We start from the raw sequence: 57,671 nt of genomic DNA, 5'->3' as shown, positions 1-57,671 counted from the left end.
ATTTTCGTTTACCAGCAAAGTCGCAGTGTTACATGGCGTTGGTGTTGGCGGTGGCTCACAAATTTATGCCAATGTGCACCTTATTCCTGATGATGAAGTCTTTCAATCTCCTGCTTGGACACGGATAAAATCAGACTGGAAAGACAGCCTCATGCCCTACTATGGCCTTGCACAGCGCATGTTAGGTAGCGCCAAAAATACCTATACCAATGTTGCCGATCACACACTAAAAGACATTGCTGATCAGATGGGGCAAGGCGACTCATTCAAAACCGTGAACACCGGGGTGCTTTTTGCAAAACCCGGCGAAGCCTATAAAAAAGAGCTACCCGACCCATACTTTAATGGCGATGGTCCGAGGCGAAATACCTGCCATTACTGTGGTAGCTGCATGATTGGTTGTCGCCATAATGCCAAAAATACTTTAATGAAAAATTACCTGTACTTTGCCGAACGCAACGGTGTAGAAATAAGACCTAGCTCTGAAGTAATCAAAATCATCCCGCTTAATGCAGATGGCAGCGCCGGATACAAAATTAAAATTAAAGATACCAGCCATCGCAATAGCCATATTTATACGCTGACAACACGGGGCGTCGTGCTAAGCGCAGGGGTCATGGGCACCGTGCCTTTGCTTTTAAAAATGCGCGATAAAGACAAAACACTGCCCAATATTTCAGCTTGGCTAGGCCAGCAAATTCGCACTAACTCAGAAACCCTCACCACCGCGAACAATACCACTAAAAAAGTTGATGATGGCGTTGCGATCAGCTCATTTATTTCGGTCGACAAAGACACCAACATTGAAATTTGCCGGTTTAGAGAAGGCGCTGATGGCACATGGCTATATTTACCTTACGTTCCTATGGTGACAGGCAAAGGCCTCAAGCGTATTGCTAAGTTTTTAGTGAATACACTGCGCCATCCAATAAAAACAGCTAAAGTATTGCGGCCAAAAGGCAAAGCCCGCAGCTCAATTGTATTTTTGGTGATGCAAAAATCCGAGGCGTTTATTCACCTTGAATGGCGACGCAAGTGGTATCGGTTATTTAAAAACAGCATTACTGCGGTGCAAAAAGACAATGACACGCCGCTTAGCGTTAGTTTTCCAAAAGCAGAAGAAGCAACCAAACTCTACGCCGAAAAACTCGGTGGCGTGCCCGGTTCAGCCTTAACTGAAGTGCTCTTTGGTGCCCCAATGACGGCGCATATAATGAGTGGAGTCGCCATGGGCACTGATGCCTCTAACGGCGTTGTTGATAGCTCAGGTGAAGTGTTCGGCTATCAAAACCTACGTGTTATTGACGGCTCAATCATACCCGGAAATTTAGGGGTAAACCCATCATTAACCATTACCGCATTGTCGGAATACGCAATGAGCCAAATACCGGTATTCGATGCAGCCCGAGCAAGCAAGATAAAGCCAATACAATTTAGTGAACCACGCGAAGGTCTAGTATCAGCACTTACTGGTTCAGGCGATTTAGCAAAGTCGATTGCTGAAAAACAAAAAAGCCGTGCATAAAGCACGGCCTATTTTGGTAAATAGCGATTAGATCACTGATAACTCTACAGCAATGTTACCGCGTGTTGCGTTTGAGTATGGGCATACTTCGTGCGCTTTATTAACCAATGCAAGAGCGGTCTCTTTATCAAGATCACCTACCGATACCGCAAGCTTAACTGCAATACCAAAACCTCCTTCTATAGGACCAATTGATACTTCAGAGTTAATGTGGGTATCTGCTGGTAATTTAATTTTTGCTTGGCCTGCCACTAACTTTAATGCGCCGATAAAACAAGCCGCGTAACCAGCTGCAAATAACTGCTCAGGGTTTGTACCTTGACCATCATCACCACCTAACCCTTTAGGAGTTGATAGTGCCACATCTAAACGACCATCGTCTGATTTTGCTGTGCCTTCACGGCCACCTGTTGCTGTTGCTTTTGCTGTGTATGCGACGCTTTGTAGTTCTTTCATGATTACTCTCCTAATTGAGTGAAAATATATTTTGCATGCAAAGTATATTAGATCAGCTTTTTCGGGATTGCAAATACTTTGCATGCAAATTAAAATACTCGTATTGAATTTTGAGGATCGTGCATGAAATACCCACAACTAAAATTAGATAACCAGCTATGCCACCACTTGTATATGGCATCGAATGGGATTGCCCGTGCGTATCGAGATTCTCTCAATCAATTAGATTTAACCTACCCGCAGTACGTAGTTATGATGGCGCTGTGGGAAAAAGATCAGATCAGTATTGCTGAATTACTTGAAAAAACCGCCATTGATGGCGGTGCGATGACGCAAATTTTGAAAAAAATGAGCGATAAAGCATTGTTGTCGATCACTAAGGATAGCCATGATAAACGCAAACGACTCGTGCAGCTCGAAGCCAAAGGCAAGGCGATGCAAGATCAAGCCGCTGAGATACCGTCGCAAATTCGTTGTCGCTTCCCGAGCATTAACGAACAACAAGCACTGCAACTAATTGAATTACTCGATTTAGTAAATAGTGACCTTAATTAACAAAAATTATTTGAAAGTGAATTTGGATTACACCTCTTTTTAATATAATTCTATACGCTATAGTGTTTAAAACTCATCAATACGGACACCATTATGAAAGCATTTGGATACACTACAGCAACCCCAACGTTATCTGACTCATCATTACAAGCGATTGAATTAGCTGATCCCGTTGCGACAGGTCACGACATTCTTGTAGCGGTAGAAGCAATCTCAGTAAACCCTGTAGATACTAAAATTCGCGCTAACGTTTCACCAGACAATGGCTACAAAGTTATTGGCTGGGACGCCGTGGGGACGGTTAAAGCTGTTGGCGACAAAGTATCGTTATTTAATGTCGGTGACCGTGTGTTTTATGCTGGCGACTTAACGCGCCAAGGCAGTAATGCTGAGCTGCAACTTGTTGATGAACGCATTGTCGGTCTTGCACCAACAAGCCTGAGTAATAGTGAAGCAGCCGCCCTGCCCTTAACAAGTATTACGGCATGGGAGCTATTGTTTGACCGCTTACAGATTGAAAAATCTCAAAACAATAAGCCAGCCTCTGTATTAGTAATAGGTGCCGCAGGTGGTGTAGGCTCAATTTTAGTGCAGCTTGCCAAACAGCTTACCAATTTAACCGTTGTTGGTACCGCCGCACGAGAAGAAAGCGCCAACTGGCTTAAAGGTTTAGGTGTTGATCATGTACTTGATCATAGCAAAAACCTTAACGAGCAACGTCTTGCGGCCGACCTGAATGAATTTGATTACGTAGTGAGCTTAACGCACACCGACCAACACCTTGATAGCATTATGGAAGTGATCAAGCCACAAGGTAAATTGGCACTGATCGACGACCCTGCAAGCTTTGATATTTTGAAGTTAAAGCGTAAAAGTATTTCGTTGCATTGGGAGTTTATGTATACCCGCTCAATGTTCCAAACCGATGATATGATTGCCCAGCATCAGCTTCTATCAGAGCTTGCCACCTTGGTTGATAACGGCACAATTAAAACAACATTGGGTGAGCATTTAGGTAAGATAAACGTAGCAAACCTTATTAAAGCCCATGGGATTTTAGAATCTCACAAAGCTCGCGGAAAGCTTGTGTTGGAGGGGTTTGAGTAACGAGGTACGAGTTGCAAGGTGCGAGCTGCAAGGTGCGAGTTGCGAGTTGCGAAGGGAAAGTTAGCGAGAGTAACGTTGCTAGTTGCTAGTTGCTAGTTGCTAGTTGCTAGTTGCTAGTTGCTAGTTGCTAGTTGCTAGTTGCTAGTTGCTAGTCAATATTAGTCTAAAATCAAATTAGCGCTGAGAGTTTAGCGCTAATTTGCTAATTATTTTTCAGGTATATTCTCGAGGAGTTCTTTAATTGATAGCTCACCTACAGTTTGATTTGTGTCAAGTTGAAACGATAGTGCTGATTGGAAAAAAATGTTAATCCCTAAAATGAAAAACAAAGCTGGAATTACCATGTATAAAAGTCCACTAACTTTCCCGCCATCAAACTCTTCTTTTATAATTTTATTGAACAACCGAGTATTAATATAAAAAAGATATAGCGAAAGACCATACAAGCACGCTGAAGTAGCTCTATGAATTACATTAAAATATTCGACAGAGCTAACATAGAAAAAACTTTTGGTAGCTAAGAAAAAGACTAATCCACAGAGACCAAAATTCCTGATAGTATCAAAAATATCTTTAACTTTTACCTTATCATCATCCCATCTACTCATACCAATTCCTTGTCCATACTTTAAATATAGGAGTAAAACTTCAATTACGATTATCAGTAACAAACATCATATAGTTAACATCACAAATCAACAACAACAGTTTCATAGGCAATGCAAACACGCATCATTAAAGTGCATTACTGCATTTGCCTTTCACTATTTTAGTGCCTGATTTTAGGGACACCCAAACCACCACAAATTAACCTATTGATTTTTAATGAATTTGAATTTAATAAAGGGTTGGCACAGATCTTCCAATAGTGAGTATGAACTGGCACTAACAAGGAGACTAACGTGACTAACTTCTTTCACACTCTTTATCTACTTTGGCGATTAGACATCAGCACATGGCATATACATGAAGCAAACGATCCGCATAATGTTGCTGATTTGGAGCGTCGCTATGTTAAATAATGACCCTGCATTTGTTGAAGCGCTAAAAAAAATTTCGGTGCACCAACTGACAATCACCGAAGCGTCTGAGCAGTACCACATTCCTAAGCGTGTGTTGTATAAAGCCGCACGACAGCAACAAGTTAAACAGAACAAACAAAAAGCGTATTTAATTGCCACTCAGAAACGCCTTCAACAAAGTTTGCGTCATGTCGAATTAGAGTTAGCTGGCTTCAGCTAAATAACTTCTGTATGGTTAAAATACATGCACAAAAATGATGGACAAAGTATGCACGCAGTAGAAGTTAATTTTGATGGCTTAGTGGGGCCTACTCACAATTACGCGGGATTATCGTATGGCAATGTCGCTTCACTAAGTCATGCCTCTTCACATTCAAACCCTAAAGAGGCTGTACTTCAAGGCCTTGAAAAAATGAAGGCGATGCACGAGTTAGGACTAGAGCAAGGTATCTTTGCACCTCATGCTCGCCCCGACATTAATGTGCTAAAACGACTGGGCTTTACAGGCACCGATAGCCAGATTATTGAAAAAGCATTTAAAGCCGACCCAGTTTTACTGCGAGCTTGTTACAGTGCATCGGCCATGTGGACAGCCAATGCTGGCACTATCTCGCCTTCAGCCGATACTCTTGATGGCAAAGTACACTTTACGGCTGCTAACTTAAATAATAAGTTTCACCGCTCGCTAGAACCCGTTACAACTACAGCATTATTAAAAGCCATGTTTAACGATGAGCGTTACTTTAGCCATCATACGCATTTACCTGAACAAGGCTTTTTTGGTGATGAAGGCGCCGCAAATCATAATCGATTATGCGACAGCCATGCAGATACAGGGCTTGAGATCTTTGTTTATGGGGCAAGTAGTTTTAATAGCGCCTTACCAAAACCTGTTAAATTTCCTGCAAGACAATCTCTTGAGGCTTCGCAAGCAGTTGCCCGTTTGCATCAGCTAAAGCCAGAAAATCAGTTATTTATTCAACAAAATCCAGATGTGATAGATCAAGGTGTCTTTCATAACGATGTGATCGCTGTGGCCAATGGCAATGTACTTTTATGCCACGAACAAGCCTTTTTGCACCAAGCAGATACGCTAAAACAGATTAAACAAGCCTACCTTGGCAACAAGCCGCTACATATTATTGAAGTGCCAACCAATAAAGTGAGCATTACAGATGCTGTAAGCAGCTATTTATTTAATAGCCAATTAATTACCTTAAGTGATGACAGCATGATGCTGGTTGCACCTAAAGAGTGTCAGCGCAATCAAGCTGTTCACGATTACATTCAAGAAATGATTTTGGCTGATAACCCTGTTCAGCAAGTGCGCTTTTTTGACTTGCGCCAAAGCATGCAAAATGGCGGTGGCCCTGCTTGTTTACGCTTGCGTGTTGCACTCAATTCGGACGAACTAGCCGCGGTCAATCCGGGTGTACGATTCAGCGAAGAAAAATATACTCAATTAGTAAGTTGGGCGAATAAGCATTATCGTGACTCGTTAAGTAGTGACGACTTTGCCGACCCGATGCTTTTAACCGAAAGCTATCAGGCACTTGATGAGCTAACCAGCTTACTTAACTTAGGTTCTGTGTATCCATTTCAACAAGAATAAATAATGAAAATTAAAGCTGTGCATTCTATAAAAGGGGTGTCGAAATCCCTTAATAATTTGCTGATTGATAGCGTGGCCAGTGGCGCATCAATTGGCTTTATTGCTCCTTTATCATTACAGTCAGCACACGACTACTGGCAAGGGGTTGATAAAGATTTAGCAACGCCTTACCGTAGGCTTTACCTTGCCCTAGATGGTGATACGGTGATTGGCTCAGTGCAGCTTTCTTTATGCGCCAAAGCTAATGGCGCTCACCGCGGTGAAGTAGAAAAGCTCATGGTGCACAGCGAATATCAAGGCCAAGGAATTGCAAAACAATTGATGAATAGCCTAGAGACCGACGCGCGTATTTTAGGTATTCAATTACTATTACTTGATACCCGCCAAGGTGACACTGCCTCATATTTGTATCGTAAACTCGATTATATTGAAGCTGGCACTATTCCTGGATTTGCGAAAAGTTCCTCTGGTGAATTTGATGCAACAGTGTATTTTTATAAGCAGGTCGCATAAACCAGCTTCAATAGCCTATCGATCTAACCATAAAGTCGACTAATAAAACTTTTGAAAAGTACTAAACTAGTACTGCGGATTTTTATTAGGAGCGATAAATGGCGCTATCAATACAGCAACGGGTACTCTTTCTAGCCCTACTTCCCCCTCTACTCATTGCAATTATGCTGACACTCTACAACTATGTGCAATCAAAACACAGTGGTGCACAAACCGTTGAAAGTTTTGCAACACAAATGGAAAATGACCGTAAGTCTGAAGTTAGCAATTACCAAAAAATTGCCATGAGCTCGATTGCTAACCTCATCGCACAAGATGATGGCTCTAATACTGAGCAACTACAAAACCAAGCAAAAAGCATTTTACGTAATTTGCGTTTTGATGATGCTGGCGATACTGGCTATGTGTTTGTTTATGATGTAAAAGGTGTCAATATTGCCCATGGCGTTAACACCTCTCTTGAGGGTAAAAACCTTTATGATTTCAAAGATCCTAATGGGGTTTATCTGATACGAGAGCTGATTGATGCTGCAAAGAACGGCGGTGGTTATGTGCAGTATTCTTGGAAAAATACCAATGGCAGTGTGAATCCTAAGCTCGGCTATGCCGCTTTAGTAGCAAAATGGAATTGGGTGCTAGGAACAGGTTTTTGGATCAGTGGTCTTGAGCAACAAGTCGCAGCGACAGAACAACGCGTTAATGAAGGTATCGATAATGCCTTTATAAACACCATCATCGCTTCTGTATTTGCTGTCGCAATTACCGCAGCGATTGCAGTGGTGGTATCGCGCAGTATTACTAGCCCTTTGCACACAACCGTACTAGCAATGAACGATATATCACAAGGTGATGGCGATTTAACCCAACGTTTAATGGTGAAACGAGACGATGAACTCGGCAAACTTGGCAGTTCGTTTAACCGCTTTGCCGATGACGTTGGTAAAATGGTTATTGATATTCGCCAATCATCGCAATCGATGAATCAAGCGTCACATAAGCTCAACGAGCTACTTGCCAATATGCATGCAGGTATTAATCGCCAACATGAAGAAAGTGAACAAGTTGCAACCGCAATAAACGAAATGTCGGCGGCGTCAATGGAAGTTGCACGCAGTGCGCAAGAGGCCTCAACTGCTGCTGAGCATGCCGATCATTTAGTCAAACAGGCTAACAACCAGTTGCTCATTGCCATAAAGGTGATTAACGGCCTTGCTAGACAAGTTGATGAAGGGGCGAATGCGGTCGATCAGCTTAATCAACAATCGAGTCAAATTGGTAGTGTGCTTGATGTGATCAGAAACATTGCCGAGCAAACAAACCTACTAGCACTAAATGCGGCAATTGAATCAGCCCGAGCTGGTGAAGCGGGTCGTGGCTTTGCGGTGGTGGCTGATGAAGTGCGAACGCTTGCAAAACGCACGCAAGATAGCACTCATGAAATAGAGGCGATGATTGAGCAAGTACAACAAGGAACAACAACTGTAAATAACATTATGCAGTCAATCAAATCAGGCAGTGCAACCAGTGTTAATGAAGCGGGCGAAGTCGAAAAAGCACTCAATGAAGTATTGCTTTCGGTTAACACTATCACGTCACAAAATGCACAAATAGCCACAGCTGCTGAAGAGCAAACATCAGTGTCTGAAGCGATTAACCAAAACATGACGACCATTGTCGATATTGCGAATAAAACCGCCAATGATACCGATGTAGCCACATCGTACATGCACGAGCTGATAAACACAGCAACTCAGTTAGAACAAAATGTAAGTCGTTATAAAACCTAATATCTAGCGCCATAGTTAAGCAGGTAAATGTGCCTGCTTAACAAAAGTCATTGGTCTTTTGTAAGTTCTTTAACCAATCAAACAAATCGTTATCGTAGCGCTTTAAGCGTTGTTGGTGTTTGTCATTAAGGCTATAAAAAGGCGCAAAGCAAATATATTTTTCACCCATAACAAGCACTAATCGCAAACCAAAAAACGAGTAATGGTGAATAAATTGCACTTGTCTTGCATGCATATGGCGACATTGCCCGAATAAGTTGCGGTAATGCACACCGTGGCGGCATACCGTTAAATTGCGTTTTGAATTGAATACAAGTACCGCTAATAGTAATGAAACAGAGCACAACAAAAAACTAAAAAGTAAATTACTTACCTCTGATTTACTATTCATAAACCCCACTAGTAAAAGCATATTAACTGCACTTAATAATGCCCAGCTCATAAGCTCAAAGCGCTTTTCCAAGTCAATGACCTTCATTTTTGTTCCTCGAATTTATTTTTTGCGATGGTGTCAGCAAAATGTGGAAGGAAAATGGATTTACCTAAAAAGCATTCTAAATTTGCAGTTATTTTTTATTCTGACTTTCAGCTTGTTACATAAAAGGTACAAAGGTGTTAATCGAAACTTACTATTAGCAATTCAAGTTACATTAAGTTTTAGTTATTACACTGCTAATAAATTTTTAGAACACAAAGGGAAGAAATGATGAACTTTAAAACTACATTACTTAGCAGCGCCGTTTTATTTGCACTTGTTGGTTGTGGCTCAGATAACGACAAGAACGACTCGGTTGATCCTCAGCCGCAAACTGCACAGTTCACATTAGGTGTGTCTGATGCACCAGTGACAGGTTTAAAAGCTGTAAATGTTGTGTTTGATTCAATCACATTGAAAACCCAAGGTGGTGAAGAATTCACGTTTGAGACCCGTGAAGATGATGATGAAACCATGCCTGAAATGGTTAACTTATTAGACTACACAGGTGATGATGTATTTTCTTTATTAGAAGATGAAGAAGTGCCTGCTGGCGAATATCAATGGATCCGTGCAGATGTGATCAATGGTGACACAAACGATTTAACCATGACTTCGCATGTTGTTTACGAAGATGACAGCATTGCACCACTGGTTGTTAAACGTAAAGGCAACGATGGTGTCGGTGAAATCCAACTGGATGGCTTTACCCTTAACCAAGCTGGTAACGACTTTGTTATTGAATTTGACCTTAAAAAGTCATTAGTTGATCCACAAAATAATGATGAGATCTTCTTAAAACCACGCGGTGTTCGCTTAGAAAACCTTGCTGAATCTGAAGATATCGAAGGCACTGTAAGCGACGTACTTATCGCTAACTGTGAAACAGATAATATCGATATAGCACTAGAAGATGGCTCATTCGGTCATGCTGTTTACCTATATAGCAGCGATGTTGAAATGCCAATGGACAACTATGAAGTTAACGAAGATGAAACACCATTAGATGCACCTCTTGCAACGGCGGATGTTGTGTTCGATAGCGAAGATAACCAATACGAATTTGAACTTGCGTTCATTCAACCAGGTGACTATCAACTTGCTTATACCTGCGCAGCGCACATCGATGACGTAGAAACGCAAGACGAAGCATTTACGCTTTATCAAGTAAAACCTATTACAGTAACACCGGGTGAAGACTTAGACGTGTCTTTCACTGTTTCTGAATAATATTGGCATACCCCATTAAAAAGCCCGCACTGCGGGCTTTTTAATTATTGGCCACCCATTTAGCGACTCCTAGTGCTTCCATCACAAACTCAACAGATAATGCAGCTAAAATTAACCCCATAATTCGCGTTAGTATCGATGCACCGCCAACCCCAATAACTTTCAAAATTCGCTCACTTAATAACAGCAATAATAAAGTGATCAATAACACTACCAGCATTGTTATTGCCGAAATTACTTGTTCCTGAACGCTATAAATATGGTTATCGGTAATTAGAATAACCGCTAAAATTGCACCCGGCGATGCTGTTGCGGGAATTGCTAAAGGGAATACAGAAATATCGTGCTGTGACTCAACATCACCTTGCTGGGCCTCCTCAGCAAAAATCATTTGTAGACCGAACAGAAATAAAATAATGCCACCAGCAACTTGGAACGACAACAAACTAATACCCATTGCAGTTAACAGCAACTGCCCTATGACAATCGCTCCAATTAATACAATGGCAGCATAACCCACCGTTTTAAAAGCAGTCTTTCGCCTCCTATCGGCAGGCAATTTAGCTGTTAAAGCAGCAAACAACGCCATTGTGCCGATAGGGTCTATTGTTGCCCAAATGACTAAAAAATCATGCAAAACTTTATCTAACATATGTACCTTAAAATGAGAATACACTCCTTTTACATTAGCAATTTTTTGCACTAATAAGTATTACACAGATCCTTGAGTTATTGAGCTGCAGATTTTTAGAGCCTTTTTGTAACGATTTAATGACAGGAAAACTCTTTATTAGCCAAATACTAAAACCAGCATAGCCTCCCCTTGTAGCTATGCTGGTTTTCTCGTTGTTACTATCTGAATATGTTAATATTATAAGCCTTACCCAAACAGCCTAGGCTTTGTTATGACATCGCGTATTCTCAAATCGATTTTTTACTCATCTTTTCTATTAGGCTCTGCTGTATTTTTGCAAGGTTGCCAAGAACAACCTCAATCAGATCAAATTGCCGTCACTGGCGGGCTTATACAAGGGCAAAAAGAAGGACGTTTTATTGCCTATAAAGGCATTCCGTATGCTGCAGCTCCGGTGGGAGAGTTACGCTGGCGAGCACCGCAACCTGTGTCCAAGTGGCAAGGTGTAAAAGCACTTAACGATTACGCGCCTGACTGTATGCAAAAGCCGTTTGTAACCGATGCAGCACCGCTGACAACAACCCCTTCGGAAGATTGCCTTTATTTAAATGTGTTTAAACCCACTAAACCCAGCGATGCTCCTTATCCCGTTGTTGTATGGATACACGGTGGTGGCTTTGTAAATGGTGGCGCATCACCCGCTGTTTACTCGGGTGAAAGCTTTGCTAAACAAGGGGTTATTTTTGTTAGCTTTAATTATCGCCTAGGCCGATTTGGCTTTTTTGCGCACCCTGCCCTTAGTCGTTTTGAGAACGATGCACTGGGCAATTACGCTTTGATGGATCAAATTGCAGCCCTTGAATGGGTGAAACAAAATATAGCTCAATTTGGTGGTGATGCTGAAAAAGTGACACTCATGGGTGAATCTGCAGGAGGCGCATCGGTACATGCGATGATGCAAACCCCTGCAGCTAATGGCTTATTCCAGCAAGCGATTATTATGTCAGCGGGAGGACGAGAGCTATTTAAGCAGTTGCCACTTAATAGTGATGATGAAACCGTGTTAAGCGCCGAAAAAATTGGCGAAAACTTTGCCAAACAACACACCATTTTAGGCAGTGATGAAAATGCCCTTGCTGCACTACGTGAGTTATCGGCACAAGACGTGGTTGATAACCTAAATTTGAGCACATTAAACCGACAAAATGATGATGAACCTACGTACGTTGGCGGGCCAATTATTGATGGCACTATCATCAATTCTGCGACAGAAGCGCGCTTGAGTAAAGGTACATTTAGCCATGTCGCGACTATGGTTGGCACAACAGATATGGATTTAGGCTTTGCTAATTTTGCTTCTAAAGATGCGCTATTCGCGAGTTTTGCTCCGTACAGTACACAAGCAAAAATGACTTACGATGCAAGCGGCGAAACGCCATTGCCTTTACTCAATTACCAAGTTGGGCAAGATGCTTTGATGCAAGAGCCTGCAAGGTTCGTTGCAAAACGTGTGACAGATATGGGGAAAGATGCCTTTTTATATCGTTTTGGTTATGTGGCGCAAACTTTAGATAAACCCGGTGCAGAGCACGCCAGCGAAATCCCATACTTTTTCAATACTGTGGCTGCTAAATATGGGCACGTTACCACTGAGCAAGATAAGCAAGCTGCTAAAATAATGCACCGTTATGTGACGAACTTTATTAAATTAGGCACACCAAATGGCCCAGGTTTACCGACTTGGCAAGCATATCAAAATGATGAATCTTTTATACTGCAAATGAGTAAGTCAGGGACTGCAGAGTTTTTACCGGACCCCTTACAAGCGCGGTTAAACATCACAGCAACAAAAGCTGAAAAGTAATAATTAAATAAGGCGCTTAATAAGCGCCTTATTTTTATCCTTGCTGCTGAACATACTCAAGCGCTGTCATCTTGTGGTATGTCACATTAGGATGAAATACATGAGTAGGATCTGGGTCTACTACTTCAATTGGCGTGCCTTGACTGCGTGCAATATCGAGTGCCATTTGCGTAATATTGACGCTAAACGAGGTGCCGATAAAGACGATTTTATCGGCATCGAGCATGCGCTGTTGCGCCTCAGAAATTCGATAAAGTTCAGTGTAGTATTCGTCAAATAACAACACGTAAGGCTTAAACGATTCGTTGAGCTTAGGGCTTTCATTATTAATATTGAACACCTCAAGCAAGGAGTGGTGGAGGTTATCTTCGTTGACTTTATCCCACGGTGCGTTAAAAGCCATCACATCGTCACCTTGATGGTGAAACAGTGTCATTTGATCTAAGCGACCATGAATAGCAATAAAATCAGTGTTTCCCGCTTTACCATCAAGGCCATCGATATTTTGCGTAATGAGATTTTTATCACTCAACCAATGATGAACCTCATTAGGGCCGTGATGGCGATAGGTTGCAAAACGATGATAATACCAAGCTAAAAATTCGCGAGGGTTGTTTTCGTACATAGCACGGGTTGCCATTTCCATCGGCGTATAATTTTTGCTACCAATGGTCCAATAACCATCTTCACCACGAAAGGTTGGTATACCGCTAGCGGCACTCACTCCCGCTCCAGTAATATAGAGTGTATTCATAGAGATAACTTTACCTTGTAACCAAGCGCATCGGCTGTCACTTGTTGATTATTGTCCATACCACCCAGACGATACAAACTTCCTTGGTGCTCTAATAAACCTCGATGATCCATACTCGCGGTATCGGCTTTTGGCATCACCTGCCAGGTGTTTTTGTCAACATCAAAGCGCCAAACATGATCACTCGCTGGTGCAGGTTTGCCATCGTATCCCATGCCATTGTAGTTATATGGGTTATCAGAGCCTCCCATCATATAAATATCGCCATTAAAACTGGTTGCTGCCATACGGTAATGGGCAACACCTGTAGGGTGCGGCACGGTACGCCAATCTATTTTTAATGGGTTATCAGCATCAATCGTGCCTTTTAAACACTGTGCAACAGCAGCAAAAGAGCGGCGCTTATCAGCATTCGCCTGTGTTTTAACGCCATCACACACCAATAGAGTGTTTCCACTAATTGCCGCTGCTTGGCCAAACACCGGTTGACCTAAAAACGGCGAAGCCTGTTGCCAAGTATCTGTTTGCGTATCATACACTTGTACTAAGTTAACATTACCATCGTTATGCCAACCACTGACCAAATAGATATAACGCTGCTGGTACTTAAGTGCCACACTGTCATCCACCGGAACAGGCATACTGGCAAGTTGCGTATATGAATTAGAGAGCACATCATAGCGATATACATCGGGTGTAGAGATTTCTTGATGATCGGCGCTAACGGTATATCCACCAAATACATAGGCATGCTTACCCACACCTACTGCGGTACTCGCCAAACGGCCAGTAAGGGGCAATGTACTTGGTACGGCTTTAGCTGCTTGCCACGCGTTATCGCCCACTTTAAGGACCCACACTTTATTGTGAACATCGGTATGTGCTTTGCCTGAACTCAAGCCCATAAAGCTTAGGAAGTAAGCTTGTTCATCAATAACAACTTTGGCGACAGCATTGTTTGCGACGGGTTCAGGTAAAGCAGGAATGGTTGCAAGTGCAATAGAAAATAACAGACTCATAAATTAAACAGGTAACTTAACACGTCGCTTAAGAATACCATTTTATGAGCCTGAATAAAGGCTCGCTATTAGTAAGCAATACTAATACGTTGATTTAAATGCGCTGCCGACTGTGCTTCATCAAGCATCGCTTTAGCATAATCAGTAACTGATATTTTGCTTTCGCCATTTGCATCAGTAAAGAAGCTGTCGCCACCAACACGGTACGGGCCTTCTGACTCCCCAGGGTAAATGACCGCTGCCGGTGATACAAAAGTCCAAGCTGTATCTGCTGCTGATGCTCTAAATACATCAAGTGCCTCACCTTGAGCAATGGCTTCTGCTTTGTATTCAGCAGGAAAATCTGGGCTTGATACCAGAGTTACACCGGGTGCCACTTCTAAGCTACCTGCACCGCCCACCCATAAAATGCGTGTACCAGTACCTGCAAGCGAGTTTAGTAATTGCTTTGCCGTGTTTGCAACAATTTCATGATTCCCTAAAGCACGACCACCAATTGCCGCAATAACAACATCACTACCTGCAGCTGCAGTTGCGATATCGTCTTTAGTTAAATCAAATTCAGTCACAGTGACGTTATCTTGGGTTACTTTACTTGCGTCTCTAACTAATACATTAACTTGATGACCACGTGCGATTGCTTCTGAAGTAATGTGGCTGCCAATCCAACCTGTTGCGCCAATAACTGCTAATTTCATGAGGAATTCTCCGTTGTTTGTTTCAATGATTGCAGTTTACTTGTTCACCAATTACTGATAAATACACTATATAGATACATATTGTTTCATTTTAAGATACCAATGGATAAACTCACTTCAATTACTAGCTTTGTCGAAGTTGCCCGTACAGGCAGTTTTACTCAGGCTGCAGAGCATTTAGGTTTAAGCCGATTACAAGTTTCTAGGCATATTCAAGATATTGAAAAGTGGCTAAATTTAAGATTGTTTCATCGCACAACACGCAAAGTGAGTTTAACAATTCAAGGCGAAGAAGCCCTTAGCTATTGCCAGCAAATATTAAATCAAGTGTCTGATTTACAAAGCCGAGCACACAGTCATAACAACGAATTGGTAGGTACCATTCGCGTTGCCTCCCCGATTGGGCTTGGCCAACATAAGCTATTTGATGCCATTGAAGAGTTTACCAAACGCCACCCGCAGACGCGCTTTGAACTGTTACTTTCAGATAGTTTATCGCAGCTGGTTGATGACCGCGTTGATATCGCTTTGCGTTACATCCACCAGCCCGATGAAGGTCTTATTGCCCGTAAGCTAATGTATATCGCAACCGCCGTATGTGCCTCTAACGATTATTTAGCTGTGCACCCACAGATTTTTGAGCCGAGTGACTTAACCGCACACAATTGCCTTGTTCATAACAAACACACTATTTGGCAATTTCAACACGGCGACAACACACAAAAAGTGACCGTGAAGGGCAACATTGTTGCCAACGATATGGGGGTGCTTCTAAAAGCAGCAAAACAAGGAATCGGGGTGGCTCACCTACCATGCGATCTCGCCAATGACTATTTGGCATCGGGTGAGCTTGTAAAAGTACTGCCAGAGCATACTACTATGGGCTCTCACTTATGGGCGGTGTATTTATCGCGTAACTTCCAACAAAATGTGGTGAGAGCGTTCATCGACTTTTTAGCAGAGCACTGGCAACACGATATTTTATAATCTAAACCTGCTGCAAATACGTATAAGCTACAAAAAGGAGCCGTAATGCAGCACTTAGATCATGAAGTATCACGCATCATAGAGATGGCGTGGGAAGACAGAACCCCGTTTGAAGCAATAAACCAACAGTTTGGTTTAAATGAAAAAAACGTTATTGCACTGATGCGTGAGCAATTAACGAGCTCAAGTTTTAAACTCTGGCGAAAGCGCGTATCAGGGAGACAAAGTAAACATATTAAACTTCGCCATCCCGATATTTTAAGAGGTTATTGTAAAACTCAATATAAGCACAGGTAACACTATTTAAGTTGGTCAGCGAACTGACCAACCGCATCGACCACTTTTTGTGCGCCATTTTGAATATCTGACATAACTTTGCCAGATTCAGTTGCTAGGCTGTAGCCTTGTTCAGCTTTGCTCTTACCTTGTTCTATAACTTCAACTGTGTTTTGAGTCAGTGCCCTGTTTTGCTGTACAACATCAACAATTTCAACAGTCGCTTTTGAAGTACGTGAAGCGAGTTGTCTTACCTCATCAGCAACAACAGCAAAGCCCCTTCCTTGTTCGCCAGCACGGGCGGCTTCAATCGCTGCATTAAGCGCTAATAGGTTTGTCTGATCAGCAATACTACTGATACTTTGAACTATATTTGCGATTTGCTGAGACTGTTTATCAAGTGCTGTGATCTCATTTGCTGCTTGTTCCATTTTATTTGCAAGTTCATCCATAACACTAACCATATTACTGAGTACTTCAGCCCCTTGATGAGCGATTTGATCAGTTTCAGTCGAGGTACTATAAGCAATGTCAGCTGCTTGAGACACAGCTATTTCACGATTTACTTGATCAGTAATCACCGTTGCAAACTTAACAACCTTATAAAGCTCCCCTTGTTCACTAAACACAGGATTATATGTGGCTTCTAACCACACGGGATCACCATACTTATTAACACGTTTGAATCGAGAGGAAACAAACTCACCTTTTTGTAGTTTCTGCCAAAATGCCGCGTACTCTGATGAGCTTGCTTCTTCAGGTGAACAAAACATACTATGGTGCTTACCAATAATTTCGTGTTCTTTATAGCCGACACCCAGTAAAAATTGCTGATTTGCTTTTAATACATGACCCGTTAAATCAAACTCGATTACGGCCATAGAGCGATGAATTGCTTTTACTAAATCCTGGTTTTCGCGTGACGATTCAATCGTGCGTGTTAATGCATTTGCATGCAATGTAAAATGAAGAAATTGGTTTTGCTTATTTACCACAGGATGAACGAACACTCTTAGCCAAGCCTCTTCACCTTTAGCATTGACCAACTGAACGGCTCCTGCCCATGGCTTTTTGTTTTGTAGTGCGTGTTTAAAGTTCAGATAGTGTTCTGTTTTTCGCGCCAATTGCGGCACTAAATCAAGTAATGCAATCCCATCAAGTTGATTTGCGCTAAAACCCAGTTCAATTTGAACTTGGGGATTAGTATCAATAACACAGCCTTTGCCATCAAGCGTTAATGTAAGCATTAGCTCATCAAGATTTTGCTTTATTTGAGAAACCCTAAATAATTCGTCTTCAAGATTGGTTATTTTATTTTTTAGTGGCTTGGTAGAAAACATGGGGTACATCACTTCATTGCTAAATTAAAATTCAAACAGTGAACTCATTTACTTAAAAAGTTACTGAATATTAAACTATTACAATATATCCCTATATTTCTATGATATGGAGTTTCAAGAAGTGAGACAAGGTATTCCTTCCAATTCGCAAAAAATAGGAGAAGCTTTAAGGAAATTGAACCGCATTGATAACACAGCAAAATTTCGTTATTAGGTTGCTTATAATACTCTACAGCTGCATCAATGCAGATGCCTAAGGCTTATTGCAAATTAAAATCACTTATTTAACTGGTTAGCAAACTGGCCAACTGCATCAACAACTTGCTGTGCTCCATGCTGAATATCTGCCATTACTTGTCCTGATTCATTCGACAAAGCAAGACCTTGCTCTGCTTTGACTTTCCCTTGTTCTATAACCTTTACTGTATTTTGAGTTAATGATTGATTTCGCTGAACAACTTCCACAATCTCTTCAGTTGCTTTAGATGTCCGAGATGCTAATTGCCTAACCTCATCTGCAACCACCGCAAAACCACGGCCTTGCTCACCTGCACGAGCAGCTTCAATTGCAGCGTTAAGCGCTAATAAATTAGTTTGATCAGCAATACTACTAATGCTTTGTACAATACTTGCTATATGTTGCGACTGCTTATCTAAGGCTGCGATTTCTTGCGCCGCTTGCTCCATCTGTAAAGCAAGTTCATCCATAACAGCCACTGTGTTTTTAAGTACTTCAGCTCCTTTTACAGCGAGTTTGTCGGTTCCTGTTGAGGTACCGTAAGCAATCTCTGCCGCTTGAGAAATTGCATGCTCACGATTCACTTGTTCAGTGATCACAGTTGCAAATTTCATTACTTTATAGAGATCCCCAAAATCATTAAAAATCGGATTGTAAGAGGCCTCAAGCCAAACGGTATTACCAAACTTATCAACACGTTTAAAGCGAGACGCTATGTACTCACCATTTTTTAAACGCTGCCAAAATTGCTCATACTCAGTAGAGTTTGCTTCTTCTGGTTCGCAAAACATTCTGTGATGTTTACCTTTTATCTCTTTTTCGGAGTAACCCATCGCATTATAAAAATGACTATTTGCACTTAAAACATGACCCTCTAAATCAAATTCAATAACCGCCATAGCACGGTGTAACGCTTTAATAATGTCTTTATGTTCTCTTGCGGTAGCAATTGTATCGGTTAGTAAAGTGGCATAAATTGCGAAAAATAGAATTTGATCTTGAGGGCCTTTTACTGGGTGCGAAATAATTCTAAGCCACTCTGTTTTACCACTTTTGTGATAAAACTGCAGCGCCCCAACCCAGTGCTTACAATGCTCTAAAGCAGAAGAGAATTGGCTAAATTGTTCAGTAGATTTGGACTCATTTGTAATGATGTCAAATAGGTGCGTGCCAGGGAACGCATCTTTATCGTAGCCAAGTGCTTTGATAAAGTTCTGATTTATATAGGATACCTCGCCGCTTTCAAGTACATTAAGCGAAATCATTTCTTCATTCAAGCCATCACGCACCTGCTGTAGATGAAATAACTCTGTCTTTAACGACACAAGCTCAGAGTTTACTGACTTACTGAAAAACATAGGATCCTCAAGAGATTAACGTACATTAAAGTAAGTGTAGAACATTTGAATCAAGGTGTACTAATAAGCTGTAAATTTTATTATTAATTCACTCAGTCAGCTTAATATATTTTTCAGCAAGCTCATCTAACGTTTCACGATGATTAGGATCGGGCTTAATACAGTCGATAGGACATACACTAACGCAGGTAGGATTATCATAATGCCCAACACACTCAGTGCATTTATTAGGATCGATTTGATAGATTTTTGCACCCATATAAATAGCTTCATTCGGGCACTCAGGATCACACATATCACAGTTAATACATTTGTTATTGATGAGTAATGCCATTTAATGACCTCGAACATAAATTACTATAAAACAAATAGTTACATGCGTCGATATGTGACACGTATATTTTTCAAACAAGCTTAGTTTAAAAAATATTCGATAAATAATAACACAATTCGTAGCACACTCTATTTATGAGCAGCTGTTACAAAAGCGGTCGCGCATTCTACTTTACCCCACTCTAAATTTTGTTGATCTAGATCAAACGACAGGCCTGCAGGGCTTAATAAACCTGAGTTTTAGATAAATGAAAAAGTACTCTTGATGTCTTGCATGAAATTTAGAAAACATAAACTAATTTTCTTCTAACCATTGAGTGATATCAGTAATAAGCTGGGTAAGTATTTGCTCTATTTCTATAATAGTTTTCTCAAGGTTTAAATTGCCTTCGCTCGCTTTTTTTTCAACGTCAGCGAATAAACTTCTCAAGTGACTGGCACTTATTTCTCCGCACATCCCCTTTAAGGCATGTGCAACCTGACGAACTTGCTCACTATCTTTAGCATTAATTTGGCTTTGTAATTCTTTAACCCTTAGCGGCGCTTTAGTAATGAACATCTCGCATATTTTGATTAATAAGGCTTCTTTATTTAAAAGCCTAACCAATGCTTGCTCACGATCCCAAAGAGGCTCTAAATTACTTTGCTCAGTACTAAGCGAATCTCCCTCGTAATTCGATAAAGACCACTTAACAACTTTTGACTGAACTTCGTGAGCTTGGATAGGTTTACTAACATAATCACTCATTCCAACTGCAATACACTTTTCCTTCTCACCAGCCATAGCACTTGCCGTCATTGCTATGATGGGAATTTGTGCATAGTACTGACCAGCCTCTGCGGCTCGGATTTTTTCACACACTTCATAACCATTGAGAACCGGCATTTGGCAGTCCATTAAAATACAATGAATAACTTCGTTACTCGCTTTAGAATTTAATAAAATTTCCAGCGCTTCTTGACCATTTTGAGCAGTAATAACCTCTATAGGCAATCCATCTAAGGCGCCAAGTGCAACTTCAATATTTATATCATTGTCATCCACAATTAATATTCGGCAGCCTTTAAGTTGGGTTAAAACATCTGCTGTTATGTCATTTTCTGTCGTTCTGTTTTCACTCAGCAAATAAAGTGGCTCATTTTCTGATACTTCAAAACCTGCAACTCTCAATAAATTAGTTTGTGTAATTGGTTTATTAAGGGATGTAACTTTTGTAACGAGCGCCTTTGGAAGGGGGTTAGTTGGTAGATGCAGTAAAATTATACGGCCTTGTTCTAATGTATTCGCGAGGCTATTTACCAGTGATTGAGGGTTTATCGCTTGAATACTTTCATAATCAATAAAAACATAATCAACATTGCTTGTATGTTCATCAGCAAGTGTGTTTATGTCGCTAACTTTAACATCAGCCCCATATACTTTTAGTAACTTTTGCATCACATCATGGCATTGCGAGTTGTTACTAATCAATAAAATACGTTTATTATTATAATAGTCTGAAACATCTGGTTTAGGGGCTTGGCTACTCCCAACTTTAATGTAAAAGCTAAATGCGCTCCCTTCATTAATTGCAGAATTAACTGCAATATCACCATTCATTATATTACACAGCTGTTTGCATATTGATAAACCAAGCCCTGTTCCGCCATAGTTGTCGGCTATAGAACTATTAGCTTGTTGAAATGCATCAAATAAATGACGTTGAGTATTTAACTCTATTCCTATCCCCGTATCTTGAACGGTAATTTTTAAGGTATGCTCTGTATTAGAAACCTGCTCAGATGATGCCGTTACTTTGATAAAGCCTTGCTCTGTAAACTTAATCGCATTACTAATCAAATTATTAATGATCTGAGTAAGCCTAAGTGGATCAGTCTTAACTTCGTAACAAGCCAGCCCGCTCGTATCTAAATAAACATCAAGACCTTTATCAAAAGCCCTCACAGAGCATGACTCGACTAAACTTTCGATCAGTAATTGAGGTTTGATTTTTTGAATGTTTAAATCGAGTTTACCCGACTCAATTTTAGATAAATCTAAAATATCATTTATTAATAGCCTTAAATTTGAAGCACTTAACTCCATCATATCTACAAGCTTACGGGCATTATCGGGCAATGTTTGACGTTTTAAAATATTCAACGTGCCAATCACTCCATTTAATGGCGTGCGTAGTTCATGACTGATATTAGATATAAATGCGCTTTTGATATCGCTGTGCTTTATTGCTTCATCTTTAGCTTCAGCAAGTGCTTGAGTTCTGTGCCTTACTTTTGCCTCAAGCTCCGAATTTAAACGTTTAACTTTATTCGCAGCTTCTTGTTCTTTGCTAATATCTCTAATAATCAATGCAACCCCGATTAAAACGCGCTGATCCGAAAAAACAGGGCTGACCGAAATGGCGAAATAATTCACCACACCGTTTTCAGAAATACTGCATTCATCTTTGATTTGTGTTTTTGAGTTTTGAATATCCGCAATGTAATCAGGAATAGGTAATCGGGCCAAAAAATCAATATCTTTACTCGCTTTTCCTATCGACATCGAACTTGCCAACATTAATAGGTTTTCAGCAGTTTTATTTAAACTTGTCAATTTACCTTCTAGATTTAAACCAACAATGGCATCTATCGACCCTTCAACGATAGCAGACGCTTCTCTTCTAGCCTCTGCTAGTAACTGGCTCCGGTTTGCGTTTCGGTAAAACGTTAACAGTAATACCCCCGTAAAAAGAATTATCAAAATTAATAAGCTATAGGTCATGACCCGCTTTTCATTTATTACTTTATCAACGTATTGCTTAGCCACTAAAAGATTAAAATTGATAAAGCCATAGCTTTTACCTGGTCTTGTTTGTACTTTTTCTGAATGAACATAAAACTGCTGAGTTGTTGGTGAAGTTGCAGTGACTAAATATAGCCCTTGGTGCTGAACAGGCTGATCGTACACTGACTGCCATGTAATAGACGGATCTAAGTCTCTCGTGAATTGATACCCTTCATAAGGGTGATAAATAAAATCTCCCTCTGAACTGCTGATCACTAACTGAGAATAATCAAAAATAGTTTCTTTTAGCTTCTGTATTAATGGGGTGGCATTTACATTCATGATTAAAAAAGCAAATCGCTTTCCTTTATCACTGTATATGGGTATAGAAAAACGCAACATGGGTTTGTAAGGAAACACTACCTCGCCAAACTCTTTGTTTAGCGACATAGGCGACATGTATATTTGGTTCACTTCTAATAATGAACTTGGCAAAAAATAAGGTTCTGCGCTTTTCGCTTGTAAAGAATAGTCAGGTACAGCTTCTACTGAAGCGCCAACACGTTGCACACGAATTAACTCTTTTCCTTCTGCGCTCACAGCTATTATGCGCAGCTGTTCAACCGCAAGGTTGTTCTCCATAAAGCCTATAAAAATGGTTTCAAGCCGCTCCTTCCATTGCTGATAGGTTGTACCATCGTAGGGGTCAATTCCATCATTAAAATGAGCCCGAGGTAGGCCTGCTATAGGGGGCGTTGAATATAAAAATCGTAAATCAGATTTCGACTGCAATATTGAAGATGTGAGTATTTTCTTTAAACGCTGGTTTGTTTCTGTAAACTCTTGATCAATTGAGTTTAACGCATCCCGTTTAACATGCCCCTCGAAAAAGTAGACAGCGATGGCAGCAAAAACGCTAAAAATTAATGAAACAAATAACAAAAACGTTTTAGATGACATTGTGCTTTTATTATCTATATTGAGACTGTTCACATTGCTTCCTTGTTAGTTTATTGGTGATGCTGAGAGCACCACTTAACCAAAACACGTTTTAAGTTTTCGAACTTAATTGGCTTGCCAATAAAGTCGTTCATACCCGCTTCAAAGCATCGCTGTTTGTCTGCTGCAAGCACATTTGCGGTTAATGCCACTATGGGTGTGTGCTTATAGGCAGGTAGTTTTCTAATTTTCAATGTTGCCTCAGGGCCACCCAATACCGGCATTTGCATATCCATAAAAATAATATCAAACGCCCCTATTTCACACTGTGCTATGGCCTGTTCCCCATCATCAGCTAAACTGATCGACTTTATATTAAACTCAGCCAGCATAGACTCGATTACCACTTGGTTAATATCATTGTCTTCAACCACCAGTGCAGTTACATGGGAAAAATCAACGGACTTTTCGCTACTCTCTTCCAGAAGGTTTTCACTAATAGCAGGGGTTATGAATGTTCGGGTAACATTAAGCTCAAAATAAAACATTGAGCCTTTATCAAGTTCACTTTCTACTTTTAATGACGAATTCATCAAATGTAACAACTTGCTAGATATAGTCAGGCCAAGCCCCGTGCCACCGAAGCGACGAGTAATAGAAGCATCTGCTTGAGAGAAAGCGTCAAACAAAGAATCTAGCTGTTTATTGGCAATACCAATACCCGTGTCAGATACACTAAAAGTTACTTTAAACTCATCATTCACTTCTTCTTCAATAATGACGTTGAGTAACACGCTACCGCGATGAGTGAACTTAATTGCATTGCCTAATAAATTAATGAGTACTTGTTTGAGCCGAGTTTCATCACCTAAAAATATAAAGTCGGTGAGCTCTGGCGTTGTTGTAATAAATAACTCAATGCCTTTATTTTCAGCTTGTTGCGAAAATAAATGCGTTAACTCGTTCAACAAGGAGCTTAATTCAATTGGACCTGACTCAAGCTCTACTTTAGCAGCCTCAATTTTACTCAAATCTAAAATGTCGTTAATAATAACCAGTAAACTTGCACCTGATGATTTAATGATATTGAGCATCTTTGCTTGCTCTGCCGATAATGGTGTGCGACTTAGCTGCCGAGCCATACCTAAAACACCATTCATAGGAGTTCTGATCTCATGACTCATATTTGCTAAGAATTCAGATTTTACTTTCGCTGTACGCTCAGCTGATTGCTTTGCATCTGCAAGATCTTTACTTAAAACCCTGAATCGTTCTGCTGCATTCGCTAAAACACCAATTTCATCTTTGCGATTTAAATCATAAATTTTGGCCGAAAGGTCACCACTCAAAAAGTATTTAAAACTAACGGTAAGGCGCTTAATTGCATGCGAAATTTGCAAATGAAACGCAATTGCAAAAGCCACAATATAAATAACAACACCGATCGCAAGGAGCTTTAAAATACGCTCAGAATTTGAAACTGTTTTTTCAGCATCCGATTTAATTTGCTCAAGTCTCGATAAAGAAAGCTCTCTTAGCTGGTTTGATAAAGTACTAAATTCAATAGCATCGCCTGCCATAACCACATTGACTAAACTTAAGTAATGACGGTTAGCTTGAATACTTTTAGAGAATTGCTGCTGATAATTAGCAGTAAACTGGGACATTTTATCGAGTGTTATCGCAGAACCTTGAAGCACTTGTAGTTTTTGATTAAGCAAGCGCAGTGTAGTATTCACTTTAGCCCTTTTTGAATAGTCTTTCTTCGATAAAAATTGATACGCATCATGATGCATTGAATGCCATAGGTGAGTAAGCTCTGCGATACTTAATTTACCTTCTGTATTGATGCTCTTTGATTTCAAAGTTTCAAGTTCTGCTATCGCATTGGTGTATATACTTGGTAACACCTGATAGATTAAATGTGCCCTGACCTCATAGCGTTTTGTAAGTACTGCTAGGTTCTCATCGTATCGACTCAAAAGCTCAGACATCGAATCTAAGTAAACCTGACTGTTTGCTTCATTTTGATTAAAATTTATATTACCTAAACGTTTTTTTATACTTTGAAAGTTATCTTCTATTTTATTAAAAACAGACTTACTCCCTGAGTTGCCGTACACAGAAATATCACGCTGCATCTCTACAATGTCTTTATTTATTCTTAAGATACTCACCGCATAATTACTGATACGGCTAATCTCTATAAATGCCGTTTCTATGGTTTTTAATCGCTTATCCATTACAAAAAAACTAGCACTCAATGCTAATAATAATAGCAGCAGCGCCAGCGACATCTTTGCAGCAATTGATTTAGAAAAGATGTTAAGCAATCTAAGCCCTTATGAATTTAACAATTCAAACCATTTATCTAAGCTGTAATCGTAATTAGGCATCACAGTATTCCATACTGCGATATTTGAAAATCGCTGAATATAGCTACCACCATCACGCTTTTGACCCGCTTTTACAGATACCTTTTCATCGGTACCGCGTAAATCTACAACGGCTTCTTTACCCTCATACCAATAACTCCACTCCGGCTTTGACATTAAGGGCTGGCTTCGCTCTGGGTTTGAAATGTAGTACCCTTGCCTTGCGATAAAAGCTCCTGGATAACCAGATAACCACCAATTCATATAATCGTATGCTGCATCTTTTACATGCCCTTGTGTATTGGCTGATAAGCACATAACACCATGCCAAGCTCGGTAGCCTTCTTTTGGAGATGCATAAACCACGGGAATGCCTGCTCCACGACACGCACTCACCCCTGGCGAGAACATACTTTGGATGTTTACTCGTTTTGTTTTCATAAAGTCCACCGATTGTGGAACCGATGTCCAAAAGCCAGAAAAATGCCCTTGTCGTTTTTTTTCTAATAAAATAGCAAAAAGTTGATCAATTTCGGCAATACTCATATCGCCCATGTCATTAAAAGTCATTAGTCCCTGACCCTGCGCAGCAAGGGCTGCATCAAAAATGCCTATTGTAGGGGCGTTTACTAACGCAACTTTTCCTTTGTGTTTTTCATTAAGCAACCAAGCCCATGATTCAGTTTGATAAGGGATCCCTTGCTCTATCACTTGGGTGTTGTATCCGAATGAGTCAACATTATGAACATAAGGCATAAAGCTAATTGCTTTGCTCGGAGTTTGTGATAGCGTACCGTCGTCTTGAACATAAAGCAGTTTATTAGGAGAGTCGCCCGCGCCAAGCTTAGCTTCAGGGACTATTTTTCCGGTTTTTGTTAATGGGTTTATTTCATCCCAATAAACAAGTCGATCTATATCAATAGGCTGAATTGCCCCCGCTTGCCATAAAATATTAATTGAGTCTGACCATTGTTCGTACAAATCAAATGAACTTGGATTTGCTGCTGCTTTTTGTAAAACGGCGGCGCTTCCCATTGGCGTGAACTCTAGGTTAATGCCTAATTCACGCATTGCTCTGCTTCTGAGTTCTTCTTGCAATGTAACATGTGTGCCAAGCACCCTTAATGTGACTTTATTTTTAGCAAAAACATAAGGTGCTTTAAATGCAAGAGTAGAGACGGCCGCGCCAGCTCCTAAACCTTTAAGAAAACGCCGACGATCAACTGAGTTAGTCATTTGAAGTTCCAACGAATTTATAGTTTTTAAAGTGTAGAATAAATTTCAAAAATTGATTCAAAAGACATAAAAAAGATAAACTTAAGCTCAAACATACTGGTCGTTATTGTGCAACGAGGGTAAAAGCAATTGCGTTAGGCTTTCATAATTCATTGGCTTACCAAGCAAATAGCCTTGCCCTGTGGCACAGCCCAACTCATCTAGTTTGTTTTTTTGCTCAGCCGTTTCTATTCCTTCAGCAACAATTTGAAGATGAAGAGAGTGCGCAAGTTCAATAATCGTTGAAACAATATCAAGCGCTTGCGAATCAGTTAGCATATCACGTACAAAGGACTGATCTATCTTCAATACATTTAAAGGAAACAGCCTTAGATACGACAAGCTAGAATACCCTGTACCAAAATCATCAAGGGCAATACTTACTTTCATATTGGCAATTAATTTAAGTTGGTTGACCGCATACTCATAGTTTTCAATTAGCGCTGACTCTGTCACTTCTAACTCTAAATATTTACTTGGTAGCTGAGTTTTCTCTAAAATCATCGCGACTGTGTCTACAAGTTTTGAGTCGGTAAACTGTTTAGCGGAAATATTTACGGCCACTTTTGTCGGCACACCTGCATCTAACCAGCGTTTTGCACTAATACAGCTTTTTTCTAAAACTTGCTCACCTAACCTAAAAATTAAGCCCGTTTCTTCAGCATACTCAATAAAATTCAGTGGTGATATAAACCCGCCCTCATCATCACTTAAACGAACTAAACTTTCTACGCCAACCATTTCGCCACTACGTAAATCGTATTTAGGTTGATAGTGCACATCAAGGGCGTTATTTTCGAGGGCTTTCCTTAACTTATTACCTACGTCAAGGCGTTTATTCATTTCAACCTGTAAGTCTGTGCTGAAATAGCAATAACTATTTGCCGCTTCGTTCTTTGCCTTATACATAGCGGAGTCTGCATGGCGAAGCATTTCTTCAACACTATTAGCATCATCAGGGTAAACACTTATGCCTAAGCTTGCAGAAAGAATATGTTGTTCGCCACCAGAGCGAAATGGCTTACTAATTACATTAAGCACTTGATTTATCAAAGGCTCTAGACTCAAAGAATGTGACTCATGAGGGACAACAAGCGCAAATTCATCCCCCCCGACACGTGCAACTGTAATATCGTTACAAGCAAAGCAATCTAAAGAGTGGCCAATATGAGCAATAATTTCGTCTCCAATATGATGGCCTAAGGCATCATTAATAAACTTAAACTTATCTAAATCGAGCAGTAATAAACTTAACTTTGTGTTATTAAAAGAGGCTCTGGCAATACCTTGCGATAATCTATCATGCAGTAATACACGGTTTGGGAGTGAGGTTAGTTGATCATGATGTGACAAGTACGTCATTTGAACCGACATAGCGAGCGCTTCACTAACATCTTGAAAAACCATAACAGCACCGCATTGTTGTTTTTTTTCATTTAAAATTGGTGCTGCGCTATCTTCAACTCGGTGTTCAACCCCTTGTTTACTCGTTAGTTGCGTGTTTATTGCCATCGCCACAGGGCGGTTTTCCTTTAGAGCAACAGTAAGTGGATTTATTGAAGGTGTTTTTGTTGTGGAGTCAGCTAATTTCATCACCTCTTCAATATGACGACCCTTTGCAGCAGTTTGAGACCAGCCCGTAAGCCTTTGCGCTACAGGGTTCATATAAGTAATTTGGGCATGTTGATCCGTTGAAATAACGCCGTCTGCTATCGAATCAATTGTGATACGTAAATGCTCTTTTTCAGCAAATAAAGCTGCTTGGGTATTTTGTAAAATATTCTCTTGCGCTTTAACTTTAACGTGATTTTCTATTCGCAATCGACATAACTTTAAGTTCAGAGGTTTAGAAATAAAATCAATTGCGCCTAAAGACAATGCTGATTCTTCAATTTGTGGATCACCATGTGAAGTAATAACAATAATTCGTAGCTGTTCAAACTCTGGGTTGAATTGAAGTTCTTGTAAAATATCAAAGCCACTAATTTTTGGCATTTCTAAATCAAGTAACAAAACATCAGGTTTTGCTTTATGGATTAAATCCAGTGCTTGGGTACTGTCGTTTAAGGTGATTATGTTACCAACATCTTCTAGTGCGTGTTCAAGTTGTAAAGTGTTAATCTCTTCATCATCAATGATAAGAATAGTGCAATGATCGACCATCTTTTCCCTCTACTACGTATTTGTACCTGATTAAACATAGTTCGAAAATCAAAAAAGCGGCAACACTTTTTCATTAGAAAAATTAAAATTAAATCCATTTTCATTAACTGCTTTAACTTTCTAAGCCAAAGCCAATTCCTTTTAACTAGCTAAAAGAGCGCTTTGCTTGGCCTTACTCTAAATAGTCTTGCTTCGATGCCGCTTTTAAAAACCTTAGCCAACTGCTTTTTAGAATAATTACTCAAATTAGACTTGCAATTATCACATTTCAGCTTACACTTGTGCGCCAAGCGGGCGTACACCTGTAAGCTAAAGGCGAAAAATGAGAGCGTTATTAAATTCATTATCAAAACATTTATTGCATTATCAGTCATGGGCAGGATACTGGGAGCCGGTGGTTCAGTGCTTTAAACCAGGCTGGCGCGAAGGCTACTTTCGTGCACAAGTAAAACATGTACAGGTGTTTGCTGAACAAAGCGTTGAGTTGATTATTGAGCCAGAAAAAGCATGGCCAGTTCATCAAGCAGGCCAGCACATTGCGTTAACAATTCAAACAAATGGACGATTGCTTACGCGCGTGTTTACCATCGCAAGCGAACCACAATTGGCAAGGCAGCAGCGACAAATTCGTTTATTGATCCGCAGCCAAGAAATCGGCGCATTTACGTCTAAGCTTACAAACTTGAGAACAGGGCAATGGCTTAATATTTCTGAGCCTAAAGGCCAGTTTGTTATGCCAAATACCGCGCGTTCTTTAATCATGCTTGCCGGTGGCTCAGGCATTACGCCATTTATAGCCATGCTTAAATCTTTACCTGCAGATAGCAAACACACTATTACCCTGCTTTATTATGCAAAGCCAAACAGCCACTGGCTTAAAGATGAGCTTGATCAACTAAAGCAATCACTGAGCAATTTTGATTATCACCTACTTGAGCGCAACAAAGATGGCGATGCGACGACATGGCTGACAACAAACGCGCATAAACACTGGTTAGTGTGCGGCCCAGCTGCTTTGTATAAGCAAGCAGCCGCTTTAGCTAAGCAATTAAATACGCCAATCGACAGTGAGCATTTCAGTGCAGTCCCTGCTGCTGTAGTAACCTCTGATAAGCACGATTTAACACTCACTCATCAGGGCAAAACATTCACGATTGATAACCAACAAACCTTACTGACCCACTTACAAGCGAATAAGCAACCTGTGACAGTTGGCTGTGGTATGGGGATTTGCCATCAATGCCAATGCGTCAAAAAGCAAGGCATCGTGCGTGATATTCGCACCGGTGAGCTCTCTGATAGCTCAGAGCAGTTAATTCAACTTTGTATATCGCAACCAGTCAGTGACGTGGAGTTATCAGCATGAACACAACAAAAACAGTCAATTATGAAAAATTAGCAGCTCAACTCGATAGCGTTAAAGCAGATGTAAAATCAAAACTCGGTGAGCAAGACGCGAAATACATTCGCCGCGTTATTGTTTGCCAGCGAGTGTTTGAATGGAGTGGCCGAATTCTATTAATGCTAGGCTTTATTCAGCCTGTTTTATGGCTCGTGGGTGTGCTTAGTTTAGCCACTGCAAAAATCCTCGATAACATGGAAATTGGCCACAATGTGATGCATGGTCAATACGACTGGATGAATGATAAATACATAAATTCAAGGTCTTACGAGTGGGATATAGCGTGCGATGGGGCTAGCTGGAACCGCGTTCACAACTACGAGCACCACACCTATACCAATATTATTGGTAAAGATCGCGACTTTGGTTATGGACTACTGCGCTTATCGAATGACTTTCGTTGGCGGCTAAAAAACCTGTGGCAATTTGTCACTTACCTGTTGCTCAGTGTGCTGTTCCAATGGGGTGTGTCGTACCATGAAATGGCAGCCGAGCGAGTATTTTTTGGCAAGAAAAAGGATGACCGCGATTACAAAGTACCGCACAGCGAACTGAAAAAGCGCTTTTTTAGTAAAGGGGCACGCCAGTTAGTGAAAGACTATCTGCTCTTTCCAATGCTTGCTGGGCCTTTATTTTTGTGGGTTTTAACGGGCAACCTTGCCGCTAATTTATTACGTAACCTGTGGACCTCAACCATTATCTTTTGCGGGCACTTTACCGGTGAAGTAGAAACATTTAACCAACAAGACTGCGAAAATGAATCCCAAGGTCAGTGGTATTACCGCCAAGCATTAGGCTCATCAAATATCAAAGGGGGTAACCTGTTTCATGTAATGACTGGGCATTTGAGCTATCAAATAGAGCATCACTTATTCCCAGATTTACCTGCAAAACGCTACCGCGAAATTGCCCCTAAGGTGCAAGCTATCTTTAAAGAGCACGGTATTCACTACAATACCGGCGGCTTCTTTCGCCAGTACTTTTCTGTCGTAAAACGGATTGTGCGCTACTCTTTTCCTTAATTTATGAACGCCAGTGCATAGCGCTGGCGTTAAATCTCATTTGATTCAGACCAAACTCGTAACTCATCGAGTATATGCAGTGCTGAACGGCCAAAGTCAGTTAGCTCATAGGTCACCGCTATCGGGCGGGTGCTAATAACATGACGGGTGATCATCGCTCTACTTTCAAGCTCTTTTAGACGTTGGTCTATCATCTTTTTGCTTGCACCACCCAGCATACGCGTTAAATCATTAAAACGAACTGGGCCATCTTTTAAATGATAGATAATAGATCCCGTCCATTTACCGCCAATCAAACGCATGCCTTTTTCAATTGCACACGGCTCCATGCAAGCATTTAAAACTTTTTTTCTACCCTTACTATCTGTTTCTACTGAACTTTCCAAAACATCCTCGCATTTTTCAGACTAGTTACAAAAAGGTTACTGGTTGATTTAATAATCTAGGTTACTATTATATACCACGGAATGTATTTTGAACACGATAAAGTAATTAGCAAACGGATACTCAACTATGAAAAACGTATTAATTCTTAACGCACATCACTATTACCCTTTTTCTGAAGGTAAGTTAAATGCTGCTTTAATCGAAAAAGCCGACGCTTTTTTTAAAGCAAAAGGCTATCAAACACGCGTGGTTAATACACAAGACGAATTTGATGTAGAAACTGAACTTGAGAACCATCAATGGGCAGATATCGTCTTTTTGCAATCACCTATTAATTGGATGGGCATGACATGGTCATTCAAAAAATACATGGATGAAGTGTACACAGCGGGCATGGGGGGAGCGCTTTGCCATGGTGATGGTCGTCATCAAGACAATCCAAAAGCCAATTACGGTAAAGGCGGCACCTTGACTAACACTCAATATATGATGTCGCTGACTTTAAATGCGCCTGCAGAATCATTTGCAGATGCCGCTGACTTTTTTGAAGGTAAAAGTGTTGATGACCTTGTTTTCCCAATGCATATGAACTTTAAGTTTTTCGGTATGCAAGCGATGCCAACTTTCGCCTGTTATGACGTGATGAAAAATGCAGACATCGACAGCGACTTTGCGCGCTTTGAAAAACACTTAAACGACAACTTTTAAGGAACACTCATGAGTAACGAATCTGTTTATAGCAATAAACTCCATCCGGGCAGTGCATTTCCTAGTATTAGTGCTGCACTTTTGAATGGTGAAGAGACTGTTCTTGGTCAACCTCAACACGGTGCAAGCTGGCAGCTTGTTGTTGTTTATCGTGGTAAGCATTGCCCTTTATGTACTCGCTATTTAAACAGCCTCGAGCAGTACAAAGCGGCGCTATTAGAAACGGGTGTTGATGTAATTGCTGTTTCAGGCGATAGCAAAGAGCAGTTAGAAGCGCACTTAGAGCAGTTATCTGTGTCATTTCCACTTGCTTACGGTTTGACTACAGAGCAAATGCAAACATTAGGTACTTACATATCTGATCCCCGTTCACCGCAAGAAACAGATCACCCTTTCGCAGAGCCTGCACTGTTTGTGGTTAACGAGCAAGGTAAAGTACATGTGGTTGATTATTCTAATAATCCTTTTGTAAGACCTGATTTAGCAACTTTGGTAAGCGGGCTTAACTGGATACGCGACCCAAAAAATAATTACCCAATTCGCGGTATGCACAAGTAGAGTGTAGCCATGAACAAAATGACAGCTTTGCTGATTGGCTTGGTGAGCACAATTATGTGCTCACAACATGCTTTTTCAGCACAACTTCCCCATGCACATATTGCTTCACCCAATCACTATGAAGTATTGCTAGATAACAGTGAAGTACTTGTTTTACGTATGACTTTAGCACCAGGTGAGCAAGATAATTGGCATAAGCATAATGCTGAAACAGTCTATTTTGAGACAGGTGGTAAAGCGACCATCAGTACTAAAGAGTCACAAACAACAATTGAGATCCCTAATGGCTATGTGATGTGGCATGACGCATGGACTCATCAAGTCAAAAATGAGGGTGAAACCACCATCACTGCAATTATTGTTGAGAGCAAATAGGTAGGATCAATTATGGCATTAGAAAACCACCCAATGTGGCGCTTACCTAAGCATCACCTAGATTTAAAAAGTTCACATGACCATGTTCATTGGGTTGAATTATTTTATGACCTTATCCATGTGGTAATCATTTTTTTGCTAGGTAATTTTTTAAGCGACCACTTACATTTAAGTGGTTTTCTTGCTTTTGCAGGTTTGTTCATCACCGTATGGTTCGCATGGGCAGACTCCAGCGTTTTTAACTCACTCTATGTCAGTACCGATGTAAAACATCGACTGATCATGGCCTGCCAAATTGTCACCGCCATGGTTATGGCAGCCTCGATCCCTCATGTACTTGATAAAGGCTGGACATATTTTGCATTAGCCTATGCCGCAAACCGCCTTATCACGGCTTATTTATTTCATCGCACCAATCAATTGGGGGTCGAATCAACAAAGTTAGCACGCAGTGTGAGCCGTAATTACTTTGCTCTTGCTATCATTTTTGCTACCACAGCATTTATGCCTGCCCCCTATCGTTATTGGGTGTTTGGCGCTGCGATTGCCGCTATCCAAGTTTTATATATGGCTCCAAAAATTGGTGTACTTGAAAATAAACGCTTTTTACCACGCCTTGGGCATATGTCTGAGCGCTTTGCCCTTTTACTGCTCATTGTCGTAGGCGAAGGTTTCTTTAAATTGGTGATTACTTTATCAGAAAAAGGAATTTATAAAGTCGACCCCTCTGTACTGGCTAACTTTATGTTTGGCGGTATTGCAGTATTTGTGCAATGCTGGATTTACTTTGATTTTGTTGGCAATGGAAAACCTAAAAATCAACACAAATGGACACTCGTAAGTTGGTGGTTAGCTCACCTATTTTTAATGCTATGTGCAGTTATGGTTGGCGTTGCACTCGCCGGCGAAGTGAAAGCCGGGTTCTGGCAGCCGTACCCCCTAAAATATGGTGTCATTGGTTGTGTAGGGTTAGCAGGCTACTTATTAAGCTTATTGTGGATCCAGCTAATGATCGAACATCGCGTAGCCCATCGTTTTGCTACAGCCAAAGTAAGAATGTTTGGCGTCATACTTGCTTTAGTTACCATTCCCATTTTACCCCATGTGCCTTCGCTCATTGGCAACTTACTTTGGGGCACTGCACTGATTTCACAAATTGCCTACCCAGTCACTCGCGCATACTTTACCCTTTCAAAAGAAGAAGCTAATTCATAACGATTAAAACACCTTTGCAAAAACGACAAAGGTGTTTTGTTATCCTTGCTGTTTTTCGCAAAGACTTTCCTAGCAATAATATCGCTATTCAATCGCCCCTCTTTAGGGGTTGAAACAAGCGTTAACGGACTCATCTCAAAACTAAAGGCAATGAAAAATGCCGGTGTGAATCACATTGGCCTGCACTTTAGACGTAACGAATTACCCATCGAATGGGCATTAAAGCACATCGGCGAACATGTTTTGCCCAAGTTCCATAATTAAGGAGTTATGATGTCACAATCAATTCTGCCAAAACTGGGTTTTGGTACATTTAGATTACAAGACGAAGTTGCATATCAAAGTGTGCTAACAGCTATTGAAGAGGGCTTTAGACACATCGACACTGCGCAAATTTACGGTAACGAAGAAGCTGTTGGCCGAGCGATTAAAGACAGTGGTGTTGCACGTGATGAGTTATTTATCACCACCAAAGTATGGAATGATAAGTTAAATAAAACGGACTTTATTAACAGCGTAAAAGAGAGCCTGACTAAACTACAACTAGATTACGTCGACTTACTGCTTATTCATTGGCCAAGCCCAGCCAATGGCGAAAGCATGCATGAGTATTTGAGTGAATTACAATCAGCAAAAGAGCTTGGTTTAACGAAAGAAATTGGTGTTTCAAACTTTACCATTGCACAAATGGAAGAAGCCTTAAGTATTTTGCCAAAAGGCGCATTATTTACCAATCAAGTTGAAGTTCACCCCTACCTAACCAATCAAAAGGTACGTGATTTTTGTGCCCAAAACGACATTCTCGTTACCGGCTATATGCCATTTGCGGTAGGTAAAGTACTTAAAGATCCAACCATCAAAGCGATTGCAGACAAACACCAAGTGAGCACCGCTGAAGTAGTCATTGCTTGGGAGTTAGCGCATGACATGGTGACGATACCGTCATCTACCAAACGCGAAAATATGGCTACCAACTTAAAAGCCCTTTCGCTTAGCTTAAGCCAAGACGAGATCAATCAAATTGATGCCCTTAGTTGCGGCGACAGGCAAGCAAACCCGGATTTTGCTCCTGACTGGGATCATGATGAAGTAAAGACAACTCATGCTTGGCAGTTTCAAGGTGCTGATAAAGCACTCGCTTTGGGATTGAAAGCTGTACCAGCACTTAAAGCAGGGCAAATTTTGGTCCGAAACCTAGCGGTTGGTATTAATCCAGTTGATTGGAAGTTTATTCAAGCTGACCCTATAAATTGGGCAGATACACATACACCTGGCGTAGACGGTGCTGGGGTTGTTGAGCAGGTAGGCGATGGCGTCGATACCAAACTAATAGGTAAAACAGTCGCTTATCATCATAGCTTGAGTGAAAACGGCAGCTTTGCTAAACACACAGTACTTTATGCAGACCGTGTTATGCAGGTGCCAAAAGGGTTAGCTGTCAATGTTGCTGCTGCATTACCTTGCCCACTGCTTACTGCATGGCAAGCTTTTAGCAAAATACCATTACGCAAAGACGAAAAAGTATTAGTAACCGGCATGGGAGCTGTTAATAAACTGCTGACACAAATGCTGAATCACAGTGGCTTTGAAGTACATGCTTTATCAAAAAGCCTAACGACTGAGCAAGCCGAAAAGCTTGGCGTTAAGTTAGTATTACGCGACGCACCATCTGAAGGTGGCTACTTTGCACTCTTTGATGCTAATGGCCCTGAAGAAGCTAAAAAGTTAGTGCCACTTCTACAGGCAAATGGTCATGTGATCAGTATTTTAGGACGCATTGAAACCCCAGTCGATGAACCATTCACGCGCACTATTTCTTATCATGAAATTGCCCTTGGTGAATTACACGATTATGGTGATACACAGCAATGGCAACGTCTTGTAAGTGATGGCGAAAAGCTCCTTAATGACATTGCGTCGGGTACTTTAAATGTTGAAGAACCCACTGACTTTGAATTTAACAATCTCAATGATGCACTTGAGTTTTCTAAAGTTCAAAAGCAAAAAGCCGTTGTAGTTGTTTAGTTATCATTTAAAAGGCCTCTTCTGAGGCCTTTTTATTTTATTCTGCTGTTTCTTTAGGTGTATTGTTGAATACAGCTAAATGATAAATAATCACTAAATTCGCTATAAACCACAGATCTTTAATTACAAACTGACCTAATCGCTCAAACACTGTAACGCTGCTAAGCGCATTAGGTGCGGTAATTAAAAATGTTTGTGTCATGATAAATACCGAGCAACAGGCTAGTCCAGCAAGTAAAATAAGTTTCGCATTTCTGATATACAAGCCAACACCTAACAGCGCCACACTCAAAATATCAAATATGCCAATCGCATTTGATGCCCCTTGCACGCTAAAAACAATATACAACCAAGACATAAACGGTGAAGACTCAACAAGGCTAACAATCGCATTTGCTTCAAAAGCAAAAAACTTCATTGCGCCAATCCAAACCAACACTAATGCCACCGATGCATAATTCAAAGCAACATGCGCTTTATCACTCAAAACATCTTTGTAAAACACAAATAAAAATAAAGGAATAACAGCAAAATACTTAATAATACCCTGCCCCGAACCAATTACTGGAAAACCCCCTTCACTTGCAAGCCAACGATTTGCACTGAACAATGTAAGTAAACAGGTAAGTGCAATAATAAGAGCTGTCACGGTGGGAAGCGCCCTATTAATAAATCCGAAATGAGAATGAAGGCTGGCAATACCTACAAAACAAAGTGCAAAGCCTGCAATCATACTCATGAGATGATCAGGTACCTGAGTCTCTAAACCATAAAACGAAAATATACTGCCAATAGCATTGGGGTTTGCCCCCAAAATAAAAGACAAACCCAATAACGAAAAACTGATGGTGATAAGTGCAATCACTAAATTATTTGATGTACGTAAATTCATTTAAACCCCTCTTTACTGCTTGTTTAAAAGACCTCAGGAAGGGATAAAAACATTCACACTTAAATAAAATATAAGAAAATTCTGACTGCAATTTTTATAAGCCATTGAAAAGTTAAGAAAAGAATCGACACTACTTGATTTTATTTAGGCAAAAATAAATCTCTTCCATTCAATATCAGCAATTTTGTTCAAGTTTTTAGGTTGCCAGCTTCGCTATATTGGCGTAGGAATAATAACGAAGCGCACAACCTTCAGGAGCACCTGTGAGCAAAGACAATCACTTTAAGTACATTAACAACGAACAGCATCAGAGCATCTCGATGTTGACTGCAACTATGAGTGATTTTACCTATGCAAAACATGCTCACGAAGAGTATTCAATTCCCAAGCGCCGATATTACTGGCGCTGCAATCGTATTTTGGTCTTTTATTTTAGCCATCTTTGCCTTTGGTGCGCCTACAAGTTACTCGTTAGCAGGCTTAGTGCTTGGCAAACAAGTATCACGGCCGGGTGTTTTTTATGTGTTTAATAAACTGATGGCTATTTTGTTGGTTTATGTCGCGTTAATGATTGCCTACGAGCATGTGCTGACACCATTACTTGCCTAAAATTGATCATCCCTCGCAAACAGGCATAATAGCCTTATTAAGCAAACGGTTATCACAAAATTATGCAAGGCAATCTATCTATCCGCTCTTACAGTACTAAGCCTGTTAGTCATAGCCATGACTATAATCAACTTGTACTGCCCTTAAAAGGTGTGATTGCCATTAGTGTCGGTGATTTTCAAGGTAAAGTCGCCCCCGGTGAATGCGTGGTTGTCAAAGCCTCGCAATCACACCTGTTTACCGCAATGCCAGAAGCTCGATTTGTGGTGGCCGATATGCCAAAGCTACCTGATAACCTGGCCACTGCTGAGCGCTGCGTGTTTGCTATTAATCAATCACTTTGGGCATTTTTGCAGTTTGTGGCAAAGCAACTTGAGCAAGCGGTTAATCGTGAATTAGAACTTGCCATGTTTAACACCTTCAATTTGCTGTTAGCTGAGCAAATTATGCAGCCTAAGGTCGACAGCCGTATTAGCGAGTCACTGCTTTATATTGACAGTCACTTAAGCACTCCTCTTCAAATCAAACACCTTCCCAGCATTGCCTGTTTAAGCCCAACGCAATTTAAACTACTGTTTAAGCAACAAACCGGATTGACTGTCATGAACTATGTAACTAAACAGCGAATGGAAAAAGCCCAAGCCTTACTCAGTCATACCGACTACCCGTTGCAGCGTATTAGTGAGCTAGTTGGTTACAATGAGCTTTCATCTTTTAGCCGTAGTTTTTCAAAGTACTTTGGCTTATCACCAAGCAAGTTCAAAAAATAACTTTAGTTTTAAACGCCAACAAAACCGTCCTTTTTGTCAAAAACCTTGCATCAATTTTGATTATGCTTTTGATATCTTAAATTTAAAGCGAATCATCAATGAACCATACCATCGCGACCATGGCCGTTTTAGTTGCCAGTGTGTTTTGGGGCACAACAGGCACGGCCGCAAGCTTTGCACCAGACATAAGCCCTTTTGCAATAGGTGCGTTTGCAATGGGATTTGGCGGCGTATTACTTTGCCTAACCTCACTAACTCAGCTAATAAACAATGCTAGTACACTGCGTAAGCACTACCGCCTAACCCTACTTGGCTCAGCTTGTGTGGCTATTTATCCGCTGGCATTTTATACCTCGATGAATAGCGCTGGTGTGGCAATAGGCACCGTTGTTTCGATTGCCAGCGCCCCTTTATTCACCGTCTTATTGGAATACTTAATTGAGAAAAAGCCCATTGCAACTCGCTGGCTAGTCAGCTTTTGCTTTGGTGCGATTGGCATAGGCTTAATCGCGTCAGGTAAAGAGCATAACCTTGCCGCTACGGGGCTGTTTAGCCAAAACATCGGCATTTTACTTGGCTTAATTGCAGGGCTTACCTATGCGGGTTATTCATGGACAGCCAAACGTTTAATTAGCAACGGCGTTCATTCAAGAGCGACCATGGCAAGCTTATTTGGCGGCGCTGCATGTGTACTCTTGCCTTCGTTATTGATCACTGGAGATACGCTTTTTGCCACGGTTACCAATACCAGCGTGGCGCTTTACATGGCTATAGTGCCGATGTTTTTAGGTTATTGGCTATTTAGTATTGGCTTAAAAACCATCGCGGCTAGCCAAGCCGTGCTCATTACTTTACTTGAGCCGATTATCGCCACGGTACTGGCTATTGTGATTTTAAATGAGCAATTTCAGCAAATTGGCTGGTTTGGAATTGGTTTAGTGAGCGTTAGTTTGGTAATTCAAACGGTCAATATTAAGCAGTTCGTGATACACTGCAAAAAACGCATATTGACGATTTAAGATGAGAAAAGACAGCCGATTATCACGGGTTTTGCATGTGCTGATCCATTTAGACAGCTACAACCCCCCTGTCACATCAGAGACATTAGCAAACATGTTAATGACCAACCCTGTGGTTGTGCGTCGTACAATGGCGTTACTGCGCCAAGCGGGTTATGTATCGGCAATTAAAGGTCACAATGGCGGCTGGCTACTGGCCACTCCCTTAACTGACATCACCTTATTTGATATTCACCAAGCGCTTGGCGAAAAGAACCTGTTTGTAATTGGTCTAACCGATGAGCACAGCAACTGCCCTATCGAACATGCAGTTAACAGCGCCCTGCAAAACGCAATGGATGATGCAGAAGCACTGTTATTTAAACGTTTTGCTGAAGTGTCGCTTGCAGAGCTCGCCAGTCAATTTAAAAAATAGGCCTTATTAACTGGCTAAGGCAACAACAGTTATAAAGATAAATGCGCTAAGTATGACTTAGCGCATCTTCTATTAAGCTTTATTAAATGGGTTACGGGTATCTTGGTCGGCATCGAGATTCCGCATCAAGATTGCGTGCTCTAAATCGATATCTTCTGGCAGAGGGATTTTAACAATATGGCCCGAACCTTTTGCATCGCTAATGGCTTCGCCTTTTTTGTTTTCCATAAAATCTAGCTTGAAGTTAATATTCCCTTTTGGCGTCATAAGCTCAAGTGAATGACCAGTACAGAACTTATTCTTCACATCAATTTCAACTAAGCCATTATCGTTGCGGCCTAATACTTCACCCACAAACTGCTGTTTATCTGACACCGAATGACCATACTCATAGTTTTGATAGTCTTGATGTGCATGGCGTTTTAAAAACCCTTCGGTATAGCCTCGGTGCGCTAAGTTTTCGAGGGTTTTAAATAAGTTTGCGTCAAATGGACGGCCAGCAACGGCATCATCAATGGCTTTACGATACACTTGTGCAGTACGAGCAACATAGTAGAAAGACTTGGTACGGCCTTCAATTTTTAAACTATGCACGCCCATTTTCGTTAGTTGATCAACATATTGAACTGCACGTAAATCTTTTGAGTTCATTATGTAAGTGCCATGCTCGTCTTCAAATGCAGGCATATATTCACCTGGGCGCCCTTGCTCTTCAAGCATAAACACTTCGTTACTTGGAGCACCATCACCAAGTGTTGGGATCACCGCTTTAGGGTCAATTTTATGTACCATTTCGCCGGTTTCATTTTCGGTGCCCGGTTTCACATCGTAGTTCCAACGACATGCATTAGTGCACGTACCTTGGTTTGGATCGCGTTTATTAATATAACCCGATAACAAGCAACGGCCAGAGTACGCCATGCAAAGTGCACCGTGAACAAACACTTCTAGTTCTGTATTTGGGCATAGCTCACGAATTTCAGCGATTTCTTCAAGGGATAATTCGCGCGATAAAATGACTCGTTCAATACCCTGCTGAGCCCAAAAGTTCACTGTGGCATAGTTCACCGCATTGGCCTGCACAGATAAGTGAATAGGCATATCTGGCCATTTTTCACGCACTAACATGATAAGCCCAGGATCAGACATGATCAGCGCATCTGGCTGCATCTCAATAACTGGCTCAATGTCGCGTAAGTACGATTTTACCTTGGCATTGTGAGGAGCAATGTTCGACACCACATACAATTTTTTATTTTGCGCATGCGCTTCGTTAATACCGATTTGCAGGTTATCTAGGTCAAACTCATTATTACGAACACGAAGACTGTAACGAGGTTGGCCAGCGTAAACGGCATCTGCACCATAGGCAAAGGCATAACGCATATTCTTTAAACTACCCGCAGGTGATAACAACTCAGGCGTAAAAGGACGAGGGGTCAAAATAGGTGACGACATGAAAGCTCCACACATCGAACCGAGTACAAGTCGGTTGCATGAATTAATACGATATTGAAGCGCGGCAGTATAATAACCTGCCCAGTAATTTTATTGATCTAGATCATGCTTGATAGAAACTTAGCAAACCAGCTGTGAGCCTATAAAAAGAAAAAAGGTGACCAATCCTATGGCCACCTTTTTAGATCAAACTCAATTAACTATCCAGGGTAATTGGTTTGGAATTGCTAATGTTAACAGCCCAAAAAGCTACAACATATATTCTTTAATAATTATGTAGTTATATTATATGCTAAATGTGATTTTTTGATTACAAAAACTACAACAACAGCACTTCTTCAGTTTCAAGCGCAAAGGTTTTGCCGTTTGCAAAACGAATAGCGATTTAAAAAATATGACTACTTCCAACTTCAGGAGCTTGGTTAGGTTTAGTTCAATAAATATAGGGGCTGTAATGGGTAATACGCTTGCGAAGTCCTCTACACAGGCATAGTTGCCATCACTGTAATAATCAAAATCATTAACAAACACTTCTGTGATATCACACACGCTATGTATACTCGTAACCACGCTGAGTTCATTGTGGAAACAAGTGCTTAACTGTAAAAGGTGTTCGCATTTTATACTCGTTTTGCTGAACATTTTTAGATTCATGAAAATGCCATCAAATGACTATTTAATTAAATTAGGAATTTTCACGTAAAGCGCGTATAATTCGCGCCCGTTAATATTTAACCTTTTAAATTTAAAATTATTGGAGCATAAAGATGGCTTTAGAGCGTACTTTTTCAATCGTAAAACCTGATGCAGTTGCTAAAAACCACATCGGTGCTATCTACAACCGTTTCGAAACTGCGGGTCTTAAAATCGTTGCAGCTAAAATGGTTCACCTTTCAAAAGAAAAAGCTGAAGGTTTCTACGCTGAGCACAGCGAGCGTCCTTTCTTCGGTGCTTTAGTTGAGTTCATGACATCTGGTCCAGTAATGGTTACTGTTCTTGAAGGTGAGAACGCAGTACTTAAAAACCGTGAAATCATGGGTGCTACTAACCCTGCTGAAGCACTAGCGGGTACTTTACGTGCTGACTACGCAGACAGCATCGACGAAAATGCTGTTCACGGTTCTGACGCTGTTGAATCAGCTGCACGTGAAATCGCATACTTCTTCGCTGACGAAGAAATCTGCCCACGTACTCGTTAATTTCGAGTTCACAGCTAAGTCTGTGATGCAGAAGAAAAAGGGCTTTCGGGCCCTTTTTTAGTCATTAGCTAAGCCCATTGTAAATCTGTTTAGCTAATGACTAAGTCGATTAAATAATGTACAATCGCGCACCCAAACTACTTACCACCGTCACTGATTGAGGTTGTTTCATGACCACTGAAAAAAAGATTAATTTATTAGATTTAAACCGAGATGCAATGCGTGAGCTTTTTGTATCATTCGGTGAAAAGCCATTCCGTGGCGATCAGGTGATGAAATGGATTTATCATTTTGGCGTAGACAATTTTGACGACATGACAAACGTCAACAAAAAGCTTAAAGAAAAGCTAAAAGCTGAATGTGAAATTGTTGCTCCCGAGATCTCTGTTAAACAAGTAGCGACTGATGGCACTATTAAATACGCCCTGATGCTACAAGGTGGCCAAGAAGTAGAAGCTGTTTGGATCCCAGAAAAAGACCGCGCAACTTTATGTGTTTCATCACAGGTAGGTTGTGCCCTTGAATGTACCTTCTGCTCTACGGCACAACAAGGCTTTAACCGTAACTTAGCGGTATCTGAGATCATCGGCCAAGTTTGGCGTGTCGCGAAAGATATTGGTTTAGACGGCGACAGCACTAAACGCCCTGTAACTAACGTTGTAATGATGGGTATGGGTGAGCCATTACTTAACCTTAAAAACGTCGTACCAGCAATGGAGCTTATGATGGACGATTGGGGTTTTGGTTTATCAAAACGTCGCGTTACATTAAGTACCTCAGGTGTGGTTCCTGCGCTTGATCTATTAAAAGAGAAGATTGACGTAGCATTGGCTATTTCACTGCATGCGCCAAACAATGAGCTGCGAGATGTACTAGTACCAATTAATAAAAAGTACCCAATTGAAGAGTTTTTAGCCGCATGTCGTCGATATATCGATGGTTCTAAAGCAAACAAAGATGTGACTATCGAATACGTTATGCTACAAGGTGTGAACGACAGTACCGATCAAGCCCACGAATTGGTTAAAACACTTAAAGGTACACCTTCAAAAGTGAACCTGATCCCGTTTAATCCATTCCCGGGTAATGAATATGGCCGTTCGAGTAACAGCCGTATCGACCGCTTCTCTAAAGTATTACAAGCAGCAGGTATTACCTGTATCGTTCGCCGTACTCGTGGTGATGATATTGATGCAGCTTGTGGTCAATTAGTGGGTGATGTCGTTGACCGTACTAAACGTTTAGCGAAAAAGAAAATGCGCGAAGATAACGCAATTGCGGTAAACATTCACCAAGCATAAGCGTAACTTTTGAAGTTAAGCCTTTGTGGCAAACTCGTTATTTTTAAAATAATAGATGCAACACAAAGGCTTTTCGGTAAGATAGGCATACGGAATCAAAGAAGAGATTAGGTAATGCGTTCTATACTTGCCATTACTGTTAGTGCATTTGCATTAACAGGGTGTGTTACAGAAAACAGCTACGAAGGTAGCGACAGACCCGTTGTTGAAAAACAAGTTAACAATACCGGTGCTGCCCGTACCCGTATCGCCCTTGCGTTACAGTACTTAAAAACAGGCAATAACTCACAAGCAAAATATAATTTAGAACGCGCCGCAGATTTTGCACCTGACCTCCCTGAAGTTCATTACTCTTTAGCTTATTACTATCAACAGGTTGATGAACCAGAACTTGCCGATAAAGCCTATCAGCGCGCATTAAAAATTGCCCCTAATGATCCAAACACCTTAAACAATTATGGTGTATTTTTGTGTGGCATTGGTGAGTATGACCGCGCTGCAGAAGAGCTTCTTAAAGCGATTTCAATTCCTAGCTATATTCGTGTAGCTGAAAGTTACGAAAACTTAGCTTTATGTGCGATTGAATTTGATGACTTCGAAAATGCGGAAAAATACCTAAAATCAGCACTTAATCACAGCTCGCAGCGCCCTTCTTCAATGATAAGCTTGGCTGGTTTGTATTACGCAAAAAGCGATCTACATAAAGCTGAAGATATTATTGAAAAATATGAATCAACAGGCCGCGTAACACCTCGTGCACTTATGCTCAGCTATCTTATCCAGCAACGTATGGGACACATAGAAAAAGCCGAAGCAACTGCAGGTATCATTTTACAAACTTACCCCGGCTCAAACGAAGCTAAAGCCATTACTTCTGGGCAGGTTAAACGTTCAGAGTTTGAAATATTACGAGAAAAATATCGTCAAGCTCAACTCGAAGAGCTCCAGATTTCAAGCGATAATTCATCGGTTAGCAAAGACCAACCAAAGATCCGAATCGTAAAAAGAAAAGCCCCAACAAAGGCGAATGAAACAGTAATTGTAGATAAGACAGATGTACAAACTTCTAATGCAAAAGAAGTATATGCTACGAATCAGCAAAAGTCAGAAGTGCCTGCAATTAATGAACAAGAAACTGTCGAATCAACCCAATATGTTGCAAACATGCCAGCCCTAGTTGTAGAGCAAGCAAAGATTCAGCCCGAAGCTTCGGGTTTTAAGACTGAATCGTCAAAAAAAATAGCATCAACGGCAACTAAGCCTGTCGATACTGAAGCTGTTGTTAATGCGCTTGCGGTAAAAACACCAGAACAAAAGAAAAGTATATCAACACCTAAAGCAGCTAACGATGAAGTCACTATTGTTTCTTTTGGGGCACCCACATCTCCTGAAATTAAGCAACAAACTTCGACTTCTGCAAAAGCTGTCAGCAAAAATGAAAGCACAGTGATATTTTATCAGCCTGAAAAAGATGAAAATGTCTTTGGCGAAGAATCCAACTATGCAAGCCAAACGAGTCAAACCTCGTACTCAGTGACTTCTGAACAAATACAATTACCCATGCTCAACCCACGTGTACCTGCGCTGAATATCCCTTACCATATTATTGAAAATGGTGAAAACCTATTTAGCATTTCAGTGCGATACAATGTTAAACTACAGAAGATTTTGCTGTGGAATGGCTTAAAAGAATCGGATCGCGTACAAAACGGTACCCGCATCTATTTAAATGATCCGAATATTTATCACGACATTAATGCTGGTGATACTTTGTACGACATTGCCACGCAGCATAGCGTATTAATCGATCAATTAATGCGCTGGAACAAATTGAGCCCAGATGTTGCCCTTAAGCCTGGGCATAGACTTTTATTGGTAGATCCAGACTCATACGCATTATGAATGAAGAAAACAATTTAGAACAACCACAAGAAACGCTCGGCCAGGCGCTAAAAAAACGCCGCGAAGAAGCAGGAATGAGCCTTGAGCAGCTTGCTGGTGCATTAAAATTATCAGTTTTACAATTACAACGATTAGAAAACGACGAACATGAATTACTAGGCCCTGCAACCTTCGTAAAAGGTTATATCAGAAGCTATTGTCGTGAGCTACAAATAGATAGCCAAGCCATGCTTGAATTGTTACCTGAGCATGTTGAACCAGCTAAAAAATCTAATATGCAGAGCTTCTCTCGTCGCACCGAAAAAGAAGCAAACGATAGCCGTTTAATGCTATTCAGTTATTTTATTTTAGCTGTCATTATAGGCTCATCGGTCGTTTGGTGGTGGCAAAATAGTAATCAAAGTATCGAAGAGCCGGTAACAACGGCGATGCCAAGTCAGCTTGAAAGTAATGAGCTAACCACTAAATTGGCAGACGAAGCGCCAGTTGAAGAAACAGTTCAATTGCCTACAGAAGACAAAGAAGTTATTGAGCCACAAGAAACTGTGCCAACAACTAACAATGAAGTAGCAAATCAGGCTGCATCACAAAGCCAATTAACTGCTCAGCCGCAAACCAAAAAAGCTGATCCTGAGCACAGCGAAGTGGTGATGCACTTCAATGAAGATAGCTGGGTAGAAATTCACGATGGCAACGGCGATCGTATTGCTTTTGGTGTTAAGAAAGCAGGTTACGTTATGACAGTAACCGGCCCACAGCCGTTTAGTGTGGTGCTCGGCAAACACCAAGTAGTCGATATTACTTTTCAAGGTCAAGCCGTCGATACCTCACATTTTGCCAAAAATCGCTTAGCTAAATTTACTTTACCGTTATCAGAGTAATCGCAATGTTTTCAGAATCTCCTATTAAACGCAGAAAATCGACCCGTATTAACGTAGGTAACGTGCCAATTGGTGATGGTGCGCCAATTGCCGTTCAGTCGATGACTAACACCAACACCCTAGATATCGATGCAACGGTTGCACAAATTCAAGCTATTCAAGATGCCGGCGCCGACATTGTGCGTGTGTCTGTACCAACCATGGAAGCAGCTGAAGCATTTAAAAGCATTAAAGAACAAGTCACTATCCCGCTGGTAACAGATATTCACTTTGATTACCGTATAGCATTAAAAGTGGCTCAGTATGGTGCTGATTGTTTGCGTATTAACCCAGGTAACATTGGTAGCGAAGAGCGTATTCGTGCCGTTGTAGACTCAGCCCGTGAGCATAACATTCCGATTCGTATTGGTGTTAATGGCGGTTCATTAGAGCGCGACTTACAAGAAAAATACGGTGAACCAACACCAGAAGCTTTACTTGAATCAGCTATGCGCCATGTTGAGATCTTACAACGTTTTGACTTTGACCAATTTAAAGTATCCGTTAAAGCGTCAGATGTATTTTTAGCGGTCGGTGCATATCGTTTACTTGCGAAAGAAATCGACCAGCCACTGCATTTAGGCATTACCGAAGCGGGTGGTATGCGCTCAGGTTCAGTTAAATCAGCTGTTGGCTTAGGTATGCTACTTGCCGAAGGCATAGGTGACACATTACGCGTATCACTTGCTGCCGATCCGGTACAAGAGATCAAAGTGGGTTTTGATATTTTAAAATCACTACGCATTCGCTCGCGCGGCATTAACTTTATTGCCTGCCCGAGCTGCTCACGCCAAGAGTTTGATGTGGTAAGCACCATGAACCAACTTGAAGAGCGCCTTGAAGACGTAGTTGAGCCTATGTCAGTGTCAGTGATTGGTTGTGTGGTAAATGGCCCTGGTGAAGCGCTGATTAGTGATATCGGCCTTGCTGGTGCGAACCGTCGCTCTGGCTTATACATCAATGGTGAGCGTCAAAAAGCACGTATCGATAACGATAACATTGTCGACCAACTTGAAGGCTATGTGCGCGACTTTATCGCTAAAAAAGAGAAAGAAACGCCAATCGACATCAAAATCGTTGAATAATTCGCATATACTCGGCAAACCCTTGGGTTTGCCGTTTACCTTTAGAGCCCAAACGGTATAATAGCGGGTCAATTTTTTAGTTTTTCTTGAGGCGCGATTTTTTCAGCGCAAGTACAGTATTTAGGATTTATCAGTGGCAAAACAAATTCAGGCAGTTCGTGGTATGAACGATTGTCTGCCAGGCGATACGCAAATTTGGCAGAAAGTAGAAGACATTTTACGTGAAACAGTTTCATCGTTTGGTTATCAAGAAATTCGTTTTCCAATTGTTGAATCAACCGACCTATTCAAACGCTCTATCGGTGAAGTAACCGATATCGTCGAAAAAGAAATGTACACCTTTGCTGACCGTAATGGCGATAACTTAACTCTTCGCCCTGAAGGTACCGCAGTGTGTGTGCGTGCAGGTAATCAAAACGGTTTACTGTATAACCAAGAACAACGTTTATGGTACATGGGCCCTATGTTCCGTCACGAGCGTCCACAAAAAGGCCGTTACCGTCAATTCCACCAATTTGGTTTAGAAACATTCGGCATTGCCACTGCTGATATTGATGCAGAAGTTATTTTGCTGACAGCCCAATTATGGAAAGAGTTTGGTATCAATGAACACGTTCGTCTGGAGCTTAATTCATTGGGTTCAAATGAAGCGCGTGCAGACTATCGAGATGCACTTGTTGCTTACTTAGAGCAACACGTCGATGTACTTGATGAAGACTCTAAGCGTCGTATGCACACTAATCCTTTACGTGTGTTAGATAGCAAAAACCCTGATGTACAAGCCATTTTAACTGATGCGCCTAAACTATCTGAGCACTTAGATGCTGAATCAAAAGAACATTTTGAAAATTTATGTGAACGTTTAGACGCTGCTGGCGTCGAATACACGGTAAATGAAAAGCTTGTACGTGGCCTTGACTATTACAACCGCACCGTTTTTGAGTGGGTAACCGATAGCCTAGGCGCACAAGGAACCGTTTGTGCCGGTGGTCGTTACGATGGCCTAGTTGAACAACTTGGCGGTAAAGCAACACCAGCGGTAGGTTTTGCAATGGGTCTTGAGCGTTTAGTGTTATTACTTCAAGCACTAGAAAGTGTAGGTGACATCCGCCGTAGTGCTGATGTATATTTGGCAGCCATGGGCGATAAAGCCAGCATTCAAGCGCCTATCATTGCCGCTCAGTTACGTAAAGATGTTGCAGGTCTTCGTGTTATGGTGCACGCAGGCGGTGGCAACTTTAAAAAGCAATTAAAACGCGCAGATAAAAGCGATGCGCTAGTCGCAGTTATTATCGGCGAAGATGAATTAGAACAAGGCGTTGTGACAATTAAGTACTTACGTGAGCGTAAAGAACAAGTCACCTTAAAACTAGAAGAAGCGAAAACGCTACTAGCTGAGCTTATTTAAGCCCAGCTAGCAACAGAGGTAAGCATGGAAATTTATTCAACAGAAGAACAACAAGAAGAAGCGATCAAACGCTTTTTCCGTGAAAATGGTTTAGCACTTGCGATTGGTATTGTTGCTGGTTTAGGTGGTTTATATGGTTGGAAAGCTTATAACCAAAACCAAATCACCACGGCTGAGAAAGCATCTGACTCTTTTACACAACTTGTTGAAAGCGGTGCCGTGCTAGAAAAAGCGGATACGTTTATTAAAGAAAATAGCGAGTCAAGCTACAGCACGCTAACAGCATTTGTAGCGGCGAAAGAAGCCGTTGACAAGAATGACCTTGATGCAGCAAGCGAAAAGCTGAACTGGATCATCACCAACGAGCAAAACCCTGAGCTTAAAGCAACGGCAACAACCCGCCTTGCTCGTGTTCACCTTGCGCAAAAGCAATATGAGCAAGCGCTAACAACGCTAAATGCCCAGCTTCCAGCATCATTTACTGCTGCAGTCGCTGAATTAAAAGGCGATGTTTATGCTGCACAAGGCGACAAAGACCAAGCACGCAGCCAATACCAAGCTGCTGCGGATAATGGCGGCCTTGAAAACAACCCGTTATTACAAATTAAACTTGATGACTTAGCACAAACTAGCCCAGCGGCGTAAGGGGTTAAGATGAAGAAGTTAACAGCGGCAACACTTGCTCTGTGTATCGCAACCCTAACTGGGTGTTCGTCAAGTGATGACGAAGAAGAACTGGTACTGCCTGAAATTGTTAATCAGTTTGAGACAGACGTAGTATGGCAAGAATCAATTGGTGACGGTGTTCAGCATTATTTCTCGCGCTTAACGCCTGCTATTCATAACGATGTTGTGTATGTAGCAAACCGCGAAGGTGAAGTTGAAGCCTTATCGCTTGAAAATGGCGATACGCTATGGCAAACCGATGTGCGTGAAAACCCTGCCTTTTGGCCTTGGGAAACCACAGAAAGTGCAAAGTTATCGGGTGGTATATTACAAGCTTACGGCAAAATTTTTGTTGGTTCTGAGCATGGTTACTTAACCGCGCTAGACCGTGAAACAGGTGAAATTGTTTGGCGTAAAACGATGCCTGGCGAAGTACTTGCTAAACCTGCTGCAGGCGACGGCTTAATCTTTGTAAACCTAGGCTCTGGTAAATTATTAGCAGTGCACCCAGATACAGGTGAAGAACGTTGGCGCTTCGAACAAGAAGTACCACCACTGACATTACGTGGTCAAAGTTCACCAACTGTGGCAAACGGCGGTGTATTACTAGGTCTTGAAACAGGTAAACTGAGCGTATTAATTTCAGAAAACGGCTACTCTGCATGGAGTGCTGAAATTGCCTCTCCAAAGGGTGCATCTGAGTTTGAACGTTTAGTTGATGTAGATACACAAGCATTAATTAGCGGCCCATACGCCTATGCAATCGCTTATAATGGTAACTTAGCAGCCGTTGATATTCGTTCAGGTAATGTTGTTTGGAAACGTGAATATAGCAGCTACCGTGATTTATCGATGGATAGCCAGTCTATCTATGTTGTTGATAGCGATGGTGTTATTTACGGTCTAGATAAAACATCAGGTATTGAGCGCTGGAGCCAACCAGCACTGCGCGGCTGGTACTTAACAGGCCCGACTGTGGCTGGTAAATATTTAGCACTAGGTGACCAAGAAGGTAACCTACACTGGTTAGACAAAGAAACGGGCGAGCTTGTATCGCGCGAAGACTTTGACAGCTCAGGTTTCTTTATTGAGCCTGTTGTTGCCGGTGACAAATTAATTTTATACACCCGAGATGGTGAAGTTAGCGCGGTTAAAATTCCAAACTAACTTACTAATAGTAAACGTTATTTTTCTAAGGCTTCGCTTGGCGAAGCCTTTTGTTGTTTTTTTAAGAGGTAGTTTATGCTTCCCGTGATCGCTCTTGTTGGGCGACCCAATGTGGGCAAATCCACATTATTTAACCGTTTAACACGTACTCGTGACGCCCTCGTAGCCGACTTTCCAGGCTTAACACGAGATAGAAAATATGGCCAAGCTGATTACGATGGCTATGAATTTATCGTGGTAGACACGGGTGGTATTGACGGTTCTGAGCAAGGTATCGAAACTGAAATGGCTGAGCAATCGCTTCTGGCAATTGAAGAAGCCGATATCGTGTTATTTTTAGTTGATGCCCGCGCAGGTATGACCGCCGCTGACCAAGCAATTGCGAATCACCTTCGTAAACAACAGAAGAAATGTTTTGTTGTGGCAAACAAAGTCGATGGTATTGATGCAGACTCATATTGTGCTGAGTTCTACCAGTTAAGCTTAGGCGACGTACATCACATTGCAGCGGCTCACGGCCGTGGTATCACGCAGCTACTTGAAACAACTTTACAGCCAGTCATTGCCGAACTTGCAGGCGAAGCTGAAGAGCTTGAAGAAAGTGATGACGAATTGGTTGATCTTTACAGCGAAGATGAAGAAGGCGAAGACAACCAGCAAGCCTTTGCAGATAAGCCTGTAAAACTTGCTATTATCGGTCGCCCTAACGTTGGTAAGTCAACACTTACCAACCGTATCTTAGGCGAAGAACGTGTAATCGTTTACGATATGCCGGGTACAACCCGTGATTCTATCTATATTCCGATGACACGTAACGACAAAGAGTACATTCTTATTGATACCGCAGGTGTTCGTAAGCGTAAGAAAGTAAGCGATGTTGTAGAAAAATTCTCTGTGATCAAAACCCTTAAAGCAATTGAAGACGCTAACGTCGTATTACTAGTGGTTGATGCGCGCGAAGGTATTTCTGATCAAGATTTAAGTTTACTAGGTTTTGCCTTAAACGCAGGTCGTTCATTGGTTGTTGCTGTTAACAAATGGGACGGCCTTGATGATTACGTTAAAGAACGTATTAAGTCAGAGCTTGACCGTCGTTTAGGTTTCATCGATTTCGCACGTTTACACTTTATCTCTGCTTTACATGGCACAGGTGTTGGTCACTTATTTGAGTCAGTAGACGAAGCATACGAGTCTGCGACTAAGCGTATCAGCACAGCGATGCTGCGTCGTATCATGGATATGGCGCAAGCCGATCACCAACCGCCACTTGTTCGCGGTCGTCGTGTAAAACTTAAATATGCTCACGCAGGTGGCTATAACCCGCCACGTATCGTGATCCACGGTAACCAAGTTCATGACTTACCAGATAGCTACAAGCGCTACCTAATGAACTACTACCGTAAAGCATTAGGCATTATGGGTACGCCAATCAAAATTGAATTTAGAGAAGGCGACAACCCATACGCTGGCCGCACAAATAAAGTGACTTTATCGCAAAAACGTAAGATTCGTGCATTTGCGAAAGAAAACCGCAACAAGTCGTAGCTTCTTCGACTAAGCTTTAAGTATTAAATAAACCTTGTAAGTATGACTTACAAGGTTTTTTTATTGCTGAAACTATGCTTTATTTAATAAACGAATAATAAATAGAGCAGCATAAATGGACTTTTTAAGTCAGGTTATTTACGTCGATAACGTAGAAGAAGTACTCGACTTTTACTATCAAGCATTTGGTTTTAATACCAATCATATCAGTGACGATGCTGAGTACGGTGAACTTGTTACAGGGGCTGTAAAACTTGCCTTTGCAACCCACCCGCATGCGCAAGCATATTTCAAGCAAGGGTATATTCGCGCCCATCCTAAGCAACCTGCTCTTGGTTTTGAGCTAAGATTCAGCTGCCATAATTTAGTCGAAAGTTACGATAAAGCTGTACTTGCTGGTGCTGAGCCATTGTGCCCGCCCACTAAAAAAGACGCCCAGCATTATGCGTATGTTCGCGCGATTGAAGGCACTTTAGTGTGTTTAGTAGAAGATTAGCTTTTTGAAAAATCAACCTTTGCTAAGGTCCGTTTTTGTAAGATCAGTGTGCAGCTCAAGGGTTAATTCACGGAGTAACTCTATTCGCTCTAGACTCATGTTTGAGCGCGCCATTAACTTAGCCGTTAATTCTTCAGCATCGATTTTAAGTTGCATGCCCTGTTCAGTTAACGAGATTACTTTTTTACGCTCATCTTCATTCGACACCTTGCGTGTCAATAATGCTTTCGCTTCTAGGCGTTTAACTATCGGTGTTAAAGTGCCTGAATCGAGGTGCGTATCATGAGAAAGTTCTTTTAAACTCACTTGATTTTTATACCAAAGCGAATGCATCACAATATATTGTGGATAGGTTAAGTCATAAGCTTCAAGGATTGGTCGAAACGCTCTGATCAACGCATTTGTTGCACTGTATAAAGTGAAACACACATTATCTGATAAATTTTTACTCATACTAAAACCCTAAAATAGAATACAGCCGTATTATTGCCTTAATTTAGTTTGCGCGCAAATTATTTTGCGACGATCTATTGCTTTTTAGTGTAAAGATCATTAAATTGATCGCAAATAGTTTGCGCACAAATAGTTTGTACAATTTATTAATTCCAATCAAGCAGATTCGAGGTTTATATGGTTACAAGTCAACAAATTCATTTAGTTTCTCGCCCAGCAGGTATGCCAACACAGGCAAACTTTGCACAGGTTGAAGTAGCGCTTCCTGATTTGAACGACGGCGAAGTGTTAATTAAAAATACCTGGATGTCAGTCGATCCCTACATGCGCCCACGCATGATCGATCGTAAATCGTATATCGCGCCTTTTAACTTAAACGAAGTGATGGAGTCTGGGGTAATCGGTGAAGTAATTGAATCATGTAATAGTGACTTTCCAATTGGTAGTAAAGTGAGCCACATTAATGGCTGGCGAACCATGCATATAAGTGATGGTAGCGACTTAACCCTTTTACCAAGTCTACCAGTTCCTGATCAATTGTTTTTAAGCACCATAGGCATGACGGGGTTAACCGCATGGGCAGGTTTAACAAAAGTGATTAGCCTAAAAGAAACCGATACCGTGTTTGTTTCAGCTGCGTCAGGCGCTGTAGGTAGTGTAGTGTGCCAAATTGCCAAGCTCAAAGGCTGTAAAGTGATTGCGTCGGTTGGCTCTGACGAAAAAGCGCAGATGGTTGAAGCGTTAGGTGTTGATGCAGTAATTAACTATAAAACGGTAACAAACCTAACTGAAGCTCTTGAACAAGCGGCACCACAAGGCATTGATGTGTACTTCGAAAACGTAGGTGGTGATCACCTTGAAGCTGCACTCAATGTAATGAACGATTACGGCCGTATTCCAGTATGTGGCATGATTTCGGGTTACAATAACGACACAGCACAGTCTGGACCGAGCAACCTGTTTTATATCAACTCGAAAAAGCTCACTATGCAAGGCTTTATCGTGATTGATTATTTTTCTCAATTCTCTGAGTTTGTTGAGCAAATGAGTGAGTGGATCAGCGCAGGTAAAATTAAATCTGAAGAAACAGTTTACCACGGTATTGAAAATGCCGTTGATGCATTTCTTGGTCTGTTCGAAGGTAAAAATAAAGGAAAAATGCTGGTTAAGCTTTAACGCCTAACATGCAAATAAAGCCTGTATCTTAGTTGGTACAGGCTTCTTATTAAGCAAGTTTAAAAATACGATTGCCACTCCAAAAAACACCACCTTGCGCTTACAACCCTTCATACTCAGCCTTCCTTGGTTCTAAAATTTGCTCTCTGCAGTCAACCATATCCCAACAATCTGTTTCAGGTACGCCGTAATACCACGCTTTAAAAATAGGTTGATACTTTTCAATCACGCGTTGTTGCATGCTTTCTGAAAAATGAGGCAAGTAAAAAGTTTTGATCACCGTAATATGCCTTGCAATCATCTGTCCTAAATTAAAACGCGCTTGGCGATACCTAATATCTGCTTTTTTAAACTCTCTGCTATCTGGTGCGAATTTTTGCATATCTTGTTTAGGGCCTTCCGCCCAGCCAGCCACTTTGTTCATTTGTTCAGCAAACGGCTTAACAGTAAACGTAACATAAATGGGATCATCAGCATCGGTAGGCGCAAAACCACGTGGAAATCTGCCTTGGTGATAATTCGGGTGGGTCACAGTAAACTCTATGGATGCGTAGGCATTAGCTTGCAATAAGTCTAACCGCTCTCGTGGAAAGGTAATTGGCTCATTGGCATAGGCTGCTTTAAAATATTTATAACCAAATTCAATACCACAACTACTGTGACCGCACGATTCTGAATAGCCCGACTCTATTAAAAAGGGGAATTCTGGCACTGAGCCATCTTCTGTTTTAATTGTCACAACGATGGGTCCGCGATAACCATGCGCTTCATCAAATAAAAAATCACAACCTGTGGTAAAAAAACAGGCCAGTAACACGCAATAAAATTGCACCACCTTGCGCTTATAACCCTTCATACTCTGCCTTCCTTGGTTTTAAAATTTGCTTTCTGCATTTAACCATATTCCAACAATCTGTTTCAGGTACGCCGTAATACCACGCTTTAAAAATAGGTTGATACTTTTCAATCACACGTTGTTGCATGCTTTCTGAAAAATGAGGCAAGTAAAAAGTTTTGATCACCGTAATATGCCTTGCAATCATCTGTCCTAAATTAAAACGTGCTTGGCGATACCTAATATCTGCTTTTTTAAACTCTCTGCTATCTGGTGCGAATTTTTGCATGTCTTGTTTAGGGCCTTCCGCCCAGCCAGCCACTTTGTTCATTTGTTCAGCAAACGGCTTAACAGTAAACGTAACATAAATGGGGTCATCAGCATCGGTAGGCGCAAAACCTCGTGGAAATCCGCCTTGGTGATAATTCGGGTGGGTCACAGTAAACTCTATGGATGCGTAGGCATTAGGTTGCAATAAGTCTAACCGCTCTCGTGGAAAGGTAATTGGCTCATTCGCATAGGCCGTTTTAAAATATTTATATCCAAATTCAATACCACAACTACTGTGACCGCACGATTCTGAATAGCCCGACTCTATTAAAAAGGGGAATTCTGGCACTGAGCCATCTTCTGTTTTAATTGTCACAACGATGGGCCCGCGATACCCATGCGCCTTATCGAGTACTGTAGTGCAACTTGTTGTAAACAAACAGGCCAGTAATACACAATAAAATTGCACCACCTTGCGCTTATAACCCTTCATACTCGGCCTTCCTTGGTTTTAAAATTTGCTTTCTGCAGTCAACCATATCCCAACAATCTGTTTCAGGTACGCCGTAATACCACGCTTTAAAAATAGATTGATACTTTTCAATCACACGTTGTTGCATGCTTTCTGAAAAATGGGGCAAGTAAAAAGTTTTGATCACCGTAATGTGCCTTTTAATCATCTGTCCTAAATTAAAACGCTCTTGGCGATACATCATGTCTGCTTCTTTAAATTCTCTGCTATCTGGTGTGAATTTTTGCATGTCTTGTTTATAACCAGTCGCCCAGCCAGCTACTTTATTCATTTGTTCAGCAAACGGCTTAACAATAAACGTTACATAAATGGGGTCATCAGCATCGGTAGGCGCAAAACCTCGTGGAAACACGCCCTGGTGATAATTAGGATGCGTCACAGTAAACTCAATCGATGCATAGGCATTAGCTTGCAATAAGTCTAACCGCTCCCGCGGAAAGGTAATTGGCTCATTGGCATAGGCTGCTTTAAAATATTTATAACCAAATTCAATACCACAACTACTGTGACCGCACGATTCTGAATAGCCCGACTCTATTAAAAAGGGGAATTCTGGCAC

At 41.2% G+C, this 57,671-nt stretch carries 54 protein-coding genes and 1 pseudogene (1 of these 55 running past the window's edge); 34 read left to right on the top strand and 21 right to left on the bottom strand.

The features are described 5' to 3' along the window. On the top strand, positions 1-1,525 hold the 3' portion of the coding sequence (locus ISP07_RS09010) for a GMC family oxidoreductase (RefSeq protein WP_054553605.1). 209 nt of this gene lie to the left of the window's left edge; the window shows 1,525 of its 1,734 coding nt (coding positions 210-1,734); its start codon lies off the left edge, out of view; it ends in the stop codon at positions 1,523-1,525. A 27-nt stretch (positions 1,526-1,552) separates the two neighbouring features. Here ISP07_RS09010 and ISP07_RS09005 read toward each other — a convergent pair whose 3' ends face one another. Further along, positions 1,553-1,981, bottom strand: a complete 429-nt coding sequence (locus ISP07_RS09005) for an organic hydroperoxide resistance protein (protein ID WP_194441273.1) — start codon at positions 1,979-1,981, stop codon at positions 1,553-1,555. A gap of 123 nt (positions 1,982-2,104) precedes the next feature. On the opposite strand from ISP07_RS09005, the gene ISP07_RS09000 reads away from it, so the two are divergent. Together ISP07_RS09000 and ISP07_RS08995 are read left to right on the top strand one after the other, a co-directional pair. After that, on the top strand, positions 2,105-2,536 hold the full coding sequence (locus ISP07_RS09000; protein WP_209327427.1) for a MarR family winged helix-turn-helix transcriptional regulator: 432 nt from the start codon (positions 2,105-2,107) through the stop codon (positions 2,534-2,536). A 93-nt stretch (positions 2,537-2,629) separates the two neighbouring features. After that, positions 2,630-3,643, top strand: coding sequence for a zinc-binding alcohol dehydrogenase family protein (locus tag ISP07_RS08995; RefSeq protein WP_209327426.1), 1,014 nt, complete (start codon positions 2,630-2,632; stop codon positions 3,641-3,643). Positions 3,644-3,849: 206 nt separating this feature from the next. Here the strand turns inward: ISP07_RS08995 and ISP07_RS08990 are convergent, their stop codons facing one another. Further along, positions 3,850-4,251 carry a hypothetical protein gene (locus ISP07_RS08990; protein ID WP_209327425.1) on the bottom strand — a complete coding sequence of 134 codons (402 nt, stop codon included), beginning with the start codon at positions 4,249-4,251 and terminating at the stop codon, positions 3,850-3,852. A gap of 403 nt (positions 4,252-4,654) precedes the next feature. Here ISP07_RS08990 and ISP07_RS08985 point away from each other — a divergent pair, with 403 nt between their 5' ends. From ISP07_RS08985 to ISP07_RS08970, 4 genes are all read left to right on the top strand, one after another. Continuing rightward, entirely contained in the window at positions 4,655-4,885 is a 231-nt protein-coding gene (locus ISP07_RS08985) for a helix-turn-helix domain-containing protein (protein WP_138617797.1), read from the top strand. A 48-nt stretch (positions 4,886-4,933) separates the two neighbouring features. Beyond that, entirely contained in the window at positions 4,934-6,277 is a 1,344-nt protein-coding gene (gene astB / locus ISP07_RS08980) for an N-succinylarginine dihydrolase (protein WP_209327424.1), read from the top strand. Positions 6,278-6,280: 3 nt separating this feature from the next. Next, the gene (locus tag ISP07_RS08975; protein WP_209327423.1) at positions 6,281-6,790 is read left to right on the top strand and encodes a GNAT family N-acetyltransferase; all 510 of its coding nucleotides are present in this window, start codon (positions 6,281-6,283) and stop codon (positions 6,788-6,790) included. A 98-nt stretch (positions 6,791-6,888) separates the two neighbouring features. After that, entirely contained in the window at positions 6,889-8,577 is a 1,689-nt protein-coding gene (locus ISP07_RS08970; protein ID WP_209327422.1) for a methyl-accepting chemotaxis protein, read from the top strand. Between the two features lie 37 nt (positions 8,578-8,614). On the opposite strand, the gene ISP07_RS08965 is transcribed toward ISP07_RS08970, so the two are convergent. After that, entirely contained in the window at positions 8,615-9,055 is a 441-nt protein-coding gene (locus ISP07_RS08965) for a hypothetical protein (RefSeq protein WP_054553598.1), read from the bottom strand. A gap of 228 nt (positions 9,056-9,283) precedes the next feature. Here ISP07_RS08965 and ISP07_RS08960 point away from each other — a divergent pair, with 228 nt between their 5' ends. Further along, positions 9,284-10,282 carry a DUF4382 domain-containing protein gene (locus ISP07_RS08960; RefSeq protein WP_209327421.1) on the top strand — a complete coding sequence of 333 codons (999 nt, stop codon included), beginning with the start codon at positions 9,284-9,286 and terminating at the stop codon, positions 10,280-10,282. A gap of 40 nt (positions 10,283-10,322) precedes the next feature. Here ISP07_RS08960 and ISP07_RS08955 read toward each other — a convergent pair whose 3' ends face one another. Next, complete coding sequence (locus ISP07_RS08955; protein ID WP_054553595.1) at positions 10,323-10,934, bottom strand: MarC family protein; 612 nt, start codon at positions 10,932-10,934, stop codon at positions 10,323-10,325. Positions 10,935-11,187: 253 nt separating this feature from the next. Between ISP07_RS08955 and ISP07_RS08950 the strand changes: the two genes are divergently transcribed. Next, complete coding sequence (locus ISP07_RS08950; protein WP_209327420.1) at positions 11,188-12,780, top strand: carboxylesterase/lipase family protein; 1,593 nt, start codon at positions 11,188-11,190, stop codon at positions 12,778-12,780. 34 nt (positions 12,781-12,814) lie between these two features. Here ISP07_RS08950 and ISP07_RS08945 read toward each other — a convergent pair whose 3' ends face one another. The 3 genes from ISP07_RS08945 to ISP07_RS08935 all read right to left on the bottom strand — a co-directional run bounded on the left by ISP07_RS08945 (position 12,815) and on the right by ISP07_RS08935 (position 15,251). After that, the gene (locus ISP07_RS08945; protein WP_138617807.1) at positions 12,815-13,534 is read right to left on the bottom strand and encodes an SIR2 family NAD-dependent protein deacylase; all 720 of its coding nucleotides are present in this window, start codon (positions 13,532-13,534) and stop codon (positions 12,815-12,817) included. Then, a complete protein-coding gene (locus ISP07_RS08940) occupies positions 13,531-14,553 on the bottom strand; it encodes a Kelch repeat-containing protein (protein WP_138617809.1) in 1,023 nt (340 codons plus the stop codon). Before ISP07_RS08940 ends, ISP07_RS08945 begins: the two co-directional genes overlap by 4 nt. Positions 14,554-14,621: 68 nt before the next feature. Continuing rightward, the gene (locus tag ISP07_RS08935) at positions 14,622-15,251 is read right to left on the bottom strand and encodes an NAD(P)-dependent oxidoreductase (protein ID WP_209327419.1); all 630 of its coding nucleotides are present in this window, start codon (positions 15,249-15,251) and stop codon (positions 14,622-14,624) included. Between the two features lie 102 nt (positions 15,252-15,353). Between ISP07_RS08935 and ISP07_RS08930 the strand changes: the two genes are divergently transcribed. Together ISP07_RS08930 and ISP07_RS08925 are read left to right on the top strand one after the other, a co-directional pair. Then, positions 15,354-16,238 carry a LysR family transcriptional regulator gene (locus ISP07_RS08930; protein WP_209327418.1) on the top strand — a complete coding sequence of 295 codons (885 nt, stop codon included), beginning with the start codon at positions 15,354-15,356 and terminating at the stop codon, positions 16,236-16,238. A gap of 45 nt (positions 16,239-16,283) precedes the next feature. After that, positions 16,284-16,535: a TIGR03643 family protein gene (locus ISP07_RS08925; RefSeq protein WP_054553589.1), complete on the top strand. Its 252-nt coding sequence runs from the start codon at positions 16,284-16,286 to the stop codon at positions 16,533-16,535. A 2-nt stretch (positions 16,536-16,537) separates the two neighbouring features. Here ISP07_RS08925 and ISP07_RS08920 read toward each other — a convergent pair whose 3' ends face one another. From ISP07_RS08920 to ISP07_RS08890, 7 genes are all read right to left on the bottom strand, one after another. Beyond that, complete coding sequence (locus ISP07_RS08920) at positions 16,538-17,854, bottom strand: methyl-accepting chemotaxis protein (RefSeq protein ID WP_054553640.1); 1,317 nt, start codon at positions 17,852-17,854, stop codon at positions 16,538-16,540. A gap of 276 nt (positions 17,855-18,130) precedes the next feature. Continuing rightward, positions 18,131-19,450 carry a methyl-accepting chemotaxis protein gene (locus ISP07_RS08915; RefSeq protein WP_209327417.1) on the bottom strand — a complete coding sequence of 440 codons (1,320 nt, stop codon included), beginning with the start codon at positions 19,448-19,450 and terminating at the stop codon, positions 18,131-18,133. Positions 19,451-19,538: 88 nt separating this feature from the next. Then, entirely contained in the window at positions 19,539-19,784 is a 246-nt protein-coding gene (locus tag ISP07_RS08910) for a YfhL family 4Fe-4S dicluster ferredoxin (RefSeq protein WP_054553587.1), read from the bottom strand. A gap of 294 nt (positions 19,785-20,078) precedes the next feature. Continuing rightward, on the bottom strand, positions 20,079-23,543 hold the full coding sequence (locus ISP07_RS08905; RefSeq protein ID WP_209327416.1) for an ATP-binding protein: 3,465 nt from the start codon (positions 23,541-23,543) through the stop codon (positions 20,079-20,081). 17 nt (positions 23,544-23,560) lie between these two features. Then, positions 23,561-25,822 (bottom strand): ATP-binding protein, encoded by a 2,262-nt coding sequence (locus ISP07_RS08900; protein WP_209327415.1) that lies wholly within the window; start codon positions 25,820-25,822, stop codon positions 23,561-23,563. A gap of 9 nt (positions 25,823-25,831) precedes the next feature. Continuing rightward, positions 25,832-27,100: an ABC transporter substrate-binding protein gene (locus ISP07_RS08895; RefSeq protein ID WP_209327414.1), complete on the bottom strand. Its 1,269-nt coding sequence runs from the start codon at positions 27,098-27,100 to the stop codon at positions 25,832-25,834. A gap of 87 nt (positions 27,101-27,187) precedes the next feature. Beyond that, the gene (locus ISP07_RS08890) at positions 27,188-29,302 is read right to left on the bottom strand and encodes an EAL domain-containing protein (RefSeq protein ID WP_209327413.1); all 2,115 of its coding nucleotides are present in this window, start codon (positions 29,300-29,302) and stop codon (positions 27,188-27,190) included. A 322-nt stretch (positions 29,303-29,624) separates the two neighbouring features. On the opposite strand from ISP07_RS08890, the gene ISP07_RS08885 reads away from it, so the two are divergent. Then, positions 29,625-30,668: a flavin reductase family protein gene (locus ISP07_RS08885; protein ID WP_209327412.1), complete on the top strand. Its 1,044-nt coding sequence runs from the start codon at positions 29,625-29,627 to the stop codon at positions 30,666-30,668. Then, a complete protein-coding gene (locus tag ISP07_RS08880) occupies positions 30,665-31,726 on the top strand; it encodes a fatty acid desaturase family protein (protein ID WP_209327411.1) in 1,062 nt (353 codons plus the stop codon). The genes ISP07_RS08885 and ISP07_RS08880 overlap by 4 nt, the downstream gene beginning before the upstream one ends. Positions 31,727-31,755: 29 nt before the next feature. Here the strand turns inward: ISP07_RS08880 and ISP07_RS08875 are convergent, their stop codons facing one another. Continuing rightward, on the bottom strand, positions 31,756-32,112 hold the full coding sequence (locus ISP07_RS08875) for a winged helix-turn-helix transcriptional regulator (protein WP_054553546.1): 357 nt from the start codon (positions 32,110-32,112) through the stop codon (positions 31,756-31,758). Between the two features lie 127 nt (positions 32,113-32,239). Here ISP07_RS08875 and ISP07_RS08870 point away from each other — a divergent pair, with 127 nt between their 5' ends. From ISP07_RS08870 to ISP07_RS08850, 6 genes and pseudogenes are all read left to right on the top strand, one after another. After that, positions 32,240-32,821 (top strand): NAD(P)H-dependent oxidoreductase, encoded by a 582-nt coding sequence (locus tag ISP07_RS08870; RefSeq protein WP_209327410.1) that lies wholly within the window; start codon positions 32,240-32,242, stop codon positions 32,819-32,821. Between the two features lie 9 nt (positions 32,822-32,830). Then, positions 32,831-33,379, top strand: coding sequence for a redoxin domain-containing protein (locus ISP07_RS08865; RefSeq protein ID WP_209327409.1), 549 nt, complete (start codon positions 32,831-32,833; stop codon positions 33,377-33,379). Between the two features lie 9 nt (positions 33,380-33,388). After that, entirely contained in the window at positions 33,389-33,754 is a 366-nt protein-coding gene (locus tag ISP07_RS08860) for a hypothetical protein (protein WP_228290566.1), read from the top strand. Positions 33,755-33,766: 12 nt separating this feature from the next. Further along, the gene (locus ISP07_RS08855; protein WP_209327408.1) at positions 33,767-34,969 is read left to right on the top strand and encodes a low temperature requirement protein A; all 1,203 of its coding nucleotides are present in this window, start codon (positions 33,767-33,769) and stop codon (positions 34,967-34,969) included. Positions 34,970-35,242: 273 nt separating this feature from the next. Continuing rightward, positions 35,243-36,049, top strand: a pseudogene (gene dkgB / locus ISP07_RS20530) (2,5-didehydrogluconate reductase DkgB); the annotation flags it as partial. A 60-nt stretch (positions 36,050-36,109) separates the two neighbouring features. Continuing rightward, on the top strand, positions 36,110-36,994 hold the full coding sequence (locus tag ISP07_RS08850) for an alcohol dehydrogenase catalytic domain-containing protein (RefSeq protein ID WP_228290576.1): 885 nt from the start codon (positions 36,110-36,112) through the stop codon (positions 36,992-36,994). 37 nt (positions 36,995-37,031) lie between these two features. Here ISP07_RS08850 and ISP07_RS08845 read toward each other — a convergent pair whose 3' ends face one another. Beyond that, entirely contained in the window at positions 37,032-37,886 is an 855-nt protein-coding gene (locus ISP07_RS08845; RefSeq protein WP_209327407.1) for a DUF417 family protein, read from the bottom strand. 351 nt (positions 37,887-38,237) lie between these two features. On the opposite strand from ISP07_RS08845, the gene ISP07_RS08840 reads away from it, so the two are divergent. The 4 genes from ISP07_RS08840 to ISP07_RS08825 all read left to right on the top strand — a co-directional run bounded on the left by ISP07_RS08840 (position 38,238) and on the right by ISP07_RS08825 (position 40,699). Next, positions 38,238-38,495, top strand: coding sequence for a hypothetical protein (locus ISP07_RS08840; protein WP_209327406.1), 258 nt, complete (start codon positions 38,238-38,240; stop codon positions 38,493-38,495). Positions 38,496-38,557: 62 nt separating this feature from the next. Next, positions 38,558-39,265, top strand: a complete 708-nt coding sequence (locus tag ISP07_RS08835; RefSeq protein WP_209327405.1) for a helix-turn-helix domain-containing protein — start codon at positions 38,558-38,560, stop codon at positions 39,263-39,265. Between the two features lie 98 nt (positions 39,266-39,363). After that, positions 39,364-40,284: a DMT family transporter gene (locus ISP07_RS08830; RefSeq protein WP_228290565.1), complete on the top strand. Its 921-nt coding sequence runs from the start codon at positions 39,364-39,366 to the stop codon at positions 40,282-40,284. A 1-nt stretch (position 40,285) separates the two neighbouring features. Continuing rightward, positions 40,286-40,699 (top strand): Rrf2 family transcriptional regulator, encoded by a 414-nt coding sequence (locus ISP07_RS08825; RefSeq protein ID WP_209327404.1) that lies wholly within the window; start codon positions 40,286-40,288, stop codon positions 40,697-40,699. Between the two features lie 72 nt (positions 40,700-40,771). Here the strand turns inward: ISP07_RS08825 and yegQ are convergent, their stop codons facing one another. After that, entirely contained in the window at positions 40,772-42,157 is a 1,386-nt protein-coding gene (gene yegQ / locus ISP07_RS08820; protein WP_054553530.1) for a tRNA 5-hydroxyuridine modification protein YegQ, read from the bottom strand. Positions 42,158-42,924: 767 nt separating this feature from the next. Here yegQ and ndk point away from each other — a divergent pair. The 10 genes from ndk to ISP07_RS08770 all read left to right on the top strand — a co-directional run bounded on the left by ndk (position 42,925) and on the right by ISP07_RS08770 (position 53,846). Continuing rightward, on the top strand, positions 42,925-43,356 hold the full coding sequence (gene ndk, locus ISP07_RS08815) for a nucleoside-diphosphate kinase (protein WP_036972405.1): 432 nt from the start codon (positions 42,925-42,927) through the stop codon (positions 43,354-43,356). Between the two features lie 170 nt (positions 43,357-43,526). Beyond that, positions 43,527-44,657, top strand: coding sequence for a bifunctional tRNA (adenosine(37)-C2)-methyltransferase TrmG/ribosomal RNA large subunit methyltransferase RlmN (locus ISP07_RS08810; protein WP_054553528.1), 1,131 nt, complete (start codon positions 43,527-43,529; stop codon positions 44,655-44,657). 114 nt (positions 44,658-44,771) lie between these two features. Next, on the top strand, positions 44,772-46,559 hold the full coding sequence (gene pilW, locus ISP07_RS08805; RefSeq protein ID WP_209327403.1) for a type IV pilus biogenesis/stability protein PilW: 1,788 nt from the start codon (positions 44,772-44,774) through the stop codon (positions 46,557-46,559). Continuing rightward, positions 46,556-47,440 (top strand): RodZ domain-containing protein, encoded by an 885-nt coding sequence (locus ISP07_RS08800; RefSeq protein ID WP_209327402.1) that lies wholly within the window; start codon positions 46,556-46,558, stop codon positions 47,438-47,440. The genes pilW and ISP07_RS08800 overlap by 4 nt, the downstream gene beginning before the upstream one ends. 5 nt (positions 47,441-47,445) lie before the next feature. Beyond that, positions 47,446-48,564 (top strand): flavodoxin-dependent (E)-4-hydroxy-3-methylbut-2-enyl-diphosphate synthase, encoded by a 1,119-nt coding sequence (ispG, locus tag ISP07_RS08795; RefSeq protein WP_209327401.1) that lies wholly within the window; start codon positions 47,446-47,448, stop codon positions 48,562-48,564. A gap of 133 nt (positions 48,565-48,697) precedes the next feature. Then, positions 48,698-49,972, top strand: a complete 1,275-nt coding sequence (gene hisS, locus ISP07_RS08790; protein WP_055022058.1) for a histidine--tRNA ligase — start codon at positions 48,698-48,700, stop codon at positions 49,970-49,972. A gap of 24 nt (positions 49,973-49,996) precedes the next feature. After that, positions 49,997-50,617, top strand: coding sequence for a YfgM family protein (locus ISP07_RS08785; RefSeq protein WP_209327400.1), 621 nt, complete (start codon positions 49,997-49,999; stop codon positions 50,615-50,617). Positions 50,618-50,626: 9 nt separating this feature from the next. After that, a complete protein-coding gene (bamB, locus tag ISP07_RS08780) occupies positions 50,627-51,805 on the top strand; it encodes an outer membrane protein assembly factor BamB (protein ID WP_138601964.1) in 1,179 nt (392 codons plus the stop codon). Positions 51,806-51,880: 75 nt separating this feature from the next. Continuing rightward, the gene (der, locus tag ISP07_RS08775) at positions 51,881-53,350 is read left to right on the top strand and encodes a ribosome biogenesis GTPase Der (RefSeq protein ID WP_054553521.1); all 1,470 of its coding nucleotides are present in this window, start codon (positions 51,881-51,883) and stop codon (positions 53,348-53,350) included. A gap of 115 nt (positions 53,351-53,465) precedes the next feature. Next, positions 53,466-53,846, top strand: coding sequence for a VOC family protein (locus ISP07_RS08770; protein ID WP_187489350.1), 381 nt, complete (start codon positions 53,466-53,468; stop codon positions 53,844-53,846). A 12-nt stretch (positions 53,847-53,858) separates the two neighbouring features. Here ISP07_RS08770 and ISP07_RS08765 read toward each other — a convergent pair whose 3' ends face one another. Then, positions 53,859-54,299, bottom strand: a complete 441-nt coding sequence (locus ISP07_RS08765; RefSeq protein WP_209327399.1) for a MarR family winged helix-turn-helix transcriptional regulator — start codon at positions 54,297-54,299, stop codon at positions 53,859-53,861. 177 nt (positions 54,300-54,476) lie between these two features. On the opposite strand from ISP07_RS08765, the gene ISP07_RS08760 reads away from it, so the two are divergent. Continuing rightward, positions 54,477-55,475 carry an NADP-dependent oxidoreductase gene (locus tag ISP07_RS08760; RefSeq protein ID WP_209327398.1) on the top strand — a complete coding sequence of 333 codons (999 nt, stop codon included), beginning with the start codon at positions 54,477-54,479 and terminating at the stop codon, positions 55,473-55,475. A 100-nt stretch (positions 55,476-55,575) separates the two neighbouring features. On the opposite strand, the gene ISP07_RS08755 is transcribed toward ISP07_RS08760, so the two are convergent. The 3 genes from ISP07_RS08755 to ISP07_RS08745 form a co-directional block, all read right to left on the bottom strand. Continuing rightward, on the bottom strand, positions 55,576-56,331 hold the full coding sequence (locus ISP07_RS08755) for a hypothetical protein (protein WP_209327397.1): 756 nt from the start codon (positions 56,329-56,331) through the stop codon (positions 55,576-55,578). Next, a complete protein-coding gene (locus ISP07_RS08750) occupies positions 56,318-57,073 on the bottom strand; it encodes a hypothetical protein (RefSeq protein WP_209327396.1) in 756 nt (251 codons plus the stop codon). Before ISP07_RS08750 ends, ISP07_RS08755 begins: the two co-directional genes overlap by 14 nt. Next, a partial coding sequence (locus tag ISP07_RS08745; RefSeq protein ID WP_209327395.1) for a hypothetical protein occupies positions 57,060-57,671 on the bottom strand: 612 nt, incomplete at its 5' end. The genes ISP07_RS08745 and ISP07_RS08750, both read right to left, overlap by 14 nt.

The sequence above is a fragment of the Pseudoalteromonas sp. PA2MD11 genome, assembly GCF_017808125.1.
Lineage (GTDB): Bacteria > Pseudomonadota > Gammaproteobacteria > Enterobacterales > Alteromonadaceae > Pseudoalteromonas > Pseudoalteromonas simplex.
Note: the sequence above shows the minus strand (reverse complement) of the source record. Positions and strands in the feature narration are given on the sequence as shown.

What these genes read in the sequence shown, in the direction of transcription:
- ISP07_RS09005 (WP_194441273.1), bottom strand. Translation starts at nt 1,981, where the DNA reads ATGAAAGAACTACAAAGCGTCGCATACACAGCAAAAGCAACAGCAACA.
- ISP07_RS09000 (WP_209327427.1), top strand. Translation starts at nt 2,105, where the DNA reads ATGAAATACCCACAACTAAAATTAGATAACCAGCTATGCCACCACTTG.
- ISP07_RS08995 (WP_209327426.1), top strand. Translation starts at nt 2,630, where the DNA reads ATGAAAGCATTTGGATACACTACAGCAACCCCAACGTTATCTGACTCA.
- ISP07_RS08990 (WP_209327425.1), bottom strand. Translation starts at nt 4,251, where the DNA reads ATGAGTAGATGGGATGATGATAAGGTAAAAGTTAAAGATATTTTTGAT.
- ISP07_RS08985 (WP_138617797.1), top strand. Translation starts at nt 4,655, where the DNA reads ATGTTAAATAATGACCCTGCATTTGTTGAAGCGCTAAAAAAAATTTCG.
- astB (WP_209327424.1), top strand. Translation starts at nt 4,934, where the DNA reads ATGCACGCAGTAGAAGTTAATTTTGATGGCTTAGTGGGGCCTACTCAC.
- ISP07_RS08975 (WP_209327423.1), top strand. Translation starts at nt 6,281, where the DNA reads ATGAAAATTAAAGCTGTGCATTCTATAAAAGGGGTGTCGAAATCCCTT.
- ISP07_RS08970 (WP_209327422.1), top strand. Translation starts at nt 6,889, where the DNA reads ATGGCGCTATCAATACAGCAACGGGTACTCTTTCTAGCCCTACTTCCC.
- ISP07_RS08965 (WP_054553598.1), bottom strand. Translation starts at nt 9,055, where the DNA reads ATGAAGGTCATTGACTTGGAAAAGCGCTTTGAGCTTATGAGCTGGGCA.
- ISP07_RS08960 (WP_209327421.1), top strand. Translation starts at nt 9,284, where the DNA reads ATGAACTTTAAAACTACATTACTTAGCAGCGCCGTTTTATTTGCACTT.
- ISP07_RS08955 (WP_054553595.1), bottom strand. Translation starts at nt 10,934, where the DNA reads ATGTTAGATAAAGTTTTGCATGATTTTTTAGTCATTTGGGCAACAATA.
- ISP07_RS08950 (WP_209327420.1), top strand. Translation starts at nt 11,188, where the DNA reads ATGACATCGCGTATTCTCAAATCGATTTTTTACTCATCTTTTCTATTA.
- ISP07_RS08945 (WP_138617807.1), bottom strand. Translation starts at nt 13,534, where the DNA reads ATGAATACACTCTATATTACTGGAGCGGGAGTGAGTGCCGCTAGCGGT.
- ISP07_RS08940 (WP_138617809.1), bottom strand. Translation starts at nt 14,553, where the DNA reads ATGAGTCTGTTATTTTCTATTGCACTTGCAACCATTCCTGCTTTACCT.
- ISP07_RS08935 (WP_209327419.1), bottom strand. Translation starts at nt 15,251, where the DNA reads ATGAAATTAGCAGTTATTGGCGCAACAGGTTGGATTGGCAGCCACATT.
- ISP07_RS08930 (WP_209327418.1), top strand. Translation starts at nt 15,354, where the DNA reads ATGGATAAACTCACTTCAATTACTAGCTTTGTCGAAGTTGCCCGTACA.
- ISP07_RS08925 (WP_054553589.1), top strand. Translation starts at nt 16,284, where the DNA reads ATGCAGCACTTAGATCATGAAGTATCACGCATCATAGAGATGGCGTGG.
- ISP07_RS08920 (WP_054553640.1), bottom strand. Translation starts at nt 17,854, where the DNA reads ATGTTTTCTACCAAGCCACTAAAAAATAAAATAACCAATCTTGAAGAC.
- ISP07_RS08915 (WP_209327417.1), bottom strand. Translation starts at nt 19,450, where the DNA reads ATGTTTTTCAGTAAGTCAGTAAACTCTGAGCTTGTGTCGTTAAAGACA.
- ISP07_RS08910 (WP_054553587.1), bottom strand. Translation starts at nt 19,784, where the DNA reads ATGGCATTACTCATCAATAACAAATGTATTAACTGTGATATGTGTGAT.
- ISP07_RS08895 (WP_209327414.1), bottom strand. Translation starts at nt 27,100, where the DNA reads ATGACTAACTCAGTTGATCGTCGGCGTTTTCTTAAAGGTTTAGGAGCT.
- ISP07_RS08890 (WP_209327413.1), bottom strand. Translation starts at nt 29,302, where the DNA reads ATGGTCGATCATTGCACTATTCTTATCATTGATGATGAAGAGATTAAC.
- ISP07_RS08885 (WP_209327412.1), top strand. Translation starts at nt 29,625, where the DNA reads ATGAGAGCGTTATTAAATTCATTATCAAAACATTTATTGCATTATCAG.
- ISP07_RS08880 (WP_209327411.1), top strand. Translation starts at nt 30,665, where the DNA reads ATGAACACAACAAAAACAGTCAATTATGAAAAATTAGCAGCTCAACTC.
- ISP07_RS08870 (WP_209327410.1), top strand. Translation starts at nt 32,240, where the DNA reads ATGAAAAACGTATTAATTCTTAACGCACATCACTATTACCCTTTTTCT.
- ISP07_RS08865 (WP_209327409.1), top strand. Translation starts at nt 32,831, where the DNA reads ATGAGTAACGAATCTGTTTATAGCAATAAACTCCATCCGGGCAGTGCA.
- ISP07_RS08860 (WP_228290566.1), top strand. Translation starts at nt 33,389, where the DNA reads ATGAACAAAATGACAGCTTTGCTGATTGGCTTGGTGAGCACAATTATG.
- ISP07_RS08855 (WP_209327408.1), top strand. Translation starts at nt 33,767, where the DNA reads ATGGCATTAGAAAACCACCCAATGTGGCGCTTACCTAAGCATCACCTA.
- ISP07_RS08845 (WP_209327407.1), bottom strand. Translation starts at nt 37,886, where the DNA reads ATGAATTTACGTACATCAAATAATTTAGTGATTGCACTTATCACCATC.
- ISP07_RS08840 (WP_209327406.1), top strand. Translation starts at nt 38,238, where the DNA reads ATGCAAAACATGCTCACGAAGAGTATTCAATTCCCAAGCGCCGATATT.
- ISP07_RS08835 (WP_209327405.1), top strand. Translation starts at nt 38,558, where the DNA reads ATGCAAGGCAATCTATCTATCCGCTCTTACAGTACTAAGCCTGTTAGT.
- ISP07_RS08830 (WP_228290565.1), top strand. Translation starts at nt 39,364, where the DNA reads ATGAACCATACCATCGCGACCATGGCCGTTTTAGTTGCCAGTGTGTTT.
- ISP07_RS08825 (WP_209327404.1), top strand. Translation starts at nt 40,286, where the DNA reads ATGAGAAAAGACAGCCGATTATCACGGGTTTTGCATGTGCTGATCCAT.
- yegQ (WP_054553530.1), bottom strand. Translation starts at nt 42,157, where the DNA reads ATGTCGTCACCTATTTTGACCCCTCGTCCTTTTACGCCTGAGTTGTTA.
- ndk (WP_036972405.1), top strand. Translation starts at nt 42,925, where the DNA reads ATGGCTTTAGAGCGTACTTTTTCAATCGTAAAACCTGATGCAGTTGCT.
- ISP07_RS08810 (WP_054553528.1), top strand. Translation starts at nt 43,527, where the DNA reads ATGACCACTGAAAAAAAGATTAATTTATTAGATTTAAACCGAGATGCA.
- pilW (WP_209327403.1), top strand. Translation starts at nt 44,772, where the DNA reads ATGCGTTCTATACTTGCCATTACTGTTAGTGCATTTGCATTAACAGGG.
- ISP07_RS08800 (WP_209327402.1), top strand. Translation starts at nt 46,556, where the DNA reads ATGAATGAAGAAAACAATTTAGAACAACCACAAGAAACGCTCGGCCAG.
- ispG (WP_209327401.1), top strand. Translation starts at nt 47,446, where the DNA reads ATGTTTTCAGAATCTCCTATTAAACGCAGAAAATCGACCCGTATTAAC.
- ISP07_RS08785 (WP_209327400.1), top strand. Translation starts at nt 49,997, where the DNA reads ATGGAAATTTATTCAACAGAAGAACAACAAGAAGAAGCGATCAAACGC.
- bamB (WP_138601964.1), top strand. Translation starts at nt 50,627, where the DNA reads ATGAAGAAGTTAACAGCGGCAACACTTGCTCTGTGTATCGCAACCCTA.
- der (WP_054553521.1), top strand. Translation starts at nt 51,881, where the DNA reads ATGCTTCCCGTGATCGCTCTTGTTGGGCGACCCAATGTGGGCAAATCC.
- ISP07_RS08770 (WP_187489350.1), top strand. Translation starts at nt 53,466, where the DNA reads ATGGACTTTTTAAGTCAGGTTATTTACGTCGATAACGTAGAAGAAGTA.
- ISP07_RS08765 (WP_209327399.1), bottom strand. Translation starts at nt 54,299, where the DNA reads ATGAGTAAAAATTTATCAGATAATGTGTGTTTCACTTTATACAGTGCA.
- ISP07_RS08760 (WP_209327398.1), top strand. Translation starts at nt 54,477, where the DNA reads ATGGTTACAAGTCAACAAATTCATTTAGTTTCTCGCCCAGCAGGTATG.
- ISP07_RS08755 (WP_209327397.1), bottom strand. Translation starts at nt 56,331, where the DNA reads ATGAAGGGTTATAAGCGCAAGGTGGTGCAATTTTATTGCGTGTTACTG.
- ISP07_RS08750 (WP_209327396.1), bottom strand. Translation starts at nt 57,073, where the DNA reads ATGAAGGGTTATAAGCGCAAGGTGGTGCAATTTTATTGTGTATTACTG.